53 protein-coding genes (1 of these 53 running past the window's edge) are annotated in these 57,671 nt (G+C 57.8%); 23 read left to right on the top strand and 30 right to left on the bottom strand.

Annotated elements, in window-relative coordinates; all coding sequences use genetic code 11:
• The 5 genes from IM271_RS20210 to pgaD all read left to right on the top strand — a co-directional run.
• Positions 1–188, top strand: a 188-nt coding sequence (locus tag IM271_RS20210; protein ID WP_226858969.1) for a hypothetical protein, incomplete at its 5' end; no start/stop codon positions are given.
• A 130-nt stretch (positions 189–318) separates the two neighbouring features.
• Complete coding sequence (gene pgaA, locus IM271_RS10065; protein ID WP_193052533.1) at positions 319–2,757, top strand: poly-beta-1,6 N-acetyl-D-glucosamine export porin PgaA; 2,439 nt, start codon at positions 319–321, stop codon at positions 2,755–2,757.
• An 8-nt stretch (positions 2,758–2,765) separates the two neighbouring features.
• On the top strand, positions 2,766–4,703 hold the full coding sequence (gene pgaB, locus IM271_RS10070) for a poly-beta-1,6-N-acetyl-D-glucosamine N-deacetylase PgaB (protein WP_193052534.1): 1,938 nt from the start codon (positions 2,766–2,768) through the stop codon (positions 4,701–4,703).
• Entirely contained in the window at positions 4,696–6,027 is a 1,332-nt protein-coding gene (gene pgaC / locus IM271_RS10075; RefSeq protein ID WP_193052535.1) for a poly-beta-1,6-N-acetyl-D-glucosamine synthase, read from the top strand. The genes pgaB and pgaC overlap by 8 nt, the downstream gene beginning before the upstream one ends.
• On the top strand, positions 6,024–6,458 hold the full coding sequence (gene pgaD / locus IM271_RS10080) for a poly-beta-1,6-N-acetyl-D-glucosamine biosynthesis protein PgaD (RefSeq protein WP_045260787.1): 435 nt from the start codon (positions 6,024–6,026) through the stop codon (positions 6,456–6,458). The genes pgaC and pgaD overlap by 4 nt, the downstream gene beginning before the upstream one ends.
• A 54-nt stretch (positions 6,459–6,512) precedes the next feature.
• Here the strand turns inward: pgaD and gss are convergent, their stop codons facing one another.
• The 6 genes from gss to IM271_RS10110 form a co-directional block, all read right to left on the bottom strand.
• Complete coding sequence (gene gss, locus IM271_RS10085) at positions 6,513–8,375, bottom strand: bifunctional glutathionylspermidine amidase/synthase (RefSeq protein ID WP_193052536.1); 1,863 nt, start codon at positions 8,373–8,375, stop codon at positions 6,513–6,515.
• A gap of 116 nt (positions 8,376–8,491) precedes the next feature.
• Positions 8,492–9,463, bottom strand: coding sequence for an ABC transporter ATP-binding protein (locus tag IM271_RS10090; protein WP_193052537.1), 972 nt, complete (start codon positions 9,461–9,463; stop codon positions 8,492–8,494).
• Positions 9,460–10,434 carry an ABC transporter ATP-binding protein gene (locus tag IM271_RS10095; RefSeq protein ID WP_047367402.1) on the bottom strand — a complete coding sequence of 325 codons (975 nt, stop codon included), beginning with the start codon at positions 10,432–10,434 and terminating at the stop codon, positions 9,460–9,462. Before IM271_RS10095 ends, IM271_RS10090 begins: the two co-directional genes overlap by 4 nt.
• Positions 10,427–11,272: an ABC transporter permease gene (locus IM271_RS10100; RefSeq protein ID WP_188245708.1), complete on the bottom strand. Its 846-nt coding sequence runs from the start codon at positions 11,270–11,272 to the stop codon at positions 10,427–10,429. The genes IM271_RS10095 and IM271_RS10100 overlap by 8 nt, the downstream gene beginning before the upstream one ends.
• 4 nt (positions 11,273–11,276) lie before the next feature.
• Positions 11,277–12,230, bottom strand: coding sequence for an ABC transporter permease (locus IM271_RS10105; protein ID WP_028014405.1), 954 nt, complete (start codon positions 12,228–12,230; stop codon positions 11,277–11,279).
• Positions 12,231–12,274: 44 nt separating this feature from the next.
• Entirely contained in the window at positions 12,275–13,864 is a 1,590-nt protein-coding gene (locus tag IM271_RS10110; protein WP_193052538.1) for an ABC transporter substrate-binding protein, read from the bottom strand.
• Positions 13,865–14,109: 245 nt separating this feature from the next.
• Here IM271_RS10110 and yghU point away from each other — a divergent pair, with 245 nt between their 5' ends.
• Positions 14,110–14,976, top strand: a complete 867-nt coding sequence (gene yghU, locus IM271_RS10115) for a glutathione-dependent disulfide-bond oxidoreductase (RefSeq protein WP_193052539.1) — start codon at positions 14,110–14,112, stop codon at positions 14,974–14,976.
• A 152-nt stretch (positions 14,977–15,128) separates the two neighbouring features.
• Positions 15,129–15,461 (top strand): glycine zipper domain-containing protein, encoded by a 333-nt coding sequence (locus IM271_RS10120; protein ID WP_041908148.1) that lies wholly within the window; start codon positions 15,129–15,131, stop codon positions 15,459–15,461.
• A gap of 49 nt (positions 15,462–15,510) precedes the next feature.
• Here the strand turns inward: IM271_RS10120 and IM271_RS10125 are convergent, their stop codons facing one another.
• On the bottom strand, positions 15,511–17,058 hold the full coding sequence (locus IM271_RS10125) for a methyl-accepting chemotaxis protein (RefSeq protein ID WP_045260793.1): 1,548 nt from the start codon (positions 17,056–17,058) through the stop codon (positions 15,511–15,513).
• A gap of 219 nt (positions 17,059–17,277) precedes the next feature.
• On the opposite strand from IM271_RS10125, the gene IM271_RS10130 reads away from it, so the two are divergent.
• A complete protein-coding gene (locus IM271_RS10130) occupies positions 17,278–18,318 on the top strand; it encodes an aldo/keto reductase (protein WP_028014410.1) in 1,041 nt (346 codons plus the stop codon).
• A gap of 76 nt (positions 18,319–18,394) precedes the next feature.
• Here the strand turns inward: IM271_RS10130 and IM271_RS10135 are convergent, their stop codons facing one another.
• Positions 18,395–18,883, bottom strand: a complete 489-nt coding sequence (locus IM271_RS10135) for a TIGR00645 family protein (protein WP_003862473.1) — start codon at positions 18,881–18,883, stop codon at positions 18,395–18,397.
• 81 nt (positions 18,884–18,964) lie between these two features.
• Positions 18,965–19,468 carry an ESA_00282 family adhesion-associated protein gene (locus tag IM271_RS10140; protein ID WP_193052540.1) on the bottom strand — a complete coding sequence of 168 codons (504 nt, stop codon included), beginning with the start codon at positions 19,466–19,468 and terminating at the stop codon, positions 18,965–18,967.
• A 103-nt stretch (positions 19,469–19,571) separates the two neighbouring features.
• Between IM271_RS10140 and IM271_RS10145 the strand changes: the two genes are divergently transcribed.
• Both IM271_RS10145 and IM271_RS10150 read left to right on the top strand, forming a co-directional pair.
• The gene (locus IM271_RS10145; protein ID WP_100170865.1) at positions 19,572–19,976 is read left to right on the top strand and encodes a hypothetical protein; all 405 of its coding nucleotides are present in this window, start codon (positions 19,572–19,574) and stop codon (positions 19,974–19,976) included.
• A 1-nt stretch (position 19,977) separates the two neighbouring features.
• Positions 19,978–20,445: a cytoplasmic protein gene (locus IM271_RS10150; protein ID WP_193052541.1), complete on the top strand. Its 468-nt coding sequence runs from the start codon at positions 19,978–19,980 to the stop codon at positions 20,443–20,445.
• 28 nt (positions 20,446–20,473) lie between these two features.
• Here IM271_RS10150 and exbD read toward each other — a convergent pair whose 3' ends face one another.
• Both exbD and exbB read right to left on the bottom strand, forming a co-directional pair.
• Positions 20,474–20,899, bottom strand: coding sequence for a TonB system transport protein ExbD (gene exbD / locus IM271_RS10155; protein ID WP_032643392.1), 426 nt, complete (start codon positions 20,897–20,899; stop codon positions 20,474–20,476).
• A gap of 4 nt (positions 20,900–20,903) precedes the next feature.
• Positions 20,904–21,635, bottom strand: a complete 732-nt coding sequence (exbB, locus tag IM271_RS10160) for a tol-pal system-associated acyl-CoA thioesterase (RefSeq protein ID WP_193052542.1) — start codon at positions 21,633–21,635, stop codon at positions 20,904–20,906.
• A gap of 251 nt (positions 21,636–21,886) precedes the next feature.
• Between exbB and metC the strand changes: the two genes are divergently transcribed.
• Entirely contained in the window at positions 21,887–23,074 is a 1,188-nt protein-coding gene (gene metC / locus IM271_RS10165) for a cystathionine beta-lyase (protein ID WP_193052543.1), read from the top strand.
• A 143-nt stretch (positions 23,075–23,217) separates the two neighbouring features.
• Positions 23,218–23,877: a DedA family general envelope maintenance protein YghB gene (gene yghB / locus IM271_RS10170; RefSeq protein ID WP_028014419.1), complete on the top strand. Its 660-nt coding sequence runs from the start codon at positions 23,218–23,220 to the stop codon at positions 23,875–23,877.
• A gap of 45 nt (positions 23,878–23,922) precedes the next feature.
• Here yghB and IM271_RS10175 read toward each other — a convergent pair whose 3' ends face one another.
• Positions 23,923–24,822, bottom strand: a complete 900-nt coding sequence (locus IM271_RS10175; protein WP_193052544.1) for an AraC family transcriptional regulator — start codon at positions 24,820–24,822, stop codon at positions 23,923–23,925.
• Positions 24,823–25,017: 195 nt separating this feature from the next.
• On the opposite strand from IM271_RS10175, the gene yqhD reads away from it, so the two are divergent.
• Together yqhD and dkgA are read left to right on the top strand one after the other, a co-directional pair.
• On the top strand, positions 25,018–26,181 hold the full coding sequence (gene yqhD / locus IM271_RS10180) for an alcohol dehydrogenase (protein ID WP_193052545.1): 1,164 nt from the start codon (positions 25,018–25,020) through the stop codon (positions 26,179–26,181).
• A gap of 105 nt (positions 26,182–26,286) precedes the next feature.
• The gene (dkgA, locus tag IM271_RS10185) at positions 26,287–27,114 is read left to right on the top strand and encodes a 2,5-didehydrogluconate reductase DkgA (RefSeq protein ID WP_021242117.1); all 828 of its coding nucleotides are present in this window, start codon (positions 26,287–26,289) and stop codon (positions 27,112–27,114) included.
• An 80-nt stretch (positions 27,115–27,194) separates the two neighbouring features.
• Here the strand turns inward: dkgA and IM271_RS10190 are convergent, their stop codons facing one another.
• The 5 genes from IM271_RS10190 to IM271_RS10210 form a co-directional block, all read right to left on the bottom strand.
• Complete coding sequence (locus tag IM271_RS10190) at positions 27,195–29,366, bottom strand: YgiQ family radical SAM protein (protein WP_048959528.1); 2,172 nt, start codon at positions 29,364–29,366, stop codon at positions 27,195–27,197.
• 131 nt (positions 29,367–29,497) lie between these two features.
• Positions 29,498–30,910, bottom strand: a complete 1,413-nt coding sequence (ftsP, locus tag IM271_RS10195; RefSeq protein WP_193052546.1) for a cell division protein FtsP — start codon at positions 30,908–30,910, stop codon at positions 29,498–29,500.
• 58 nt (positions 30,911–30,968) lie between these two features.
• Positions 30,969–31,706 carry a 1-acylglycerol-3-phosphate O-acyltransferase gene (plsC, locus tag IM271_RS10200; protein ID WP_028014424.1) on the bottom strand — a complete coding sequence of 246 codons (738 nt, stop codon included), beginning with the start codon at positions 31,704–31,706 and terminating at the stop codon, positions 30,969–30,971.
• Positions 31,707–31,868: 162 nt separating this feature from the next.
• Entirely contained in the window at positions 31,869–34,127 is a 2,259-nt protein-coding gene (gene parC, locus IM271_RS10205) for a DNA topoisomerase IV subunit A (protein ID WP_041908127.1), read from the bottom strand.
• 118 nt (positions 34,128–34,245) lie between these two features.
• Complete coding sequence (locus IM271_RS10210) at positions 34,246–34,647, bottom strand: YgiW/YdeI family stress tolerance OB fold protein (protein WP_023309189.1); 402 nt, start codon at positions 34,645–34,647, stop codon at positions 34,246–34,248.
• A 139-nt stretch (positions 34,648–34,786) separates the two neighbouring features.
• On the opposite strand from IM271_RS10210, the gene qseB reads away from it, so the two are divergent.
• The 5 genes from qseB (at position 34,787) to lysM (ending at position 38,339) form a co-directional block, all read left to right on the top strand.
• Positions 34,787–35,446 carry a quorum sensing response regulator transcription factor QseB gene (gene qseB / locus IM271_RS10215; RefSeq protein WP_047364588.1) on the top strand — a complete coding sequence of 220 codons (660 nt, stop codon included), beginning with the start codon at positions 34,787–34,789 and terminating at the stop codon, positions 35,444–35,446.
• The gene (gene qseC / locus IM271_RS10220) at positions 35,443–36,780 is read left to right on the top strand and encodes a quorum sensing histidine kinase QseC (protein WP_193052547.1); all 1,338 of its coding nucleotides are present in this window, start codon (positions 35,443–35,445) and stop codon (positions 36,778–36,780) included. The genes qseB and qseC overlap by 4 nt, the downstream gene beginning before the upstream one ends.
• 105 nt (positions 36,781–36,885) lie before the next feature.
• Positions 36,886–37,467, top strand: a complete 582-nt coding sequence (locus tag IM271_RS10225) for an NAD(P)H-dependent oxidoreductase (protein WP_024906501.1) — start codon at positions 36,886–36,888, stop codon at positions 37,465–37,467.
• Between the two features lie 31 nt (positions 37,468–37,498).
• Positions 37,499–37,813 (top strand): putative quinol monooxygenase, encoded by a 315-nt coding sequence (locus IM271_RS10230; RefSeq protein ID WP_008502984.1) that lies wholly within the window; start codon positions 37,499–37,501, stop codon positions 37,811–37,813.
• A gap of 85 nt (positions 37,814–37,898) precedes the next feature.
• Complete coding sequence (gene lysM, locus IM271_RS10235) at positions 37,899–38,339, top strand: peptidoglycan-binding protein LysM (protein WP_028014428.1); 441 nt, start codon at positions 37,899–37,901, stop codon at positions 38,337–38,339.
• A 32-nt stretch (positions 38,340–38,371) separates the two neighbouring features.
• On the opposite strand, the gene IM271_RS10240 is transcribed toward lysM, so the two are convergent.
• The 3 genes from IM271_RS10240 to IM271_RS10250 are packed head-to-tail and all read right to left on the bottom strand — an operon-like array spanning position 38,372 to position 42,689.
• Positions 38,372–39,559 (bottom strand): glycoside hydrolase family 88 protein, encoded by a 1,188-nt coding sequence (locus IM271_RS10240; RefSeq protein ID WP_193052548.1) that lies wholly within the window; start codon positions 39,557–39,559, stop codon positions 38,372–38,374.
• 17 nt (positions 39,560–39,576) lie between these two features.
• Positions 39,577–40,842 carry an oligosaccharide MFS transporter gene (locus IM271_RS10245; RefSeq protein WP_193052549.1) on the bottom strand — a complete coding sequence of 422 codons (1,266 nt, stop codon included), beginning with the start codon at positions 40,840–40,842 and terminating at the stop codon, positions 39,577–39,579.
• 32 nt (positions 40,843–40,874) lie between these two features.
• A complete protein-coding gene (locus IM271_RS10250) occupies positions 40,875–42,689 on the bottom strand; it encodes a DUF2264 domain-containing protein (protein ID WP_193052550.1) in 1,815 nt (604 codons plus the stop codon).
• A 166-nt stretch (positions 42,690–42,855) separates the two neighbouring features.
• On the opposite strand from IM271_RS10250, the gene IM271_RS10255 reads away from it, so the two are divergent.
• Positions 42,856–43,695 (top strand): AraC family transcriptional regulator, encoded by an 840-nt coding sequence (locus IM271_RS10255; RefSeq protein ID WP_193052551.1) that lies wholly within the window; start codon positions 42,856–42,858, stop codon positions 43,693–43,695.
• 40 nt (positions 43,696–43,735) lie between these two features.
• Here IM271_RS10255 and IM271_RS10260 read toward each other — a convergent pair whose 3' ends face one another.
• Genes IM271_RS10260 through IM271_RS10280 form a run of 5 tightly spaced genes read right to left on the bottom strand, consistent with a single transcriptional unit; the run spans position 43,736 to position 48,397 of the window.
• Positions 43,736–44,611, bottom strand: coding sequence for a MurR/RpiR family transcriptional regulator (locus tag IM271_RS10260; RefSeq protein WP_028014433.1), 876 nt, complete (start codon positions 44,609–44,611; stop codon positions 43,736–43,738).
• A complete protein-coding gene (locus IM271_RS10265; RefSeq protein ID WP_193052552.1) occupies positions 44,608–45,558 on the bottom strand; it encodes an iron-siderophore ABC transporter substrate-binding protein in 951 nt (316 codons plus the stop codon). Before IM271_RS10265 ends, IM271_RS10260 begins: the two co-directional genes overlap by 4 nt.
• A gap of 9 nt (positions 45,559–45,567) precedes the next feature.
• Entirely contained in the window at positions 45,568–46,608 is a 1,041-nt protein-coding gene (locus IM271_RS10270) for an iron ABC transporter permease (RefSeq protein WP_193052553.1), read from the bottom strand.
• The gene (locus IM271_RS10275) at positions 46,605–47,588 is read right to left on the bottom strand and encodes an iron ABC transporter permease (protein ID WP_193052554.1); all 984 of its coding nucleotides are present in this window, start codon (positions 47,586–47,588) and stop codon (positions 46,605–46,607) included. The genes IM271_RS10270 and IM271_RS10275 overlap by 4 nt, the downstream gene beginning before the upstream one ends.
• Positions 47,585–48,397, bottom strand: coding sequence for an ABC transporter ATP-binding protein (locus IM271_RS10280; RefSeq protein WP_028014437.1), 813 nt, complete (start codon positions 48,395–48,397; stop codon positions 47,585–47,587). The genes IM271_RS10275 and IM271_RS10280 overlap by 4 nt, the downstream gene beginning before the upstream one ends.
• A gap of 385 nt (positions 48,398–48,782) precedes the next feature.
• Between IM271_RS10280 and IM271_RS10285 the strand changes: the two genes are divergently transcribed.
• A complete protein-coding gene (locus tag IM271_RS10285) occupies positions 48,783–50,921 on the top strand; it encodes a TonB-dependent siderophore receptor (RefSeq protein ID WP_193052555.1) in 2,139 nt (712 codons plus the stop codon).
• An 83-nt stretch (positions 50,922–51,004) separates the two neighbouring features.
• Here IM271_RS10285 and parE read toward each other — a convergent pair whose 3' ends face one another.
• Genes parE through nudF form a run of 5 tightly spaced genes read right to left on the bottom strand, consistent with a single transcriptional unit; the run spans position 51,005 to position 55,413 of the window.
• Entirely contained in the window at positions 51,005–52,897 is a 1,893-nt protein-coding gene (gene parE / locus IM271_RS10290) for a DNA topoisomerase IV subunit B (protein ID WP_028014439.1), read from the bottom strand.
• A 28-nt stretch (positions 52,898–52,925) separates the two neighbouring features.
• Positions 52,926–53,507, bottom strand: coding sequence for an esterase YqiA (gene yqiA, locus IM271_RS10295; RefSeq protein WP_041908103.1), 582 nt, complete (start codon positions 53,505–53,507; stop codon positions 52,926–52,928).
• Positions 53,507–54,334, bottom strand: a complete 828-nt coding sequence (gene cpdA, locus IM271_RS10300) for a 3',5'-cyclic-AMP phosphodiesterase (protein ID WP_028014441.1) — start codon at positions 54,332–54,334, stop codon at positions 53,507–53,509. The genes yqiA and cpdA overlap by 1 nt, the downstream gene beginning before the upstream one ends.
• A 27-nt stretch (positions 54,335–54,361) precedes the next feature.
• Positions 54,362–54,784, bottom strand: a complete 423-nt coding sequence (locus tag IM271_RS10305; RefSeq protein ID WP_193052556.1) for a DUF1249 family protein — start codon at positions 54,782–54,784, stop codon at positions 54,362–54,364.
• Positions 54,781–55,413 carry an ADP-ribose diphosphatase gene (nudF, locus tag IM271_RS10310; RefSeq protein WP_193052557.1) on the bottom strand — a complete coding sequence of 211 codons (633 nt, stop codon included), beginning with the start codon at positions 55,411–55,413 and terminating at the stop codon, positions 54,781–54,783. Before nudF ends, IM271_RS10305 begins: the two co-directional genes overlap by 4 nt.
• A 204-nt stretch (positions 55,414–55,617) precedes the next feature.
• Between nudF and tolC the strand changes: the two genes are divergently transcribed.
• Positions 55,618–57,096, top strand: coding sequence for an outer membrane channel protein TolC (gene tolC / locus IM271_RS10315; protein WP_028014444.1), 1,479 nt, complete (start codon positions 55,618–55,620; stop codon positions 57,094–57,096).
• Between the two features lie 161 nt (positions 57,097–57,257).
• Positions 57,258–57,671, top strand: the 5' portion of a protein-coding gene (locus IM271_RS10320) for a DUF1190 family protein (protein ID WP_028014445.1). It continues 252 nt past the right edge of the window; only the first 414 of its 666 coding nucleotides appear in the window; it begins with the start codon at positions 57,258–57,260; its stop codon lies beyond the right edge, outside the window.

Genomic DNA, 57,671 nt, shown 5'->3' on the forward strand with positions numbered 1-57,671 from the left:
AAAAAGACATAAATAAAACACATCAATATCAAATAGTTACAAATACAGATTCAATTCAAAATAATCACAAAAGACATCTCATTCCAGAATTATCCCAAAACTACCCCTCTGCTTTTCACCATATTTATCCGGCAACATATCAGGTGTACATTACCTTCCACCCAGTCCCCAAAGAGGAGGTTCCATAATTACCTTAAAGTAAGTACCCCATAACGTTACTGCATTCAGATTTAATGTTCTCATTAATGGCCTTTAACGCAGCGTTAAAAGGCAGCCGTGTTATGCAATGGATTCATGATAAACAAATGGCAAATAGATATGGAAAGATCGCTTCGCTTCAATACGTTATTCTTTTATCGCGCCCCAGGATTATTGTTTCTGCTATTTCTGTTTCCTGTTCTCGTTCAGGCAACGGAATCCGTTTATGAGCAACAGATTCAACAGGCACGTAACGGTAATTACACGCCGTTTCTCAATTATCTTCAGCGGTATCAGCAACAGCATGCTCTGTCGCCCGAGCAAGTGGCGGACTGGTTACAGGTGGCTGCGTGGGCAGGTCGTAATGACGAGGTGATTCAGCTCTGGCAGCGCTATGGCATTTATATGCCGCTGCCCGCTCGCGGCGTTGCGGCTGTCGCGCAGGCCAGAAGAGATCAAAAAGCGTGGCAGCCTGCCTTATCGCTGTGGAAAGAGGCGCTTAGCCTTGCGCCACATAATGACGATTATCGTATCGGCTATATCAAAACCCTGGCCGATGCCCGCATGGATACGCTCGCTCTGCAGGAAGCCCGCCAGCTGGTGACGGAGGATCCCTCTCCGGCGCATCTTCAGACGCTTTCGTACGTCTGGTTACGCCAGGGAAAAAGCTGGGATCGGCTTTTAGCGGACACGCGCGCGCTGACCCTCGCGCCGGAGAATAACGCGCTCCTTAGCGAGCTGACTGACGCGCTAACGGATAACCGGGTGAGTACTCCTGCGCTGATGCTGTCACAAAGGGTAACGCTGACCCCCGCGCAGCGCCGCCGTCTGGAGCTTAATGCCGCCGCAGAATGGGTTCGCCTTGCCGACGTGCCTGGCAGAACGGAAAAGGAGCGCCTGCAGCTGGCGCAAACGGCACTGAATCGTTACGACGCCCTGCTCTCACGCTGGCAACACGAACCGCAGGCAGCGGAAGACATCATCCTCGCCCGTATCGACAGGCTGGGTGCGCTGTACGCGCATGGCGATTACCCGCAGGTCATCCGTGAATATCAGGCGCTGACGGAGGCGCAGCATCCGGTGCCGGGCTGGGCCATCGGCTGGGCGATCTCCGCGTATCTGCAGGAGAAAAACGCCACTGCCGCCTTCTCGCTGCTGCAACGCTATCCGCAATACGCCGCCGATCCGCAGGACGAGGAGCATGCGCTTTTCTACGCCTGGCTGGACACGGGGCAGTATGAGGCCGCTCGACAGTACGTAGAGCGCCAGACCCACAGCGTTCCGTGGATCCGCTACGATTTTGGCTCGCCCACTCCGCAGCCCAACGATCGGTGGCTTACCGGGCAGTCGCTCAAATTTAACTATTTGCTCTCAACCAACGCCCTGCCGGATGCGGAGAAGCTGGCGCACCGTCTGGCAACAACGGCGCCGGGCAATCAGGGGCTGCAGATTGACTATGCCACCCTGCTTCAGGCGCGGGGCCAGCCGCGCGCGGCCGAGCAAGCGTTGAAAAGGGCGGAGGCGCTGGAGCCATCTAATCTGGAGCTGGAACAGCAGCAGGCTTACGTCGCCATGGATCTGCAGGAGTGGCGCCAGATGGATTTACTGGCCGACGACGTGCTTGCCCGCGCGCCCGTTGCTCGCAGCGCCAGGCGTCTGGACAGGCTCAGAACGGTGCATCACATGTCCGAGCTGCGCCTTAACGCAAGCAAGGGCTTGCACTCCGATAACCCCATCAGCGGGACGCACGACCTGAACGGGGATGCCACGCTCTATGGTCCACCGGTAGCGGATAGCTGGCGGCTGTTTGCGGGTACCCGCTATGCGCAGGGTAATTTCGATGAAGGCAAAGGCACCAGCCGTCACATCCTGGGCGGCATCGAGTGGCGTCCTCGCGACCTTCAGCTCGAAGCCGAGGTATCCAGCAACCGCTATCACGGTGAAAACAAGCCGGGTGCTCGCCTCTCAACCACGTACTTTCTCAATGATAACTGGCAGTTCAGCGGCAGCCTTGAACGCTTATCCCGCACCGCGCCGCTACGGGCATTACGCAACGGGATTAGCGCCAACCGGGGTGAAGGCGGGATCCGCTGGTATCAAAACGAGCGCCGTGAGTACCAGTTCAGCGCCGCCGTCAGCCGCTTCTCAGACCATAATCGCCGACAGGAATACACCCTTACCGGTAAGGAGCGTCTCTGGCAGACCCCGACCCTGACGCTGGATCTTGAACCGGGGATCGCCGCCAGTAAAAACAGCCTGCGGGACACGCTCTATTACAACCCGGCGCGGGATCTGTCCGTGACGGCCGCCCTGTCCGTGGACCATGAGATGTACCGCCATTACGACACCCTCTGGAGCCAGCAGTTGGTGGCGGGAGGCGGCAGCTACTGGCAGAAAAACCAGTCCGTTGGCGCCATCGCCCTGCTGGGCTACGGGCAACGCGTCCAGTGGAATAACGTCATTGATGCCGGCGTGATGCTGAACTGGGATAAACGCCCTTACGACGGCAAACGCGAGAGCAACCTCTCCCTCACGCTTGACGCGACTTTACGCTTTTAAGGATGAATATGCTGAACACACGTTTTTCCGTGAGCCTGATCCTCATCGGCTGGCTCTGCCTCAGCGCGAGCGTCTGGGCGCAGGCAATCTCGTTCATTGCGCCCAGCGAGCGGCCGCAGCCGGAGGCGAGCAAACCCTGGCCGCAGAACCAGTTTCTGGTGCTGGCCTACCACGACGTCGAAGACGATGCCGCCGATCAGCGCTACCTCTCCGTGCGCACCAGCGCGCTAAACGAGCAGATTAGCTGGCTTCTGCACAACGGCTATCACGCCATCAGCGTGCAGGACATTCTGGACGCGCATGACGGCAAAAAATCGCTGCCGCCGAAAGCCGTTCTGCTCAGCTTTGACGACGGCTACAGCAGCTTCTACACCCGCGTCTGGCCGCTGCTTAAGGCCTGGAACGTGCCTGCGCTCTGGGCACCGGTGGGCAGCTGGGTGGATACGCCAGCAAACCAGAAGGTGAACTTTGGCGGCCTGATGACGCCCCGGGATCGCTTCGCGACCTGGAACATGGTGCGCGAGCTCAGCCAGTCTCCGCTGGTTGAGATCGGATCGCATACCTGGGCCTCGCATTACGGCATCGTCGCCAACCCGCAGGGAAGCCGCGAACCGGCCATCGCCAACCGCTTTTATGATAAAGCGACGGGGCGCTATGAAACTGACCAGCAGTTCAGCCAGCGGATCGGCGATGACGTCCGCAAGGTGACGGAGAAAATCGCGCAGGTGACGGGCAAAGCGCCGCGCGCCTGGGTCTGGCCTTACGGTGCCGCCAGCGGTACGTCGCTCGCCATCGCCAGGCAGCAGGGTTATCAGCTGGCCTTTACCCTTGAGGACGGGCTGGGGAACGTGCAGGAGCTGGGCAACATCCCCCGTTTGCTGATCGCCGGCAACCCCTCGCTCAAAGCGTTTGCCAGTTCGGTCAGCCGGGTTCAGGAGCTCGATCCCGTGCGCGTGATGCACGTCGATCTCGACTACGTTTACGATCCCGATCCGGCTCAGCAGACCCAAAACATCAACAGGCTGATCCAGCGGGTCTACGACATGAAAATCAGCCACGTCTTCCTGCAGGCGTTTGCCGACCCGCAGGGCGACGGCAGGATCAGGGCGCTCTATTTCCCCAACCGCCGGCTTCCGGTCCGGGCCGATCTCTTTAACTTCGTATCCTGGCAGCTGCAAACCCGCGCGGGGGTGAAGGTCTACGCGTGGATGCCGGTGCTCTCGTTCGATCTCGATCCTGCCCTGCCGCGCGTGCAGCGCCGGGATGATCGAACCGGCCAGCTGCGCGAGGCCAATGAGCCCTACATGAGGCTTTCACCGTGGGACCCGCAGGTTCGCCTGCAGGTGACGGAAATCTATGAAGATCTGGCCCGCCATGCCAGCTTCAACGGGATCCTGTTCCATGACGATGCGGTACTGACGGACGTTGACGCTGCCGGGCAGGACACGACGCGCCAGAAAAGCCGGAGGCTTATCGGTTTTACCCGCGCTCTGAGCCAGGCGGTGAAGCACATCCGCGGCCCGCAGATAAAAACCGCGCGCAATATGTTCGTCCTTCCCATTCTGCAGCCCGAAAGCGAAGCGTGGTTTGCGCAGAATCTCGATGATTTTCTGGCGGCCTATGACTGGACGGTGCCCATGGCAATGCCGCTGATGGAGTCCGTTCCGGCGAACGAGAGCAATGCCTGGCTGACGCGTTTGATCAAGGCCGTCGCCGCGCGGCCCGGCGCGCTGGATAAAACCATTTTCGAGCTGCAGGCCAGAGACTGGGAGCAGAAGCCGCAGCGCGCCGTCTCCGACAGTCAGCTTGCGGCGTGGATGCGCGTCCTCCAGCTGAACGGCATCAAAAACTACGGCTACTACCCTGACGATTTCATCAATAACCAGCCTGATATCTCGCGCATCAGGCCCGTCTTTTCTTCCTACTGGTACCCTGACAATGACTGATCGCATAATCGCCTTTTCAATTTTGTGTCTGGTATTCGGGCTGCCGTTAGGGATGGCCGCCCTCTTTACCGGCGAGCTGATTCTGGATTTTGTCTTCTTCTGGCCGCTGTTTATGTCCGTGCTCTGGGTCACCGGTGGCCTCTATTTCTGGTTTCAGCTTGAACGCCGCTGGTCGTGGGATAAAGACACGCCCGCCCCGACGCTCGCCGGCGAGCCGCTCATCTCAATTCTGATCCCCTGCTTCAATGAGGAAAGAAACGCCAGAGAGACCATCAGCGCCGCGCTGGCTCAGCGGTACGAGAATATTGAAGTGATCGCCATCAATGACGGCTCGTCTGATAACACCGCGCAGGTGCTGCAGCAGCTGGCGCTGGAGCAGCCGCGCCTGCGGGTGATTAACCTCGCGGAGAACCAGGGAAAAGCCGTGGCGCTCAAAGCCGGGGCGGCGGCGGCCCGTGGCGATCTGCTGGTCTGCATTGACGGCGACGCCCTGCTCGACCGCGACACCGCGGCCTATCTGGTCGCGCCGCTGATTCAGTATCCCCACGTCGGGGCGGTTACCGGGAACCCGCGCATTCGCACGCGCTCCACGCTGATTGGCCGCATTCAGGTTGGCGAGTTTTCGTCCATCATTGGGCTCATCAAGCGGACGCAGCGGATCTATGGCCGGGTCTTTACCGTCTCCGGCGTCATCGCCGCCTTTCGTCGGCAGGCGCTGGCGGACGTCGGGTACTGGAGCCCGGACATGATCACCGAAGACATCGACATCAGCTGGAAGCTCCAGCTGCGCCACTGGGATATCTTTTTCGAGCCGCGGGCGCTGTGCTGGATCCTGATGCCGGAGACGCTGAAGGGCCTGTGGAAGCAGCGTCTGCGCTGGGCACAGGGCGGCGCGGAGGTATTTCTGGTCAACCTGCGCAAGATGGTGCGCTGGGAGCATCACCGCATGTGGCCCCTGTTTCTGGAGTACGCGCTGTCAACGCTGTGGGCCTTCGCGTATGCGATAACGGTGCTGCTGTACATCATCAGCCACGTCGCGCCCATTCCCGCCAGGCTGACCGTTGAAACCCTGTTTCCCCCGGCGTTTACCGGGCTGCTGCTGGGCGTGATGTGCCTGCTGCAGTTCCTGGTCAGCTTGTACATCGAGCGGCGCTATGAGCGCAAGGTGGCCAGCTCGCTTTTCTGGGTGATTTGGTTCCCGATGGTCTACTGGATGATTGGTCTGTTCACCACCCTCGTCGCATTTCCAAAAGTCATGCTTAAACGTCAGCGCGCCCGCGCGCGCTGGATCAGTCCGGACCGGGGAAAAGGAAGCCTTCAATGAACGAAAATACCTTAATTTTGACTGAACATCGGTTGCTGCCACGACTTTTTGATGCCGCGTTAACCGTGGTGGCGTGGGGCGGGTTTCTGTTCTTCCTGTATGCCAGGCTGTGGATGCAGTTAACCGAGGAGAGCGACCACCGGTGGAGCGTGATTATTGCCTCCTTTAATACGGTGTTGATCTATTTGCTGTTCGCCGCGCTCAACGGCTGGCTGCTGATTTTGTGGTATCAGTACAACCGCCGCCGCGCGAACGTAAGACGACGTCAGCCGGGCTTGTTGCATCATGACGAACTTGCCCGCAGCTTTAACGTCTCACCGCAGCTCATCTCGGAGATGAGCCAGCACAACCTGCTGACGGTTTATCATGACCAGATTGGACGCATCATCGAATTGAAAACCAGCGCGCAGCAGGACGAGGAAGCGCAGTAACAAAAAGCCCCCACAGAGACTACCCTGCGGGGGCTTTTTTAGCGCAGATGCACGTTACTTATCCTTCAGTACAATCAGCGGCTCGATATCGCTCTCTTTTTTCACCACCAGCGAGTCATCGCCGCGCAGGCAGGTCCCACCGTAGTTCCCGCCCACGGTAAAGGTACAGACCTGAATGTACTTACCGTCGACGTTTGGCAGGCACCAGAGCTGCTGGTAGATGTTTTTACGGTCGACAAACTTGCCGCTGGATTTATCCAGCAGTTCGTCCTGGGCGCTGATCAGGTCGATATTGCTGCCGCAGCGTCCGGCAATCGGCTTGACGGCGTATCCGGTCTGCTTCAGCAGATCGTTGACCTCAAAATCGGTGTCGAGCAGGTAACGGTGATTCGGGAACAGTTGCCACAGCACCGGAAGAATCGCCTTGTTGCCGGGAATGACGGTCCACAGCGGTTCAAAGACCAGCACCTCCGGACGCAGCAGGACGTCAATCAGGCGCACTTCGCCTTCAGGATGCCCGGTGCGGATCGGCACGGCGGCGTATTCGGTTTCGCTGACCTCGCGGATCTGCTCTATCGCCGTCTCCCACGCCCAGGTTTTCCACACGCAGTTGACGTGACGACCTTCGTCGTCAATCAGCTGCCCGGCGGCATCCCAGCTCAGGGCGCCAAGCCCGTGCAGAATTTTGGTTTCAAACCCGGCCTGCAGCAGAGAACGCTGGATAAAGAGCGCGTGATAGTCCTCTTCGACATCGTTGTCCTGCATGATGTGGACGAACGGCCGGGCGTGGCTGTGCTTCCATGCGCCGGTCAGCTCTTCCAGCAGGCCTTCTGCCGGATTATGCCCGTTGCCGCGATAGCCGTTTTTCACCCACTCCTCAAGGATAAGCCCGCCCTCGGTATGGCAGGAGGCGGAGTCGGCGTTGTACTCGTAGACCTTGATGCCGCGCTCATCCATGCAGAAATCCATACGACCGGTGATCATATGATGACGACGCCACTGCCAGGAGAGGCGCAGGCGCGGCCAGAGGATTTTCGGGATATCGAAAAGCGCCAGCAGGCTGTCGTCTTTCAGCACCTTATCCGTCGCGTGCAGGTACATCAGGTGCAGTTCGTTGGTGGCCTTGATCAGCTCCTGCTCGGCGCTTTCGGTAATGGTGAAGTACTGGCATGGATCTTTGTTGATCACATGGCCGTTGGCGCGGATATATGCCTGCTGCAGCGCGTCATTTTCGTTCAGCCATTTTCCGTCGAACTGACGTTTGTTTTTCAGCCGCGCACCGCGGATTTTCAGCAGTTCACCGTCCGGTTCAGGCTGGGGAATGCTGTGCTCCGTGTCGTCCGTCTGGATCATCCAGCCGAGAATTTCGGTATCGCTGAAGGTGTCATGAAGGGTATAGCAGCCATTCTCCACGGTCATGCGCAGCTCGCGCGTCCACTGCTGCCCGAGCGGCAGCGGGGAGTGAATCACGTTCTGCTCCGCAATACGCACCTTATCGTCGAGAAGCTGGGTGATCACCGCCACGTGGCCGGTCTCGTGAAACTCGCCGCCTTTTTGCCAGATCAGCAGCGCCCCGACGCGCGGTGCGCGCTTCGAGCCGTTGGCAAAAGCCTGAAGGGGCAGAATGTTATCGTTCACCACCTGGCGCAAAAAGCGCAGGGAGAAGATTTCCCACGCCATGCCGACGTCGGTAAACACGAAGCCATAGTTGAGGAACAGGAAACGGCGGGCAAACTCAACGCACTGCCACTTGTGGCCCATGTATTCGTTGCCGATATAGCTGCGAAAGTCCGCGTCTTCCGGGTAGTTACGCGGGTCCAGACTGCCGTAATTTGATGAGTAAATCGCCACGCCACCGGGCGCATAGCCTAACAACGTCCCGAATGGCGCATCACTGCTTAACTTTCCTTTACGCATGTATCCAACCTAAAACAGGCAGGCGGCAATTTTTTATGGGTTGTCGTCGTCTGCACGTTGTAATTAACCTGACAGAGGAGCGTTTATCATACACCTGCGCGACCCGTGAATAACATTTAAAACAGCCAGCATGCCGCGAAATGCCCTGGCGCAATCTCCTGCATCGCAGGCTCCTGCGTCTGACAAACCGGCATGGCGTGCGGGCAGCGGCTGCAGAACTTACAGCCCGGCAGCGCGGACGTGGGGCCTGGAATGTCGCCGCGCAGGGTGGCGTCGTCGAGGTTGCGAATACGCGGATCGGGCTGGGGAACCGCCGCCAGCAGCGCGCGGGTGTAAGGGTGTGCCGGGCGCTGATACAGTTCATTCGCCGGGGCCACCTCTACCAGTTTGCCGAGATACATCACCCCAATGCGGCTGGAGATATGGCGCACCATGGAGAGATCGTGGGCGATAAACAGATAGGTTAGCCCCAACTCCTGCTGCAGGTCCTGCAAAATATTCACCACCTGCGCCTGCACCGATACGTCCAGCGCCGAGAGCGGCTCATCGCACAGCACAAATTCAGGATGCACGGACAACGCGCGGGCAATACTGATGCGCTGACGCTGCCCGCCGCTGAACTCATGCGGGAACCGTTCAAGGTGTTCGTGCTTCAGCCCCACTTTGTAGAGCAGCGTTTCCGTACGTTCTCGCTGTTCTTCGCGGCTGTAGCCGTGGATCTGCATCGGTTCGGCCACCAGCTGTCGCACCGTCATACCGGGGTTGAGCGAGGAGTAAGGATCCTGAAAAATTGCCTGCATCCGCTTACGCAGCGGCTTGAGTTCTCTTTCGCGGGCGTGGGCGATTGCCTGTCCGGCAAAGTGGATCTCGCCAGAGGTAATATCGAAAAGGCGCAGTATGGCGCGCCCAAGGGTGGATTTTCCGCAGCCGGACTCCCCCACCAGGCCAAACGTCTCGCCGGGCTGGATATCAAAGCTCACGCCATCAACCGCCTTCACGGCCACGCCTTTACGCAGCAAACCGCCGTTGAGCGGATAGTGCTTGCGCAGATCGCGCACGCTCACTAATGGCGCCTGTTGTTCACTCATGCCTGAATCTCCTCGGCCCATAGCCAGCAGGCGGCGCGATGGCCCTCTCCGGCGGTGTAAAATGCGGGTTGCCGTTCACACTGGGGCATGCGCTTCGGGCAGCGTTCCGCAAATGGACAGCCCGGCGGCGGGTTAAGCAGGCCAGGCGGCGAACCTTCAATGGGCGATAAACGTTGGTTGACCTCATCCGGGCGCGGCAGCGAGGCCAGCAGCCCCTGGGTGTAAGGATGCGCAGGGCGATAAAAAATGTCTTCCACGCTCCCCTCCTCCATCACCAGCCCGCCGTACATCACCACCACGCGGCTACAGACCTGCGCCACCACGCCGAGATCGTGGGTGATCAGCAGAATCGCGGTTCGGGTCTGCTGTTGCAGGCTTTTCAGCAGGCGCAGGATCTGCGCCTGAATGGTCACGTCCAGCGCGGTGGTCGGCTCATCGGCAATAAGAAGCTTCGGGTTGCAGGAGAGCGCAATGGCGATCATCACCCGCTGGCGCATCCCGCCGCTGAACTCGTGGGGATACTGGTCGTATCGGCGTTCCGCTTCAGCAATGCCTACCTGATCCAGCATGGCTATTGCTGCCGCTTTGGCCGCTTTTTTCGACAGTTTTTTATTTCGCACCAGGATCTCAGACATCTGCTTGCCGATAGTGAGCACCGGGTTCAGGGCGGTCATCGGATCCTGAAAAATCATCGCGATCTCGTTGCCGCGAATGGCACGCATCTGCGCGGGCGTTTTCTGCGCCAGGTCCTCATTCTGGAAGCGAATGCTGCCGCCGGTTATCCGTCCGTTGCTCCCCAGAAGCTGGATAATCGACTTACAGGTGACGCTTTTCCCGCAGCCCGACTCGCCGACGATACCGACGAGTTCCCCCGGCTGAACCTGAAAGCTCACGCCGCGCACCGCGTGAACCTCGCCCTCGCGGGTGCGGAACGTGGTTTGCAGGTTCTCAAGCGCTAATAAGTTACTCATCGCGATTTGCTCCCGGCTCAAAGGCGGTACGGAACACATCGCCCAGCACGTTAAAGCTGAACACCGTCAGCAGGATCAGAATGCCGGGGAACATCGCCAGCCACGACGCTTCGCCAATATAAGACTGGGCGTTGTTAAGCATGCTTCCCCATGATGCCGCCGGTGCCTGCACGCCCAGCCCTAAGAAGCTGAGCGTAGACTCCATCAGAATGGCCGAGGCGATATTCAGCGTGGCCGCCACGATAATGGTCGGCAGCACGCCGGGAATGATGTGGCGCACGATAATACGCAGCGGATGCGCTCCCGACGCGCGGGCATAAAGCACGTACTCGCGCTCTTTCACCGATAGGGTTTCAGCACGCACCAGACGCGACATGTTCATCCACGTCAGCAGGCTGATAATCAGAATGATGTTATCCACGCCCGGCTTGAGGTAAGCATTCACCACCAGCAGCAGGAAGAAGGCCGGAATGGCCATCAGGATATCCACGGCGCGCATCATCAGGTTATCCAGCCAGCCGCCAAAATAGCCGCTCACCGTTCCTACCACCGTGCCGATAAGCGTGGAAAAGAGCATGGCAAGAAAACCGACCATCAGGGAGATCTGGCCGCCGTACAGCGCGCGGGTAAAGTAGTCGCGCCCATATTCGTCGGTGCCGAACCAGTGCGCGGCATCCGGCGGCAACGTGCGCGCGCCGAGCGCCATCCGATCTGGATCGTACGGACTTAACCCCGCACAGAACGCGGCGACAACGAAAATAAAAAGCACAAACAGGGAGAACTGCGCCGGACGGTTGCGGCGCAGCTGGTGACGAACCTGCTGCCAGCGTCTGCTCATCCGGTTACCTCAGAGTACGAATGCGGGGATCGGCGAAGCGATAAAGCACGTCGGCGATCAGGTTACCGACGATTAGCATTATCGACGAGAGCATGATGATCGCCATAATCAGCGGGTAGTCCAGCGAGGCGATCGACTGGATCCCGAGCAGCCCCATCCCCGGCCAGGAGAAGACGCTTTCCGTCACATAGGCCCCCACAATCAGCTCACCGAACGACAATCCGAACAGGGTGATCACCGGCAGCAGCACGTTTTTCAGCACGTGGCGGAACAGAATGCTGGAACGCGTGGCGCCGTAGGCCAGCTGGGTCTGCACGTAGTCGGCCGAGAGCTGCGAGATGGTGTTGGAGCGGATGTAGCGTACGTAGCTGGAAAGATTATAAAACGTGAGAGCAATACACGGCAGCACGCCGTGGCGCAGCAGATCCAGCGCATTATCTTCCATGCCGATGGTGCGCATCCCCATGCTGGGGAACCAGTTAAGCTGCACGGCAAAAACGGTGATGAGCAAAATGCCGAACCAGAAAATCGGTACCGAGATGCCGATATAGGCAAACAGGTTCAACAGGTGATCCAGCCAGCGGTGCTTAAATGCCCCCGCCAGCAGCCCCAGCGGGATCGCCAGCACGATAGCCATCAGCAGCGACGCCCCCATCAGCCCCAGCGTGGCCGGAATGCGTTCGCCGATCATCTCCAGCACCGGGCGGTGGTAAATCAACGAATAGCCGAGATCGCCCTGCAGGACGCTTTTCAGCCACAGGACGTACTGCGTGACCAGCGGCTTATCCAGCCCCAGGCTCTGGCGAATTCGCTCAATATCTTCCGGCGCCATACGCGGCGTGATGTACGCGGCCACGGGGTCGCCGGGCGCGAGCTTGACCAGCAAAAACGCCACCAGCGAAATAAAGAAAAGCATCGGCAGCAGCTGCAGCAGCCGACGCGTGAGGAGTGTGTTCACGACGTGCCCTTAAAAGGCCCCGATCTTACGACCGGGGCAACAGCCTATTTTTGATAAATTTTTGACAGATCCTGGAACAGATAAACCGGCTTCGGCTCCGCTTCCTTCGTGCCGCCGAAGCGTTTATCCACGGCGACGGTCGCATTGGTGTAGGCGATCGGGTAGTAGGTCATCTCGTTCGCCACGGTCTGCTGAATTTGCTTGTAGATATCGGCACGTTTCGTGGCGTCGGTTTCCACGGCACCTTTATCCCACAGGGCATCAAACTGCGGATTTTTGTAGTGCGCGTAGTTATAGGCTTCGTTGCTCATGAACAGCGATTTGTAACCGTCCGGCTCTGCTCCCATAATGTAGCCGCCCAGGTTCAGTTCCCACGCGGTGTTGTTCATATCAAGACTGCGCTGAGACATGGCGTTGGAGTCCAGCGGCATCAGCTCCACGTTCACCCCAATGCCCTTCAGCGCCTGCTGAATGTAGAGCGCCATGCTCTCCTGGGTTTTGTTGGTGTTCACATACGCCAGGCGTAGCTTGAGATTATCCGGCGCGCCGGACGTCTTCAGCAGGTCTTTGGCTTTTTGCAGATCGAATTTGTACTGTTCAACGTCATCCGTCTTGTAAAGCGTATCTGGCGTCAGGAACGAGGTTGCCGGTTTAGCGTAGTCCAGCGAGGTAAACGCGGTCTGGGTTAGCTCGTCTTTGTTGATGGCGTACGCGATGGCCTGACGCAGCGCTTTGCTCTTCATCACCGCCACGTTCTGGTTGAACGTCATATAGGCCAGACGGCCTTCCGGATAGACCACGAAGTCAAATTTCCCGGTATTTTTCAGGCGGTTCACATCCTGCGGGTCAACCATCTTGAGGTTGATTTCACCGTTTTGCAGCGCCAGGTTGGCGGCGTTGCTGTCTTTGGCGAAACGGTAGGTGACGGAATCGAGCTTCGGTTTGCCGTTCCAGTAATCGTCGAAGCGCGTAAGGGCGTAATACTGACCGGCGCGATACTCTTTAAATTTGAACGGCCCGGAACCGACCGGCGCATCGTTTTTGGTGCTCTTTTCCAGGTCGCCTTCACCGGCGAACACGTGCTGCGGGATCGGGTAGATCTGCACCAGGGTGCCGGTAAAGGCCGCGCTGACCTGCGGTAAGGTGAACTTAACGGTGCGCTCATCAACCTTGCTCACTTCAACAGGCTTGCCGCCGTAGGTAAACATGCTGCGGAAGAAGCTGTGCTGTTTGGCATCCAGCAGCTTATTGAAGGTGAAGACCACGTCGTCCGCCGTCAGCGGCTGTCCGTCCTGCCATTTCAGGTTCGGTTTTAACGTCAGCGTGTAGCTCAGGTTGTCGGCAGAGGGCGTCAAGCTTTCCGCCAGGCCCCACTCAATGTTGCCGTTATTAAAGCTGTACAGCGGGGCATAAAGCGCCTGCATGATGGTTAACGTTGTGCGGTCGCTGGCGTAGAGCGGATTAACGGCTAACGGGTCGCCGGAGGTAATCCCGATAATGAGCGAACCGCCCTCTTTTGGCGCGTCGCTTTTTGCCGCCGCGGCCGAATTTGTCTCTTTATTTTTCGCATCATCACAGCCCGCCAGGCCTAACGCGAGCGAAACGACCACTGCCGATAACAGAAGCTTGCGCATCTCACTAACTCCTTGCCTTATAAAGTGTTTATTACTGCATCTTTTATTTATGTTGAAGCATCATATTCAGCTTTAGCGGTTTACGCATTAATTATGAAAATGCGATTTTCGATTAAGCTTATGCCGGATTTGATATATATAAGCAGCAGAAGGAATAGCGGTTAATTGCTTGCGCTCACAACGTTAAACGCTTCACAAATCTCCTGCTACACTGCCTCAACACATCACTAAAAAGGCAGGCCAACATGTCAGACAACACGTATCAGCCACCAAAAGTATGGGAATGGAAAAAGAACGGCGGCGGCGCGTTCGCCAACATCAACCGTCCAATTTCCGGCGCAACGCATGAGAAAGATCTTCCTGTCGGCTCTCACCCGCTGCAGCTCTACTCGCTGGGCACACCGAACGGCCAGAAGGTGACCATCATGCTCGAAGAGCTGCTGGCGCTGGGCGTGACGGGCGCGGAATACGATGCGTGGTTGATCCGCATCGGCGAGGGCGACCAGTTCTCCAGCGGGTTTGTAGACGTGAACCCGAACTCGAAAATACCGGCGCTGCGTGACCACTCCACGAACCCGCCAACGCGCGTCTTTGAATCCGGCAATATCCTGCTCTATCTGGCGGAGAAATTCGGCCACTTCCTGCCGAAAGATCCGGCGGGACGCACCGAGACGCTGAACTGGCTGTTCTGGCTGCAGGGTGCGGCACCGTTCCTCGGCGGCGGCTTTGGCCACTTCTACAACTATGCGCCGGTAAAAATCGAGTACGCGATTGACCGCTTCACCATGGAAGCTAAGCGCCTGTTCGACGTGCTGGATAAACAGCTGGCGCGCGGGCGCTACGTGGCGGGCGAGGAGTACACCATCGCGGATATGGCGATCTGGCCATGGTTCGGCTGCGTGGCGCTGGGCAGCGTGTACAACGCCGCCGAGTTCCTGGATGCAGAGAAGTACACCAACGTGCAGCGCTGGGCGAAAGACGTAGCGAATCGCCATGCCGTTAAGCGCGGACGCATCGTTAACCGCACCAGCGGCGAGCTGAACGAGCAGCTTCACGAACGCCACGCGGCGAGCGACTTCGAGACCAATACGGAAGACAAACGTCAGGCGTGACGACTGGCCGGGCGGTCCGCCGCCCGGCAGAACAGATCCTTGCTCAGGGCATGATTAGCCTAAAGGTTGAGCCGGTATTGCTGGCACTATCTGGCCGTTTCTCTCCGGTGAGAAATGACGTATCAATCGACAGCAGTCACAAAGGATCTGTTATGAAACTGATTAAAACAACGCTGGTTATCAGCGCCCTCATTTTTTCCACCTCGGGAATGGCTATCGACAAAACCGCCGCCGGCGCGGTAGCAGGTGCTGCTATTGGCGCAGCCACGGGCAAAGATCTGAAATCAACCGTGGGCGGTGCCGTGGTTGGCGCAGGCACGGGGGCAATGTTCAAAAACGGCGAAAAAGGCAAAGACGCACGTAAGGGCGGTGCCGTGGGTGCCGTCGTTGGCGCGGGCGCGGCTGCGGTGACGGGCAATAGCGTGCTGAAAGGCGCGGCCGTGGGTGCCGGCACGGGCGCGCTGATTGGTGAAGCGACGCACTAACAGCATCGGGAAAAGAAAGAAGTAAGGCCGCATCAGGCGGCCTGTTGTGTTATGCCGTCAGGCGGAACTTTTGCACCGAGCGTTGAAGCTCTTCGGTCTGGCGTTCCAGCGCCGCGGCTGCCGCGGAAACTTCTTCGACCAGCGAGGCGTTCTGCTGGGTGACGCCGTCCATCTGCGTAATGGCAATCCCGACCTGCGAAATGCCCTTACTTTGCTCCTCAGAAGCCGACGCGATTTGCTTCATAATGGTCGTCACCTCCGTCACGTCGCGCAAAATCGCATCCATGGTGGTGCCCGTGTCGCTCACCAGCTGCGCACCCTGCTCGACGCGGGTCACGGAATCGGTAATCAGACCCTCAATTTCTTTTGCCGCATTGGCGCTTCGGCTTGCCAGGTTGCGGACTTCACCCGCCACCACGGCGAACCCACGCCCCTGCTCGCCCGCGCGCGCCGCTTCTACGGCCGCATTGAGCGCCAGAATATTGGTCTGGAAGGCAATGCTGTTGATGACGTTGGTGATTTCAGCAATTTTCTTCGAGCTTTCCGAAATACCGCTCATGGTGGTGACCACCTCTTCCACCAGCGAGCCGCCGCGGCTGGCGGTGGTTGAGGCCACATCGGCAAGCTGGCTGGCCTGACGCGCGCTTTCGGCGTTCAGCTTCACGGTAGCGGTCAGCTGTTCCATGCTGGCCGCCGTCTCTTCCAGCGCGGCAGCCTGCTCTTCGGTACGGGAAGAGAGATCGTTGTTGCCGCTGGAGATCTCCGTCGCGCCGCGCCAGATATTCTCACTGCCGGAGCGAATGGTGCTGACCGCTTCACGCAGGCTGTCCTGCATGGCGCTCAGCAGCGGCACCAGCTGTCCCACGCAGTTGCGGCCGAAAGGCGCAATGGGCTGGCTGAGATCGCCCTGGGCAATCTGGCGGAACTGCTGGCGAATGCGCTCCAGCGGTTTGACCAGCATCGCCACCAGGTAGCGGTCGGTAAAGAGCAGGATCAGCAGGCCGATAATGGTGGCGACGATAATAACCGTGCGGGTCATGCTGGTCAGGCCGTCGACCACCATGCGGGTGCTGTCGAGCGTCTTCGCGGCGGCATTATTGAACTTCTCGGCGGCGGCACCGAACGCACGACTCAGCGGCGGCGTAACGTTGTTGGCCTGCTGGCGGTAGCCGTCCAGGGTCGCCTGCTTCGCCTGCTCCATTTGCGGCGTCACGCCCTGTTCAAGCAGCGCCTGCCAGGCACCGATCACCTGTGCAGAGACCTGCTCATCCATTGGGCCAGGCGAGATCGCCTTCATTTCGGCCAGTTTCTTACCCATGTTGTCCAGCGCCTGTTGGGCAGAGGACAAATCCGGCGTGCCGCCAGCGGCTTTGACCTCCATGGCGCGGCTCAGACGGGTCACAAAGCGGAAATACTGATCGTTGCCCTGGCTGAGCACCATCATCTGTTTGACCAGCTGGCGATCGACTTCATTGCCGTCTGATACCCGTGACAGGGACCAGGTGCTGTACAGCCCGACGCCCGCCCACATTAAACAAAAAATCCCGAGGATCGTCAGCATGACGAAACGGATCGTGAAATTACGGAGCATATTCATAAGTCTTCCTTGCCGTGAGGGTGAATTCGCCCAGAGGCGAGTGCTACTCTCGTTATCGGCAGGGTGCAGGGAAATTATAACCTTTTGTGATTATTTTTAGTTAGCGTGGCTTCACAGGTCGCACAGCCACCGTTAACCCTTATCTTCGCACGACATGATGTGATAAGTTCAGAATGAAAACGACGTTTCAAAAAATCATCTATAAGAAAAGGAGACATCATGTCCTGGTACCCTGACGCTACCCGCTACGAGAATATGCAGTACCGCTACTGTGGCAAGAGCGGCCTGCGCCTGCCCGCGCTGTCGCTGGGCCTGTGGCATAGCTTCGGCCACGTTCAGCCCCTTGACTCCCAGCGCGCGCTGCTGCGTAAAGCCTTCGATCTCGGTATTACCCATTTCGATCTTGCCAACAACTACGGCCCGCCTGCGGGAAGCGCGGAAGAGAACTTTGGCCGCCTGCTGCGTGAGGACTTTGCCCGGTATCGCGACGAGCTGATTATCTCCACTAAAGCCGGTTACGACATGTGGCCAGGCCCGTACGGTTCAGGCGGCTCACGCAAGTATCTGCTCGCCAGTCTCGACCAGAGCCTGAAACGTATGGGCGTCGAATACGTGGATATTTTCTATTCCCACCGCGTGGATGAAAATACGCCAATGGAAGAGACGGCCTCCGCGCTGGCTCATGCTGTTCAGAGTGGGAAAGCGCTGTACGTGGGCATTTCCTCCTACTCTACCGAGCGCACACAAAAAATGGCCGCGCTGCTGCACGAGTGGAAGATCCCGCTGCTGATCCACCAGCCGTCCTATAACCTGCTTAACCGCTGGGTCGATAAAACCGGCTTGCTGGATACGCTGGAAGCAAACGGCACGGGGTGTATTGCCTTTACCCCGCTGGCGCAGGGTCTGCTGACCGGAAAATACCTGAACGGTATTCCGGAAGGTTCTCGTATGCAGCGCGAGGGGAACAAAGTGCGCGGCCTGACGCAGAAAATGCTGACGGAAGCTAACCTGAACAGTCTTCGTCTGCTTAATGAGATGGCGCAGGCGCGCGGGCAGACAATGGCGCAGATGGCGCTGAGCTGGCTGCTGAAAGATGCTCGCGTGACGTCAGTACTGATTGGCGCGAGCCGCCCGGAACAGCTGGAGGAGAACGTTCAGGCGCTGGGTAATCTGCGCTTTACGGAAGATGAACTGACGCGGATTGACCAGCACGTGGCGGACGGGGAACTGAATTTGTGGCAGGCGTCGTCGGATAAATAGTGTGGCTCGATGCTTTCTCCCCTCACCCTAACCCTTTCCCCGGGAGAGGGTTAGGGTGAGGGGAGAAATGTGTACATTATTTCTTACTGATCTTATCCAGATACCCCATCACAAACGCCGACAGCACAAACGTCAGGTGGATAATCACATACCACATCAGCTTATTATCCGGGACGTTTTTCGCGTCCATAAACACGCGTAACAGGTGGATAGAGGAGATTGCCACTATAGATGCCGCAACTTTATTCTTCAGCGACGAGGCGTCCATTTTCCCCAGCCAGCTGAGCTTTTCTTTATGCTCGGCGATATCAAGCTGAGAGACGAAGTTCTCATAACCGGAGAACATCACCATCACCAGTAAGCCGCCCACCAGCGTCATATCCACCAGCGACAGCAGAACCAGAATTAAATCAGCTTCCGCCACGGAGAAAATGTTAGGCAATACGTGGAAAATCTCCTGGAAGAACTTGATCGTCAGGGCGACCAGCGCCAGGGAAAGACCGAAATAGACGGGTGCGAGCAGCCAGCGAGAGGCATACATTGCGTTTTCAAAGAAGCGTTCCATAAAATCCTGTCTGCAAACGAAACCAGCGCTCAGTATATCTCAACGGCGCTGACTGTTTGCAAGAACTAACCAGTACGCCACTCAGACGTCGTCCGGGTTAACCTCAGGACGCGCATACTCCGGCCAGACCAGCGCCACCAGCTCCGGGTAGGCTTCCAGGCTAAACTCGCGAAAACACTGGCGAAGGTTTAATACGTCCAGGTCGGAATACGAGACCTTCTCACCGTTAAGACAGCGCTTTTTGATGTTGTCGTAATATTTATAAACCGCTGAATTCAGATCGCTACAGCGACGCTGCGCCTCAAACAGACCGGGCGTGTCATTAATTTCCGACATTTTCATGCGCTTAATTGTCGCGTGTAAGAAGTCGATATATTCATGATTCACCCGCCAGTACCAGACAGGCGTAACGGAGTTCATCAAAACAGAGAAATGATCTTCTCCTTCCTCTTTTGTCATCAGTTCAGGTTGTGGCGGTTCACTGGTGTCTTTCGACACTTTCGTTTTATTGAACTCCTGCATCAATAAAAGCACACCAGCGGTCAGTAATAGTAATGTGATGACCGTAAAAAAGATGCTGTTCATGGGTTGGCTCCATTTTTTTTGATTTTAAAATTGCCTCATGATATTGTCAACGAATCTCACGCCTTTACCAACCCCACCCTGTTGAAATTAAAGGAAATTAAAAATGCTGCCCGACTATCTCGTCCCGGCTAAGTACCACATTACGCCTGTGGAACAGCAACCGACGGAAGAAGAAAAAAAGGCCAGTTTCACTCAGGGGAAAAGAAAGCTCTCTGATTTCGAGCCTGATATATTAATTGGCGTTTCTCACACTGGCAAATCCCGTAATATGCTGCTGGAAGAGCACGATCGCCATATAAAAGACCGCTTATTTCGCGCTATAAAAATTGAAGCCTTCGTCCACCTGCTGAATGACCTGCAGGCAGAAGGCGAAATAGATGCCCAGAAACTAAGTCAAATAATGGCTGAAAAAACGAAAGAAATAAATGAGGCCGGCAATGAAATTTGGCTTAATCTAATTACACGAGAAACAAACAACCCTATTTTTTATACCCTGGGGGAAGATTAACGTGAAAGAAGTTAAAGACAATAACGTTTATTTGACTTTAGATGATAAAAAAAGTGATGAATTTATCTTAAAGCAAAATATCGAGGCGCTAAGAAATGCAAAAAATGCCGAGATGACGCGTATTACACAAGACCTGGTATCGATCCCGGCAACGCTGGTGCGTCTGAAATGGCAGAATCGCCGCGAGATTTATCCGTTACAGGTTAAAGAAGAAATTTACGGCGCCGTGATGAACGCCATCATCGAGCAGCTTCCAGAACTGAAAGAGAAACTGCTGGGACGTCTTGAGGCCAACTATCAGTATCTGCTTGCCAGAGAAGTCGCCACCCTGCGCCTGACGCGCAAACTGTCAGCCGGTGAGTACCGTACGTCAAACGTCACCTGCGTTGCGCTCGATGAGGACGCGCTGACCACCACCCCCCTCTACCGCACCGACGGACAGCAAAAACGCATAAACCGACAGGCATAAAAAAAGCCGGCTTTCGCCAGCTTCTTTATCACTTCGAGGCCGCTTTCTCTTCCCCGACCAGCCCAATCTTCAGATAACCCGCCTGATGCAGCGTGTCCATTACCTTCATCATGGTTTCATAGTCGACGGTTTTGTCCGCCCGGAAGAAGACGGTGGTGTCCTTCTTGCCGCCGGTCAGCTGGTCCAGCGCCGGAATAACGGAGGCATCCGTCACAGGGTCGTTCCCCAGGAACATGGATTTATCCGCTTTCACCGACAAATAAATTGGCTTTTCCGGACGCGGCTGCGGCTGGCTGGAGGAGGCAGGCAGATTCACCTTCACGTCGACCGTCGCCAGGGGTGCTGCCACCATGAAGATAATCAGCAGCACCAGCATGACGTCGATAAACGGCGTCACGTTGATTTCGTGCATTTCGCCGTTATCGTCCAGATTTTCGTTTAGACGCATTGCCATACAATCAACCTACGCGCAGTTTAGACGCCGCATGCACCGGCTTCACGGCGCTGGCATTCAGGTCGAGATCGCGGCTTTGCAGCAGCAGAACCTGAGCGGCAACGTCGCCGAGCGTGGCTTTGTAGTTGCCGATCATACGCGCGAAAATGTTGTAGATAACCACCGCCGGAATTGCCGCGACCAGACCGATTGCCGTCGCTAGCAGCGCTTCCGCGATACCCGGGGCCACTACCGCCAGGTTGGTGGTTTGGGTCTGAGCAATGCCGATAAAGCTGTTCATGATGCCCCAGACCGTACCGAAAAGACCGATGAACGGTGAAATCGCGCCGATGGTCGCCAGATACCCATTGCCGCGTCCCATGTGTCGGCCAACGGCCGCAACGCGACGCTCCAGACGGAAACCGGTACGCTCTTTAATACCTTCGTTATCTTCACTGCCGGCGGAGAGTTCCAGCTCGTTCTGAGCTTCATTCACTAACAGGGTGGTCAGGCTTTTCGGGTGGAAGGATGAGGTCATCTCAGAAGCCTGATCCAGAGAGCGGGCTTCTGCCAGCTGCTGCTGTTCCCGCTTGAGGCGACGCTTCTGCGAAAGCAGCTCGGCGCTTTTGCTGAAGAAGATAGCCCAGGTGACAATGGACGCCAGAATCAGGCCGATCATCACAATCTTAACCACGATGTCAGCATGATGATACATGCCCCAAACGGAGAGATCCGTCTGCATCAAATTATTACCCACTCTGTATCTCCAGGACGCAAATCACAAAATCTGAACGTAATAATATCAAAAAGCCGTCGAATTGATAGTCGTTCTCATTAGTATTTACATGGTGCCGTAATTTTCGCTCAGTTTCCTTGCGCTTACGCAGTAAAAATTTCTTATGCGCTTTTTTGCTAATATTTTCTGCTTATTCGATAAGCATGCGGGTGCAGTTTTTTACAATCGTGGTAGTCTGGACGTCCAGACGTATAAAAACAGGGTTAGCGAACATGACGAAGAAGCATCTTGATACCACGCTGGTGCAGGCGGGACGCAGCAAGAAATACACTCAGGGATCGGTCAACAGCGTGATTCAACGCGCCTCCTCGCTGGTGTTTGATACCGTTGAGGAGAAAAAAATCGCCACGCGTAACCGCGCGAAAGGTGGGCTGTTCTACGGTCGCCGCGGAACGCTAACCCATTTTTCGCTGCAGGAAGCGATGTGCGAGCTGGAGGGGGGCGCGGGCTGCGCGTTGTTCCCGTGCGGTGCGGCGGCGGTCGCCAACACCATTCTGGCGTTTGTCGAACAGGGCGACCATATCCTGATGACCAACACCGCCTATGAACCCAGCCAGGATTTCTGCACCAAAATTCTCAGCAAGCTCGGCGTGACCACCAGCTGGTTTGACCCGCTGATTGGTGAAGGCATTGCTGAACTTATCCAGCCAAACACGCGCATTGTGTTCCTGGAATCTCCCGGCTCCATCACCATGGAAGTGCACGACGTTCCGGCTATCGTGAAGGCCGTGCGCAGCAAAGCGCCAGAGGCGATTATCATGATCGACAACACCTGGGCGGCAGGTGTGCTGTTTAAGGCGCTGGAATTCGATATTGATATCTCGATTCAGGCGGCAACGAAATACCTGATTGGGCACTCTGACGGGATGATTGGCACCGCGGTTTCCAACGCGCGCTGCTGGGACCAGCTGCGGGAAAATGCCTACCTGATGGGCCAGATGGTGGATGCAGACACGGCATACATGACCAGCCGGGGCATTCGTACGCTCGGCGTGCGTCTGCGTCAGCATCATGAAAGTAGCCTGACAATCGCTGAATGGCTGGCGCAGCATCCGCAGGTTGAGCGCGTGAACCATCCGGCGCTGCCGGGTAGTAAAGGCCATGAGTTCTGGCAACGTGACTTTACGGGCAGCAGCGGGCTGTTCTCGTTTGTGCTTAAAAAACGGCTGAGTAATGACGAGCTGGAAAGCTATCTGGATAATTTTACCCTCTTCAGCATGGCCTACTCCTGGGGCGGTTTTGAATCTCTGATCCTGCCGAATCAGCCGGAGCAGATCGCGGCTCTGCGCCCCGGCGGAGAAGTGGACTTCAGCGGCACCCTCATTAGATTGCATATCGGTTTAGAAAATGTGGACGATTTAATTGCGGATTTATCTGCAGGCTTTGAACGTATCGTGTAGAGTGCGGGCTGAAAATGTACTCCCCGGACGCTTTTGTGAACACTGCAAGCAGAAAAGTCTGCATGAGTTGCGCCTGCGATCAATCCCGACAGGTGAAATTAGGAGTACAATAGCGTTATCTCTGCTGTTCCACAGGAAAGTCCATGGCTGTTATTCAAGATATTATCGCGGCGCTCTGGCAACATGATTTTGCCGCCCTGGCGGATCCCCACGTTGTAGGCGTCGTCTATTTCGTGATGTTCGCGACGCTGTTTCTGGAAAATGGATTACTGCCAGCCTCGTTTTTACCCGGTGACAGTTTGCTTTTGCTTGCCGGGGCGCTGATCGGCAAAGGCGTCATGGACTTTACGCCAACGATGGTTATCCTTACCTCCGCCGCGAGCCTGGGCTGCTGGCTGAGCTATCTGCAGGGCCGCTGGCTGGGGAACACGCGCGTGGTGAAGGGCTGGCTGGCGCAGTTACCGCATAAATACCACCAGCGTGCGACCTGCATGTTTGACCGCCACGGCCTGCTGGCGCTGCTCGCCGGGCGTTTCCTGGCGTTTGTTCGCACCCTTCTGCCCACCATGGCGGGTATTTCCGGGCTGTCTAACCGCCGCTTCCAGTTCTTCAACTGGCTGAGCGCCCTGCTGTGGGTTGGCGTGGTAACCACCCTCGGCTACGCGCTGAACATGATCCCCTTTGTGAAGCACCATGAAGATCAGGTGATGACCTTCCTGATGATCCTGCCGATATTCCTGCTGGTTGCTGGGCTGGTGGGTACCATTGCGGTGGTGATTAAGAAAAAGTATTGCAGTGCATAAACAAAAGTCGGGTGGCGCTACCGCTTTCCCGGCCTACGTTTCCCCTCAGGCGCCCTGGATCGTTCTTATACGTGACGCATCTTCTCCCGGCGTGACGCCGAAATAGCGCTTAAACTCCCGACTGAACTGCGACGCACTTTCGTAGCCGACGCGCATGGCCGCCGCGCTGGCCTTCATGCCGTCGTGGATCATCAACATCCGTGCCTTATGCAAACGGTAGGTTTTGAGGTACTGCAGCGGCGAGGTGCTGGTCACCGACTTAAAGTTGTGGTGAAACGCCGAAACGCTCATGTTCGCTTCCGCCGCCAGCTGGTCAACGCTGAGGTTCTCCGTGTACTGGCTTTCAATACGCTTGAGCACGCGGCTGATCAGGCTGAAGTGGGTCTGTCGGCTCACCAGCGCAAGTAACGCCCCGCCGCCCGGCCCCAGCAGCACGTGATAAAGAATTTCGCGGATAATCTGCTTGCCGAGAATACGCGCGTCCAGCGGCCTTTCCATGACGTCCAGCAGGCGCTCAATGGCGCAGAGGATCTCTTCCGACAACGTCGCCGAGTTAATCCCGCTGGAGGCCATCGACGGCTGGAAAAGCTTGTCTTCGCCAATCTCCATCAGCAGCTCCTGCAGTTGAAGAATATCGACGTTGACGCGAATACCCGCCAGCGGGACCGACTCTGTCGCGAAGGTTTCACATTCGAAGGGTAAAGGTACCGTCAGGAGCAGATATTCATTGGTGTCGTAGCGGAACACCCGCTCGTTGATATAGCCAATCTTATGGCCTGAAAAGAGAAAAACGATGCCCGGCTGGTACATCACCGGCGTGCGCGTCCCGGGCTGCGTGCCGTAGAGCAGGCGAATGTCCGGCAGCAGGTCGCTAACATTATTTTCTTTATCTATCAGCCTTTTAATCTGCGAGGTAAGCTGAAGGCAGATCGCTTCACGGTTCATTTTACGTTACTCCGGGTACGGTTTCCGACCCTCACAGTCTGCGCATTCTTACGAAGTTTCTCCAGCGCTCTGTAGAAATGGGCAAGACATCGGCAGGAATGTGCATTGAGAGCCTGGCCCCGGACGGCCACAATGAGCAGCATCAGGTAGCCATCAGCGCCACCACGGTTTTTCACCCACTAAAGGGAACGAGCAATGAACAACTTTAATCTTCACACCCCAACCCGCATTCTGTTTGGTAAAGACGCTATCGCCGACCTGCGCGCGCAGATCCCTGCTGACGCCCGCGTGCTGATCACCTACGGTGGCGGCAGCGTGAAAAAAACCGGCGTGCTGGATCAAGTTTACAGCGCTCTGGACGGACTGGACGTGCGTGAGTTCGGCGGCATTGAGCCAAACCCGTCTTACGAAACGCTGATGAACGCGGTGAAAATCGCCCGCGAAGAAAACATCACCTTCCTGCTGGCGGTCGGCGGCGGCTCCGTGCTGGACGGCACTAAATTCATCGCGGCAGCAGCGCACTACGCTGATGGCATCGATCCGTGGCACATCCTGGAAACCCGCGGCAGCGACATTAAAAGCGCGATCCCGATGGGATCCGTATTGACCCTGCCAGCGACGGGTTCTGAATCCAACAAGGGCGCGGTCATCTCCCGTAAAACGACCGGTGATAAGCAGGCCTTCATGAACGAACACGTTCAGCCTGTCTTTGCCATTCTGGATCCGGTTTACACCTACACCCTGCCCGCGCGTCAGGTGGCGAACGGCGTGGTCGACGCCTTTGTACACACCGTCGAGCAGTACGTGACCTACCCTGTTAATGCCAAAATTCAGGATCGCTTCGCGGAAGGCATTCTGCTCACGCTGATTGAAGAAGGCCCGAAAGCGCTGAAAGAGCCGGAAAACTACGACGTGCGTGCCAACGTCATGTGGGCCGCGACGCAGGCGCTGAACGGCCTGATCGGCGCTGGCGTGCCGCAGGACTGGGCAACCCATATGCTGGGCCACGAGCTGACGGCGATGCACGGCCTGGACCACGCCCAGACGCTGGCCGTTGTGCTGCCTGCGCTGTGGAACGAAAAACGGGATACCAAGCGTGCCAAGCTGCTGCAGTACGCCGAGCGCGTGTGGAACATCACCGAGGGCTCTGACGATGCGCGTATTGATGCCGCCATTGCAGCGACCCGTAACTTCTTTGAAAGCCTGGGCGTGCCAACGCGTCTGTCCGGCTACGGCCTGGACGGCAGCTCCATCCCTGCCCTGCTGGCAAAACTTGAAGAGCACGGCATGACCCAGCTGGGCGAGCACGGCGACATTACGCTGGACGTCAGCCGTCGGATCTACGAAGCGGCACGCTAAGCGTTTTTGGCATCCTGACTTTCGTTTTTTGACATTTCGTCCAGACTTAATGCACACCCCATCGCCGGAGTCCCCCTCCGGCGATGCGCACCTGAAGGAGGAAAAATGGCAAACCAAACCGTAATCAAGCTGCAGGACGGCAACGTGATGCCCCAGCTGGGGCTAGGTGTATGGAAAGCCGGTAACGACGAGGTCGTCTCCGCCATTCATAAAGCACTCGAAGTCGGCTATCGGTCGATTGATACCGCCGCCGCGTACAAAAACGAGGACGGCGTGGGGACCGCGCTGGCCAGCGCCGGCGTCCCCCGCGATGAGCTGTTCATCACCACTAAACTGTGGAACGACGATCAAAAGCGCCCCCGCGAAGCATTGCAGGAGAGCCTGGAGAAACTCCAGCTTGATTTCGTCGATCTGTACCTGATGCACTGGCCGGTTCCGGCCATCGACCATTACGTTGACGCCTGGAAAGGGATGATTGAACTGCAGAAAGAGGGGCTGGTGAAAAGCATCGGCGTCTGTAATTTCCAGGTGCATCACCTGCAGCGCCTGATTGACGAAACGGGCGTCGCTCCGGTGATTAACCAGATCGAGCTGCACCCGCTGCTGCAGCAGCGCCAGCTTCACGCCTGGAACGCCACCCACAAGATCCAGACCGAGTCCTGGAGCCCGCTGGCGCAGGGCGGTGAAGGCGTGTTCGACCAGAAAATTATCCGCGACCTGGCGGATAAATACGGCAAAACCCCGGCGCAGATCGTCATTCGCTGGCATCTGGACAACGGCCTGGTGGTGATCCCGAAATCGGTCACGCCGTCGCGCATTGCCGAGAACTTCGACGTCTGGGATTTCCGACTGGACAAAGACGAGCTGGGTGAAATTGCGAAGCTGGATAAAGGTAAGCGGCTTGGGCCGGACCCGGATCAGTTTGGCGGGTAATCGCGTTAAAACGCCGGGTGGCGGCTTCGCCTTACCCGACCTACAAAAAACCCCGGCAAGCCGGGGTTTTCTTTTACGCTTTACGCTTTACGCTTCACAGGTTTCTTCACACTGGAATTACCGTTCGAACGCTGATGCACAATCGGCGTATGTTTGGTCAGCGCCGGGCGCGTATTGCGGTTCTGGCGACGCGCTTCGCGCATCTCATCCAGCGTAGGAGCCGGAACCAGGCAGTCGCGGCGCGAGCCAATAAGGTGTTTTTTACCCATCTCTTCCAGCGCCTGGCGGATCAGCGGCCAGTTTTTCGGGTCGTGGTAACGCAGCAGCGCCTTATGCAGACGACGCTGTTTATCCCCTTTCGGCACCACCACCTCTTCACTCTTGTAGCCAATCTTACTCAACGGGTTTTTGCCGGTGTAATACATGGTCGTCGAGTTGGCGAGCGGTGAAGGATAGAAGTTCTGCACCTGATCCAGACGGAAGCGACGCTGCTTCAGCCACAGCGCCAGGTTCACCATGTCTTCATCGCGCGTGCCAGGATGCGCGGAGATGAAGTACGGGATCAAATACTGCTCTTTGCCCGCCTGCTTCGAGTAGGTGTCGAACAGCTGCTTAAAGCGATCGTAGCTGCCCATGCCCGGCTTCATCATCTTCGACAGCGGGCCTTCTTCGGTGTGCTCCGGCGCAATCTTCAGATAACCGCCGACGTGGTGCGTCGCCAGCTCTTTGATATAGCGAGGATCTTCCACGGCGATGTCGTAACGCACCCCGGAGGCGATGAGGATCTTTTTGATGCCCTTCAGGTCGCGCGCGCGGCGGTAGAGGTTGATCGTCGGCTCGTGGTTAGTATCCATGTGCTCGCAAATGCTCGGGTAGACACAGGAGAGACGACGGCAGGTCTGCTCCGCGCGCGGCGACTTGCAGCGCAGCATATACATGTTCGCGGTTGGGCCGCCGAGATCGGAGATCACGCCGGTAAAGCCCGGCACCGTGTCGCGAATGGCTTCGATCTCATTGATGATCGAATCCTCAGAGCGGCTCTGGATAATACGGCCTTCGTGTTCGGTAATGGAGCAGAAGGAGCAGCCGCCGAAGCAGCCGCGCATGATGTTGATCGAGAAGCGGATCATCTCATACGCCGGGATACGGGCGTTGCCGTACGCCGGGTGTGGCACGCGCTTGTACGGCAGCGCAAAGACGCTGTCCATCTCTTCAGTGGAGAGCGGGATCGCCGGTGGGTTGATCCAGATGAAGCGCTCGCCGTGCTTCTGCATTAGCGCGCGGGCGCAGCCCGGGTTGGTTTCATGGTGCAGAATACGGGACGCGTGCGCGTAGAGCACCTTGTCGGCTTTCACCTTCTCGTAGGACGGCAGCAGCACGTATGTCTTTTCCCACGGCTTCGGGCGCGGCGGCTGCACAACGATAGCCTTCGCTTCCGCTTTCTTCGGCTCAACCGGCTTGTTATCGGCACACGGCAGATCTTCACCGTACGGGTGCGGGATCGGGTCGATTTTGCCCGGCATATCAATAATGCGGGAATCCACCCCGCTCCAGCCCGGCAGCGCTTCTTTCACCATGATCGCAGTATTGCGCACGTCGCGGATGCTGCTCACCGGCTCGCCCTGCGACAGACGGTGCGCCACTTCCACCAGCGGACGCTCGCCGTTACCGTAAATCAGCATGTCGGCCTTGGAGTCCACCAGCACCGAGCGGCGCACGGTATCTGACCAGTAGTCGTAGTGCGCGGTGCGGCGCAGGCTCGCCTCGATGCCGCCGAGGATCACCGGCACGTCTTTCCAGGCTTCTTTGCAGCGCTGGGTATAAACCAGGGTCGCGCGGTCCGGACGTTTGCCCGCCACGTTATCCGGCGTGTAGGCGTCGTCATGACGCAGCTTGCGGTCGGCAGTATAGCGGTTGATCATCGAGTCCATGTTGCCAGCGGTCACGCCGAAGAACAGGTTTGGTTTTCCCAGACGCATGAAGTCGTCTTTGCTGTTCCAGTCGGGCTGGGAGATGATCCCCACGCGGAAGCCCTGCGCTTCGAGCATACGGCCACAGATGGCCATGCCGAAGCTCGGGTGGTCAACGTAGGCATCGCCCGTGACCAGAATGATATCGCAGCTGTCCCAGCCCAGTTGGTCCATCTCTTCCCGGGACATCGGCAGGAACGGCGCCGGTCCAAAGCAGGCCGCCCAGTACTGGGGCCAGGAGAAGAGGTCACGATCCGGCTGGATCAGGGAAATTGCGCTCATAGTGCTTCCGAAGAAAAAATAGACAAAAGGGCGGGGATTATACGCTGGAACATTGTGGGAAATGAAGGGGTATTATGCGGGCTGTTGCCCTCACCCCAACCCTCTCCCACAGGGAGAGGGAGAAAAGCACGTTACGGCGCCGGATTCACCAGCATCTGCCCCACGGAACCCCTGTCCATCATCTCCAGCGTCTGGCTGTGGAACAGGAACGGGAAGTGCGGCCACGAAGGCTGACCGTAGTAGACGAGCAGTTCAACCTGGCCGTCCACCCACACGGTATCTTTCCAGCCGCGATCTTCCGGGAACGGCATCGCGCCATTAACGTTGCGGATCAGATATGACACACCTTCAATATGGAACGACTGCGGCATGTCTGACCGGACCGTCCAGCGCTCCCAGGTACCCTGCTGAGCGGTGATATCAATGCGATTTACATCCCACAGCGCGCCGTTGATGCCCGGATCGTCGCCCAGGCTGATATCACGGCTGCGCACCGGCGAGCCGCTCATGATCTCCTGCGGCAGCAGGCGCATCGGCAGGCTATCGGTGACCAGCGGCAGCAGGCCGGTTGGACGCAGAGTAAGCACCAGCGTGGAGACCAGAATGCTCGACGGCTCAAAGAACCCACGAATACGGTCAACGATGCTCGCGGCTTCACCACAGGTGACGGAGACTTCGTCCCCGTTGGTCATATCCACCAGAATTTCACGACGTTCACCCGGCGCCAGCGCAAGCTGTTTAACGGAGACCGGCGCGGGTAAAAAGCCCTGGTCGCCGGAGATCACGTGCAGTGGACGGCCATCGCTCATCTGCAGCTGATAGCGACGCGAGTTAGAGGCGTTGAGCAGGCGCAGGCGCACCCAGCCGCGGGACACTTCCACGTACGGGCTCTGCGCGCCGTTAACCAGCAAGGTATCGCCGACAAAGCCACCGCTGCCCGGCTCGCTGTACTCCGGCGTGCCGAAGTTATCCAGACGTTTGTCCTGAATAATGACCGGGAAATCGTCCACGCCGTAGTGGTTCGGGATCGGCAGAGATTTACTGACCTCATCTTCCACCAGCCACATGCCGGCCAGACCGTTATAGACCTGCTGCGCCGTACGGTTAGGGGTATTGGCGTGATACCACAGGGTTGCCGCACTCTGGCGAATCGGCAGGACGGGCGCCCAGTCGGCGTTGGGGGACATCATTCGCGCCGCGCCGCCAATCAAAGGGCCAGGAACCTGTAAGCCGCTGATGGTCATGGCGACATTTTCAGCCGTACGGTTGCTGTAAATGAGCTTAACGTCATCGCCGTTCCACACGCGGATGGTCGGCCCGAGGTAGCGCCCGTTAATGCCCCACACCGGCGCGCGCGTGCCCTGGGTAAAGGACCAGTGGCTGCGCTGAAGCGTGAGGAAAAGCGGCTGCCCGCGACGGGATTCAATCAACGGCGGAATGGGCAGCGGCTGCTGCTGCCCGGCGGCGCTGGCTGTCAGCGGCATCGCACCCGCACAAAGGGCAATCCCCGAAGCCTGAATAAACTGACGCCGACTGAGTGACATATAAGCTCCATCTGAAACGACTAACAACGCGGGAATTCTTTTTCCCTTTAACGCCGAATTAAACCTTACCGGCGGCTTCTCTTTCTGCGACTTCTTTATCCAGCAGCGCAATATGCTGAGCCATGAGCTCGCGGCAGTGTGCTGCCAGTTCGCGCACCTGGTCTTTACCGTATTTGCTGGTATCGACGGGTGGCAGCATTTCGACAATCACCAGACCATTATTCAGGCGGTTAAGATTAATCTTATTAGAAGTATTGGAAACGCACACGGGAATAATTGGAACACCTGCCGCAATTGCGGCATGAAACGCGCCGGTTTTAAACGGCAGCAGGCCGCGCCCGCGGCTACGCGTCCCTTCCGGGAACATCCAGATTGAGATCCGGCGCTTTTTAAAATGATTCACCACTTCTGCAATGGTGCCGTGCGCTTTTGCACGGTTGTTACGGTCGATCAGCAGGTTACCGGTCAGCCAGTACAGCTGGCCAAAAAACGGGATCCACAGCAGGCTTTTTTTCCCCACCGTCACGGTCGGAGGCAGAACAATATTGGAGGCCGTCACCATATCGTAGTTGTTCTGATGGTTGGCGATATAGATGGCGTTACCGAAGTTTTCCGCTCCTTCAGGCAGGCGTTTTTCAACCTTCAGACCAAACAGCGGCGCAAGGCGACCGAACATATGGCCAAAGGTGGCAACATGCTTCGGATTACGCGGGCTGAACAGGCAGTAAATAGAGCCGAAAATACAGACCAGAATGCAGTAAATAACGGTAAGAATGAGACGAACAATGTATAGCATAGCGACCTCTGAAGCCCTGACAGCTGACAATTATACTTCACCTGTGGCCAGGTAAGGACTTTATTACGAGCGCGTATTGTTAATCGCAACGCACGAATTAACAACGATTTTACGGGAAATTTTATTGAAATACCCCCTCCGGACAGAGGGGGTGTCATGACATTACTCTTCGCTGTCGCCCGCGCTGCTGCGCGCAGGCGAATCAATCTCCACGCGGTCGATACGCTGCAGGCCGCGCATCAGCGAACCGCGGCGACCGCGCTCGCCCACCACTTTCTGCAGCTCTTCCGGGCGAAGCTTGATTTTACGCTTGCCGACGTGGATGGTCAGCGTGCTCTGCGGCGGCAGCAGGAAGAGGTGCGCCAGGCCATCTTCACCTTTCGCGGCTTCCGCCGACGGGATGTTGATGATCTTGTTGCCCTTACCTTTAGACAGCTCCGGCAGATCGCTGACCGGGAACATCAGCATGCGTCCGGCAGAGGTGATCGCCAGCAGCATGTCGCTCTCGTTCTCAATCACCAGCGGCGTCATCACGCGGGCATTGTCCGGCAGGCTGATCAGCGCTTTACCGGCACGGTTACGCGACACGAGGTCGTTAAAGGTACAGATAAAGCCGTAGCCCGCATCGGACGCCATCAGCAGCTTCTGGTCGTCGGCCTCCATCAGCATGTGGTCAACCGTTGCGCCCGGCGGCAGCGTCAGCTTACCGGTGAGCGGTTCGCCCTGGCCGCGCGCGGAAGGCAGCGTGATCGGGTCGATAGCGTAGCTGCGGCCCGTGGAGTCGATAAACGCCACCGGCTGGTTGCTCTTGCCTTTCACCGCCGCCTTAAAGCTGTCGCCCGCTTTGTAGCTCAGACCCGGCGCGTCGATATCGTGGCCTTTGGCGCTGCGCACCCAGCCGCTCTGCGACAGGACAATGGTCACCGGCTCGGACGGCTGCATGTCGTGCTCGTTCATCGCCTTCGCTTCTTCGCGCTCGTGCAGCGGAGAACGACGGTCGTCGCCGAAGGCATCGGCATCCGCCTGCAGCTCTTTCTTCAGCAGGGTGTTCATCTTGCGTTCGGACGCGAGGATCGCCTGCAGCTGATCGCGCTCTTTTTCCAGCTCGCTTTGCTCGCCGCGGATCTTCATCTCTTCCAGCTTAGCGAGATGGCGCAGCTTCAGTTCGAGGATCGCTTCGGCCTGGGTTTCGCTGATGCCGAAGCGCGACATCAGCGCAGGCTTCGGCTCGTCCTCGGTACGGATGATCTCAATCACTTCATCGATATTGAGGAACGCCACCAGCAAACCTTCGAGGATATGCAGGCGCTTAAGCACTTTCTCCAGACGATGGTTCAGACGACGGCGCACCGTATCGCGGCGGAACGTCAGCCACTCGCTGAGGATCTCCAGCAGGTTTTTCACCGCCGGACGACCGTCGAGGCCAATCATATTCAGGTTGATGCGGTAGCTTTTTTCCAGATCGGTAGTGGCGAACAGGTGGTTCATCACCTGCTCCATGTCCACGCGGTTAGAGCGCGGCACGATCACCAGACGAGTCGGGTTCTCGTGGTCGGATTCGTCGCGCAGATCGTCCACCATCGGCAGCTTTTTATTGCGCATCTGGGCGGCGATCTGCTCCAGCACCTTCGCACCGGACACCTGGTGCGGCAGCGCGGTGATCACCACGGCGCCGTCCTCTTTATTCCACACCGCGCGCATGCGCACGGAACCGCGACCGTTCTGGTAGATTTTGCGGATTTCTGCACGCGAGGTGATGATCTCGGCTTCGGTCGGGTAATCCGGCCCCTGCACGATATCCAGCAGCTCGTCCAGCGAGGTTTTTGGCTGCTCGATCAGGGTGATGGCGGCTTTCGCCACTTCACGCAGGTTGTGCGGCGGAATGTCCGTCGCCATGCCCACGGCGATACCGGTGGTGCCGTTCAGCAGGATGTTCGGCAGACGCGCAGGCAGCATCTTCGGCTCCTGCAGCGTACCGTCGAAGTTTGGCACCCAGTCAACGGTTCCCTGACCCAGCTCGCCCAGCAGCACTTCGGCGTATTTGGACAGGCGGGATTCGGTATAACGCATCGCTGCGAAGGATTTCGGATCGTCCGGCGCACCCCAGTTCCCCTGCCCGTCCACCAGCGGGTAGCGGTAAGAGAACGGCTGGGCCATCAGCACCATCGCTTCATAGCAGGCACTGTCGCCGTGCGGATGGTATTTACCCAGTACGTCACCAACGGTACGGGCGGATTTCTTGAACTTGGCGGTGGCGTTCAGCCCCAGTTCGGACATCGCATAGACGATGCGGCGCTGAACGGGCTTCAGGCCATCCCCGATAAACGGCAACGCCCTGTCCATGATGACGTACATGGAGTAGTTCAGGTAGGCGTTTTCCGTGAATTCATGTAGCGCGAGGCGCTCTGCCATATCGCTCATTACGTGTGATTCCTCAACTCAGAAACCGAAGGGTTTCAGGCAATATTGCCGCAGATACTACCTCATCTGACGAATTGAGTCACAAAGAAAAAGGGCCGCATAAGCGGCCCTTTTCGGGTTATTTGTTCAGCTTGATAACCTGCTTCACGTCGATTTCAAACTCGTTCCAGTCTTTGTCGACTTTACCCTGCAGCTCTACTTTATCCTGCGGGGTGACGGTCACGCCGTTCCAGCGCTTGTGGTCAATCTCAACCACCACCGTGCCGGACTCGTCGCGGAAGGTGTAGCGGTCATCGGACAGGCGCTCGGTAATGTTCCCGCGCAGCTTCACCCAGGCATCGTCCTTCAGGTCTTTCACTTTAGCCGCGGTGGTGAGGTTGGCGTTGTTATCGACAAAACCGCCTTGCTGGGTTTGCGTCTGGGTCTGTGTCGCTGATGGGCCAGTAAAACCGCCCTGTGCAGCAAAGACCGGCGCGGTGGTCATCATCATGATGGCAGCAATTGCAGCGAATTTTTTCATCTTCATCTCTCCCTTTAATGTCGTTTCGCAGTCCATTAAACAGGGTAAACCTTAACAACTTCTTAAGGGGAAAATTTATTTATTTTTACTGTACAGCAGGCGCTTGCAGAGGGTTTACTGACGGCATCAAGGAGGGAACATGCGCATTTTACTGGTAGAAGACGACAGGTTAATCGGCGATGGCATCAAAGCAGGCTTAAGCAAACTGGGCTTTAGCGTGGACTGGTTTACCGACGGGAAAACCGGGCAGGCCGCGCTCGCCTCAGCGCCCTATGATGCCGTGGTGCTTGACCTGACCCTACCGGGAATTGACGGTCTGGAGATCCTGCGCGCCTGGCGCGAAAGCGGCCGCAGCGAGCCGGTACTGATCCTGACCGCGCGGGATGCGCTGAACCAGCGCGTTGAAGGGCTGCGCCTCGGTGCGGACGATTATCTCTGTAAGCCGTTCGCGCTGATAGAAGTGGCCGCCCGCCTGGAAGCGCTGGTGCGCCGCAGCCACGGTCAGACCCGCAGCGAGCTGCGCCACGGCAAGGTGACGCTCGATCCGGCAAGCCTCGTCGCCACGCTGGAGGGCGAAACGCTGACGCTTAAACCCAAAGAGTTCGCCCTGCTGGAGCTGCTGATGCGCAACGCGGGCCGGGTGCTGCCGCGCAAGCTGATCGAGGAAAAGCTTTATACCTGGGACGATGACGTCTCCAGCAACGCCGTCGAAGTCCATGTCCATCATTTACGCCGCAAGCTCGGGAGCGAGTTTATCCGCACCGTGCACGGCATCGGCTACACCCTGGGTGACGCATGAAGCTGAGCCTGAAGCTGCGCCTGACGCTCCTCTTTTTAGCGCTGTCTCTGACGGCCTGGTTTGCCGCCAGCCTGGTGGCGTGGCAGCAGACCACCCACAAGCTCGATAAGCTGTTCGACACCCAGCAGATGCTGTTTGCCAAACGGCTGCTGACGATGGATCTGGACGAGATCCGCGCGCCGGAGCGCATGCGCGAGGTGCCGAAAAAGGCGAAACACGGGCATCTGGACGATGACGCGCTGGCCTTCGCTATTTACGCTTCAGACGGCACGATGATCCTTAACGACGGCGAAAACGGGCGCGATATCCCGTATCACTATCGTCGTGACGGCTTTGATGACGGACGGCTTCAGGATGACAACGATGAATGGCGCTTTTTATGGCTGACGTCGCCAGACGGAAAATACCGCGTGGTGGTCGGCCAGGAGTGGGAGTACCGACAGGATATGGCGCTGGACGTGGTCAGCTCGCAGCTGACGCCGTGGCTGGTGGCGCTGCCGGTGATGCTGCTGTTGCTGATCGTCCTGCTGAGCCGGGAGCTGAAGCCCCTTAAAAAGCTGGCCCAGACCCTGCGCTCCCGCTCGCCGGACGCCACCGACGCCCTGCCCACTCAGGGCGTGCCGGCGGAAGTGCGCCCCCTGCTCGACTCGCTGAACCATCTCTTTACCCGTACCCAGGAGATGATGACCCGCGAGCGCCGCTTTACCTCCGACGCCGCCCACGAGCTGCGCAGCCCGCTGGCGGCGCTGAAGGTGCAAACCGACGTGGCGCAGCTTTCTCAGGACGATCCGCAGGCGCAGGAAAAAGCGCTGGCGCAGCTGCACGCGGGTATCGACCGCGCCTCCCGGCTGGTGGATCAGCTCCTCACCCTGTCGCGCCTGGACTCGCTGGACAGCCTGGACGGCGTAGAACAGATAGCGATGGCCGACCTGCTGCAGTCTGCGGTAATGGATATTTATCCTTCGGCACAGCAGGCGGGTATTGATATTCGCCTGCACATCAACGCGCCGGAGGTGACCCGAACGGGTCAGCAGCTGCTTCTGAGCCTGCTGGCGCGCAACCTGCTGGATAACGCCACCCGCTACAGCCCGCGCGGCAGCGTGGTAGACGTGACGCTGAACACCCGTAGCGTTACCGTGCGCGACAATGGCCCGGGCATTTCGCCCGATGCGCTGGCGCGTCTCGGCGAGCGCTTTTATCGTCCAGCGGGTCAGGACGCCACGGGCAGCGGGCTGGGGCTATCCATTGTGAAACGCATTGCCGCGCTGCACGGCATGCGCGTCTCGCTGGGCAATGCGCCAGAAGGCGGCTTTGAAGTGAAGGTTAACTGGTAAGGGATTATTGCATTTAGCGCAAAAGACTTTGCACATTTTGCTTATTTTTCCGCTCCGTCCTCGCGCGTAGAATACCCGGCATACTCTCATCACCGAGGACAAATAATGAGCAATATTCTGATTATCAACGGCGCGAAAGAGTTCGCGCACTCTAAAGGCCAGTTGAATGACACCCTGACCGAGGTCGCGGACGGTTTCCTGCGCGACGCCGGGCATGATGTTAAGGTCGTGCGCGCGGACAGCAACTATGACGTGAAGGCCGAAGTGCAGAACTTCCTGTGGGCCGATGTGGTTATCTGGCAGATGCCGGGCTGGTGGATGGGCGCGCCGTGGACCGTGAAAAAATACATGGACGACGTCTTCACCGAAGGTCACGGTTCGCTGTATGCCAGCGACGGACGCACCCGCTCAGACGCCTCTAAAAAATACGGCTCCGGCGGTCTGATTCAGGGCAAAAAATATATGCTCTCCCTGACCTGGAACGCCCCTCTGGAGGCCTTCACCGAAAAAGATCAGTTCTTCGAAGGCGTGGGCGTAGACGGCGCGTATCTGCCGTTCCACAAGGCGAACCAGTTCCTGGGGATGGATCCGCTGCCGACCTTTATCGTCAACGACGTGATTAAAATGCCTGACGTCCCGAGCTATATCGCAGAATATCGCAAGCATCTCGCGAAAATTTTTGCTTAACTGGTAGCCTGGAATTAAAGGAGTAGTAACCATGCTTACAGTAATCGCAGAAATCCGTACTCGTCCAGGTCAACATCACCGCCAGGCGGTGCTGGATCAGTTCGCGAAAATCATCCCAACCGTACTGAAAGAAGAAGGCTGCCACGGCTACGCGCCGATGGTGGACGCCGCTACCGACGCAAGCTTCCAGGCCACTGCGCCAGACTCCATTATCATGGTTGAGCAGTGGGAAACCGTCGCGCACCTCGAAGCACACCTGCAGACCGCGCACATGAAAGCGTGGAGCGATGCGGTGAAGGGTGACGTGCTGGAGACCCACATCCGTATTCTGGAGCAAGGGGTTTAAAACCTGCCTTCCCTCTCCTTCCGGGGAGGGAATTCTCTCTGACCTGCTATGCTTATTCTGACTTCATGATTAACAGGAGGATGGAATGGGTCTTTTTAACTTCGTGAAAGAAGCAGGCGAAAAGCTATGGGATAACCTGACCGACCACAAAGGTCAGAGCGACAAAATCACCGAGCACCTCAAGAAACTCAACATTCCCGGTTCAGACAAAGTTCAGGTTAACGTTACCGACGGCAAGGCCAGCGTGACGGGTGACGGGCTGACCCAGGAGCAGAAAGAAAAAATCCAGGTCGCCGTCGGCAACATCGCCGGCGTCAGCGAGGTGGAGAACAACATCACCACGACCGATGCCAAAGATGAAGCCACCTACTACACGGTAAAATCCGGCGACACCCTGAGCGCTATCTCCAAAACCGTGTACGGCGATGCCAACCAGTACAATAAGATTTTTGAGGCTAACCGCCCGATGCTCTCCAGCCCGGATAAAATCTACCCCGGCCAGACGCTACGTATTCCTAAAGCGTGATCCGCGAGTCGGGGGTCGCCCCCCGACCGTTTTTACCAGTACAGTTTCCAGCTCTGCGTAAAGCGCACCAGCGCCTCCACGTAGAAGTAATCTCCCCAGCTCGCACACTCGTCCACCCCTTTGTTGTTCGCCAGGTGATAGACCGAGTGCTTCAGCAGCCCGGTGCCCTTCTCCTCTTTGCCCATCAGGTAGTGCTTCGTCAGTGACGACATAATGCCTTTGGCCCATTCCAGATAACGCTCCCGGTCCGGATCCGTCACGGGCAGTTGCTTCACCAGCTCCAGCAGCCCGCACACCGCAATCGCCGCCGAGGACGAATCGCGCAGCGCGTCGGTCCCCACCAGCGCCAGATCCCAGTGGCAGACGTAGTCTTCCGGGAGGCGGTTGAGGAAGTAGTTCGCCAGCCGCTTCGACAGGGCGACCATCGTCTCGTCGCCGGTATAGATATAGCTCAGCAGGAAGCCGTAAATCCCCCACGCCTGCCCGCGCGACCAGCAGGAGTCATCGGCATAGCCCTGCTGGGTATTGCCGTAGCGCGGCGCGCCGGTTTGTACGTCCATATAATAGGTGTGGAACGTGGAGGCATCGTCGCGGATGAGATAGTTTGCCGCCTGCATGACGTGCGCTTTTGCGGCGTCAGCAAAGCGCGGATCCCCCGTCTGCTCCGTCGCCCAGTAGAGCAGCGGCAGGTTCATGTTGCAGTCGATGATCATCCGTCCGGCCTGCTCCGGGTCTGAAAGATCGCCCCACGCCTGAATGATTTTCGCCTTCTCATGAAAGCGCTCCAGCAGGGCTTCAGCCGCCAGCAGGGAGAAACCGCGCGCCTCGCGGCTGCCGGTAAGTCTCCAGGCCGCCACACAGGAGAGCGTGTACAGGAAGCCCAGATCGTGAGTGTTGGTGTCGCTGCGCCCGGCGATGCGCAGGCCGAAGGAGCGCACGTGTTTTTCCGCCATCGAGCGGAATTTCTCCTCGCCGCTCATCTCCCACGCCAGCCACAGCTGGCCGGTCCAGAAGCTGGTTGTCCACTCTACGTTGTCGGTCAGCGGGTAATAACCGTTCCGGCAGGTTTCCGCCGGGAACTGCTCTCCGAATGCCGTTAAATGACGGCTAATCAACTCGAGGACGTGGCTACGCGCAGAGATCAGTTCATCGCTAAACAGGCGCGAGTCTACGGGAGCAGGAATGGCAGACAGGCGTTCCTCTCTGATACGACTTAACATATTTCGGTTCCTTGTGGTCAGCGTGATGAAGGTTCTGCTACGTTCAGCGGGCGGGGGCCGCGCCATTTGCTCTGGCAGGCGGATAACGTAAAGGCAGAAATAAAGGTAAAGATCAGCGCCGTCGCCCCCATGATGATATAGGTCTGTTCAAAGCCGATGCGGTCATACATATATCCGGCAGGCGAGGAAACCACCACGTTCCCCACGTACAGCATCGCCTGATAGCCCAGTAAATACATGGTGGCGTTCACGCGCTTGTCGAAATGCTCCGCAATATATTTAAAGACCGACACCAGCAGCAGGCAAATTTCTATACCGTATAGCGGCTTGAGCACGGAAATTAACAGATGCGAGTCGCACATCCCGGAAATAATCAAACGCGCCCCGACGATCAGCCCGACAATTAATAGCCCGCGCCTGGCGCCAATAAAGTTAACGAATAGCGGGACAACCATATACATGACGAATTCTATGCCCGACTGCACGGTGCCGAGATAGCCAAACACCGCGTTGCCCTCATGAATATCGTCAAAGAAGGTAACGAAATAGCGCGAGAACTGCTGCTCGGCGATAAACATCATCCACGCCACGCCCGCCACGTACAGGCAAAAAGCCCAGAATTTACGGTTACGCAGCAGGGCGTACACATCTGCCGGGGCGATTTTCTCTTTGGTCAGTACCGCATCGGCATGAACGGAGTTAGTGTTCACTTTCAGGCTGAGCAGGACAACCAGCATCACGATCGACGTCACGCTGCCCATAATGAAGTTATAGGTCGGTGAGAGGTTGAACAGCAGGCCGGAGAAGGACGATGCCACCGCCCAGCCGAGCGAGCCCCACATACGAATTTGCCCGAACTCCATGCCGTTTAAGCGGCTGAAGCGGTCGGAATAGGATTCACACGCCGACACGCCCGCATACCAGGCAAAGCTTAAATAGAGCGCGCCGATAATAATCCCCAGCAAGGTGCTGGACATTAACAGCGGCTGATAGACGTAAATAAAAAACGGCGCCATCAGGGCCGACATGGCGACCACAAAATAGAGCAGGTATTTGCTCATGCCGATTTTATCGAGAATATAGCCGTAGATGGGTTTGAGGATAACGGAAAATATTCCGTTCACCGCGAACACGGTTCCAATTACCGTCCCGCTGAGATTCGCTTTTTGACCCAGCCAGATCGCCAGCAGGCCAATACTCGCGGACCAGGTAAAGAAATAGAGAAAAATAAAGCTGCTGATTTTGTAATATTCGGTTCTGTTGGTTGTCGATGTATTTTTCATACCATCCTCGCCGAGGTGTAGGGTCAGAATTTTTATAACGTGAACGACAGCAGACGTTCGCCTCCAGGATCGCGGATTACGACCCGGTTATGGTTCATATCCAGCTGCGGCGCGGCCGCAACGTTCTGTTTTTCACTGGCAATGACGGCGCAGCAGAGCCAGCGCTCTCCCGGTTGGAGATCGGTTTTTAACAGCGGAATGGAGGCGCACTCCGGGAACATGATGCTGCTGTTCGGCGGCGTGACGATGCTGTCCGGGGTGCGTTCAATGAAAGGCGACAGATCGACAATCGCACTGCTGCCGTTCTCTGCCGCCAGATAGCTGCCGCGCGCGCGGATTTGGTGCTCCGTTTTCATCACGGCGAAACCGCCCTCCGCCGTTTGCAGCGTGCGCGCGCTGTTGATGCGGTGCAGGCGCAAATGCCACTCGCCGAAGGGGATTTGCCAGGTCTCGATGTGCACGTCGTGCCACGGCGACCAGCGTGAATAGATAAAGTTTTCATCCACCCGCACCGCGTCGCACTCGCGACGTCCGCGGAAATAGTTATCCCCGTCCGCCAGCAGCAGCATGGAATCACAGGCCGCATGCTTCAGGCCAAAGCGCCCGCGCTCAATGGTGAAGCCAAAGCGGCTGGAGTAGGCAAATTTGGTGTATTTCGCTTCGGTGTTGACGTAGTTGTTCAGCTCCAGCTGACCGGCGGTGAGCATGGTGACGTGCTGAGAGTTCGTCGAATGCATCAGGATCTGCTGCGCGTGCGGGATGACGTGCTTCTCCGCCAGCGTGGGCAGCGGCAGTTCTTCTGCCTGCCAGAACGGATGCGTCTCCGGCAGCGCCAGAATCAGGTAGCTTTTTAGCGCCCAGTAGGGCGAGCCGGGAGAGTTATAGTCCTCACACATGGCGAGGTTCGGACAGGCAAAACCGAGGGTCAGAATGCCGTCCCGGTCGGTAATTGTCCGCTGCTGCCACCAGCGGAGATGGCGCAGGATAATGCCCTTCACAATACCAGGCGTGAACACGTCAAGTTCAGAGAAGGCAACCGCGCTCCAGAAGGCGACCATCGCAAAGCGGTAGGTCAGGCTGCGGCCAAACGGTACCGACGCGCCGTCCGCGGCGGACCAGTAGATAAAGTCCTCCGCAAACAGACACGAGCGCTCGCGCAGCACCTCCGCCCTCGCCTCGTCGCCGCTTAAAGTGGCGTAAATCAGGCCGTAGAAGTGGAACGCCATGGAGATGTAATAATCTTTCGGGCGACCCGCGCCGTCGGAATACCAGCCGTCACCCAGGTAATAGGCCTCCATCAGCGCAAACCGATGGTCGATGGCGGCCTGGTCGTACGGCAGCCCGGCGCGTTTGAAGCCCAGCTGGACCATAATGGCAAAGTAGTTCCAGTTGCTGTCGGGCATCTGCGCGTCGGCAATCTGATTCAGCCACGCGTGCAGGTTCATCACCTCGCGCTCGCTGAAGCAATCGGTGAGTTTATTCCCCAGCAGGGAAAGCCCCAGACCGTAGGATGCCATCTCAACCAGACGCTGATCGTACGGACCGGTTTCGCCCCAGTAGCCCGGACTTTGCGGATCGGTGCCGATCCTGATGGCCTGCATGTACTTCTCGCTAAACGGCGAAGCATCGCCCGAAGCCAACAGCGGAAACAGCCCCCATAGCGCGCGGGAGAGCCCCTCCATCTGCGCGATATCCGTCGCGTAGTGCGCGCAGGTATCACCCAGCGAGAACCGCGAATGATTTACCGGAAACTGCTTATCCAGCGAGCCAAGTAAGGTATTCAGAGACGCCACGACGTCCTGGCGTGAAGACAACAGATTTGATTTTTCTTCGCTTTCCGCCCGCATAGTTCCACCCTCGTCATCAACTGCGGCCAAGCATAGTGAATGCGTCAGGTGGAGAAATGTTAGCCACGTCACAGGTGAGAACGTTCGATAAACCTGCGGTTGATTAAATTTAAAAAGGTGGTTTATAAACCTCTTCTGACGGGGAAAAGTTGAGTTTTATTGCACTATGCATGACGCGCCCATAACCGATCGTCTTGAGCTCATTACCTTAAACGACACCGTAGCGTCGTTCAGCCGCCTGTTTGCTAACACGGTGCGTTACCACCACTGGCATCAGTGTCTTGAAATTCTCTATGTGGAAGAAGGGTTTGGCGTCGCGATTGTCGATAACCGTCACTACACCATGCGCCCCGGACGCCTGTTTTTCTTTCCGCCGTTTACCCTGCATAAAGTCAGGGTAGACGAACAGGCGGAAGCAATTCACCGGCGCACGATTATTCACCTCGACCACCATGCGGTGCTGAAGTGCCTGCGTGATTTTCCGCACACGCAGCAGCGGCTGGAGAAACTCTCGCGTCGCGGCTCAGAGGCGTGGGTGGTTGACCTGGCACACTGCCACAGCCATGTCGATCATCTGTTCAGCTGTTATCCGCCGCCGATGAGCAGCGAAAGCATCGCCGGGCTGCTGATTAGCCTGTTTGCTATGTTGCCTGACGATCGTACCGGCGCACCGGGCAGCAGCACGGGGATCGCCAGCCAGGTGATGTTCTGGCTGGACGAGCATTATCAGGAGAAATTCCGCCTCGACGCGCTGGCAGCGGAACTGGGCAGATCGCGCAGCTACGTGTCGCGAAAATTTCATGCGGAGACGGGGGAGAAAATCCACCATTACCTGAACACGCTCCGCCTGCGTAAGGCGTGCGAATGCCTGCTGCACAGTGACGCGAGCGTGCGGGAGATTGCCGTGCGGGTGGGATTTTCCGACGTGACCTGGTTTATCAGCGCATTTAAGAAGGGGATTGGCGAGACGCCGCTGCAGTACCGGAAGAATCATCGTGCGGTATGACACCCTCACCCGCCCCTCTCCCGCGGGAAGAGGGAGACAATCAACTGCTTTTCTTGCCCGGCTTTAGCCCACGGTGAAGCTCGTTGATGCGCTTCATCGACTTGATGGTGCGCTGCGGCTCGGTGGAGGCGACGGATAAAACAATCATCTCCAGGCACAGCAGCACCGTGCCGTGGAGCGGGATTTTGCCCTTCTCGCCGCCGCGCGGAACGTGGATCACCACGCTGGCCTCTTTGCTGAATCGGGAGTCGGTGGCATTGGTGAGCAAAATGGTGGGGATCCCCAGCCGTTTCGCTTCGCGCAGCGTGGTTTGCCCTTCCCGATGCGCGGATTTTTGCGCCATCATGATCAGCACATCCCCGCGCTGGAGACCTATCAGCTGCTCGGCCAGCCCTATTCCGGTGCGGTTAAGCGGCGTGGCGGGTAGCCCCATCCGGCTGAACAGCCTGGCGGTGTAGTCGGCCAAAATCCCGGACGCGCCAATCCCAAATATGGCAACCTGCCTCGCCTGCGCCAGCAGCGAGACCGCCTGCGCCATCGCGAAGCGGTTGTGGGGTTCAGACAACACCTCACAGGTGTGCTGATGCCCTTCCAGCACGAAATCAATGCTCGCATTGACGTCGCTGGTCAGCGTATTCACCGTGGTGGAGATCTTTTCGCTGGAGGTCACAACCGGGCCAAACCACTGCTCCAGCGTCTGCTTGAGATCGCGCAGCCCGGCGAAACCCAGCGCCTGGATGGCGCGAACGACGGTAGCGTCCGACGTTTTCAGCAGCGTCGCGATCTCCATTGCCGTCTGCTCCATCACCGCTTCACGATTTTCATTGATATAGCGCGCCACCTGCAGCAGGCGCGGCGTGAGCTGGTGCGACCGGGAGCGGAGGCGGTCGCCGAAGAGATCAACTTTACGGCTCATCGTGATGCCTCCGGCAGCGGACGTCCGGCAATCTGCGACTGGACCTGCGCGGCCATCAGCCCTAACGAGGCGAACGAGTTCGAGATGGCCTCTTCACGCGAGATCAGCACGTAATGTCCGGTGCGACAGGCATTCAGGAACTGACACCAGCCCGGCATCACCGCATCCATCGCCTCCAGCTCATCCTGCGGTTTGCCGCCCGTATCCCCGCGCCAGGTAGCGAAAACGAAATCCGCATCCAGCTCCGGCAGCCGCTCGGCGCTGACGTCAATGCGTCCACCTTCCGGGATGGACTCAATCAGCGGCGGGAAGGTGAACCCGGCATCACGCAGCACGCGGCCCAGCGAGTGATAGCTGTGCATGGCGTTGATTTTCCCCTGATTGGCCTGAATCACCGACACGCTCACTTTGCGGGTATCAATAGTCGCTTTCAGCGCCTGAATTTGCTCCTGATAGCGCCGCTCCAGAACCTTGAGCCGCGCCTGCGTGCCCGTCAGCTGCGCCAGCTTGCGGTAGATCTCCGGTGCGCCGCCGTCGAGATGATCGATACTCACCGTCGGGGCAATTTTCTCCAGCTGTTCCACCGGGGTATTTCGCGTCGGCTCGGTAATGATCAGGTCAGGCTTTGCGGCGGCGATGGCTTCAATGTCGATATCCGCAGTGCCGATAAACTTGATGTCGGAATTATCGAAGTCGACGCCGGTCAACATGCCGCTGGAGCGCAGAAAATGGCTGCCGTCCGGCCGGGTGCGGCCATGGCTCGCCACCGGCGGCACGCCAAGCTCAATCAGCGGAATAGTGATGTCCAGGTCGTGTAGCGAGACGATCCGTTTCGGATGCACCGGCACCACCACCTTACGGTTCAGATCGTCAGTAAACGTCTGCGTCGGCTCGGTCGCGCTCGCCGCAAACCCCACCAGCAACAGCAATGAAAACAGTATGCGCATGTTAATCCCCTAAAATCTGTCCCGACGCTGCCAGAGCAGCAGCAGTAAAAACGGTCCGCCAATCAGTGAAATCACAATTCCCGCCGGCAGCTGCAGCGGGAGGAATGCCAGCCGCCCGACGTTATCCGCCAGTAGCACCAGCAGCGCCCCCAGCACGGCGCTACCCGTCAGGAGCGCCGTTTGCCCGCCGCGGAGCAGCAGGCGCGCCATGTGCGGCGCAATCAGCCCGACAAAACCAATGCTGCCCACGCAGGAGACGCAGGCCGCCGTCAGCACTACCGGGGCGAGAACCCTGAGAAGCGCCAGCCGGTTTGTGCGCACGCCAAGGCCCGCTGCGGTGTGGTTACCAAGCAGCGCCACGTCCGCAGCGCGGGCGGTAAACAGCAGCAGCGCAAACGCCGGAAACGCCCAGGCAGCGGCAATGCAGACCAGCATCCAGTTTGCCGCGTGGAGGCTGCCCGCCAGCCATAGCATCGCCGTCTGCACGTCGCGCACGTCCGCCGTGGTCATAAAGACGCCCATTGCGGCGGCAAAGACCCACGACACGCCGATGCCGATCAGGATGAATCGCGGACGTGAGATATCGCGCGCCAGGGCCACCACCAGCAGCGCGGTGAGCAGCCCCCCGGCCATGCCAACCAGCGGCCGCCAGGCCAGGCCCAGCGCCGGGAACTGAAATATCAGCAGCAGTACCGCCGCGCTACAGCCCTCTTTCACCCCGATAAGCCCCGGATCGGCCAGGCCATTGCGGGTAATGGACTGCATTGCCGCCCCCGCCATGCCGAGCATCCCACCGCACAGCGCCGCCATCAGCAGGCGCGGCAGGCGGATATCCATCACGATGTAGCGCGTCTCTGACGTCAGGGTTTCTGGATAAAACAGCGCGCGCCCGATGGCGGAAGTGGGGATGGGCAGAGAGCCGTGCGTCAGGCCAAACCCCGTCAGCAGGCAGGCGGCCAGCGTCAGGATGACCAGACATACCAGCGCCTTTGGGCGGACCAGCGCCGAGAAGGCGCCAACGCGTAGCGCACGCAGTCCGGCGCGGTTCATTTGAACATCCTCGAGGCCATGAAGATAAAGACCGGGGCGCCAACCAGCGCGGTCATGATGCCGGTTGCCAGCTCCCAGGGCGAAAACAGCGTGCGGGCAGCGATATCCGCCAGCAGCAGAACCAGCGCCCCGCACAGGGCGGACATCGGCACCATCACGCGCAGATCGACCGACACCAGACGGCGAACGAGCTGAGGCACCACGAGGCCGATAAAGCCGATCGGCCCGGCGAGGGAGACCGCCGCACCGCAGAGTAGCGCGATGGCCATCAGGGCAAGCAGCCGCGTTTTCAGCAGCGATACGCCAAGCCCCTGCGCCATTCTGTCGCCCAGCGCCAGCATGTTGAGCGAGGGCGACAGCCAGAGCGCCAGCGCAAAGCCCACGCCAGCCACCCACAGGGCAGCGGCAATCGTTTCACCGCTGACCCCCGCTAAATCCCCCGCCAGCCAGGTGCGCATGGCGAGCAACGTCTGTTCATCGAGGATGAGCACCGTGGCGGTAATCGACGAGGCAAACGCCGACATCGCCACGCCGCACAGCGTGACCTTCATCGGCGTAAGCCCGGTGCGTCCGGACGAGGAGAACGTGAGCACCAGCAGAAACAGCGCCGCGGCTCCGGCGGCGGCAATCAGCGGGCGCCCAAACGGCAGCGTCATCCCCAGCGCGCTCGTCAGCACCACCGCCAGCGCCGCCCCGGCGTTGAGCCCCAGAATATGCGGTTCGCCGAGCGGGTTGCGGATCGTGGATTGCAGCAGCACGCCCGCCACGCCGAGCGCGGCGCCCGTCACCATCGCGGCGCAGAGGCGCAGCAGTCTGAGCTTGATGATGATGTTATGGTCGAAATTGCGCGGATCGAAGTGAAGGATGGCCTCCACCACCGTATGCGGGGCGATAAAGCGGGCGCCGATCCCCAGATGGGCAATCGCACCCGTTGCCAGCAGCACGGCGAACATCAGGAAAGCCAGAGAGGTGCGCATCATGGCTGTTTTGCGACCTGGCGAAACGGCATAAAGAACGGTTTACCGGTCAGCGGATTGATGGACATATGCACGTCGACATCAAACACCGCTTTAATCAGCTCCGGCGTGCAGGCGTCCCCTTCATGCAGTACGCCCTCGACTTTTCCCTGGCGTAAAAAGACCAGCGAATCGCCGTAGCTCACGGCGAAGTTGAGATCGTGCAGCACCACCACCACGGTACGTCCGTGCTCGCGCGTCAGCGTATGCAGCAGTTCGAGGATCTCCACCTGGTAGCGGAGATCGAGGAACGTGGTGGGTTCATCCAGCAGGATATAGGGCGTTTGCTGCGCCAGCGCCATGGCGATCCAGCAGCGCTGACGCTGGCCGCCGGACAGGCTTTCGACGGGCATGTGGGCAAACTCGGCCGTGCCGGTCAGGCGCAGGGCCTCCTCCACCGCCTGCTCGTCCTCGTCGCTCCACTGGCGCATAACGTTCTGCCAGGGAAAACGCCCGCGCGAGACCAGCTCAAAGACGGTTAACCCTTCCGGCAGCAGCGGAGACTGCGGCAGGATGCCAAGCTGGCGGGCGACGGCTTTCGTCGGCTGCGCGTGGATCGCCTTGCCGTCGAGAACCGCCGCGCCACCAAGCGGCTGAAGCAAACGCGCGATGGTACTCAGCAGCGTGGATTTTCCGCAGCCGTTCGCCCCCACCAGAACGGTGATTTTCTGCTGGGGGATCGCAAGGGAAATATCATCAACGATGATTTTTTTCTGATAACCGGCAGAAAGATTCTCCAGAACCAGACCCGGTTTTGTCGTGTTGTGAGCCACGTGCATGCCAACGTAATAAAAAAAGGGAAACAAATATAAATAAAAATCATTCTCTTTTGAGAGTTTGAGGCCGCGCCGTGTAGTAGTCAAGGGAAGAAACACCCTGAAAAAACCAGGGGTAACGGTGTGCTACTACACTGGCCGGTAAAACAATAAAGACTTATTTTTCAATTAATTAACCTGCTACCACTGCGCTTTTCCGTTACGTTTCAGAGATGTAGCCGATTTTTAGCTTTTTTCATTTACTACTACATTTCCGCATGATTGAATGATTCTCAATTACATGTTCGATGCCAGTTCTGGCTAACGGGCAGACCATAAAGGGCAATGACTCACAGGTTCTTCCGTGAAGGTGCTTCACGGATATTTTGGGATAACAGTTGTAATGGCTACGTTCACACCTTCACTCTCTGGGATAAAAGGGCGCGCGCTCTTTTCACTGCTGTTTATGGCGCCGCTGTCGCAGGCAGCAGACACCACGGCTAAAGACGGCGAAACGCTTACCGTCACCGCCGATCCAAATGCTACGGCGGAGGCCACCAACGGCTACCAGCCGCTGAATACCTCCACCGCCACGCTGACCAACATGCCGATGCTGGATATCCCGCAGGTGGTGAATACCGTCAGCGATAAGGTGCTGGCGGATCAGCACGCCACCACGCTCGATGAAGCGCTCTATAACGTCAGCAACGTGGTGCAGACCAACACCCTGGGCGGTACGCAGGATGCCTTTGTGCGCCGCGGGTTTGGCGCAAACCGCGACGGCTCGATCATGACCAACGGCCTGCGCACCGTGCTGCCGCGCAGCTTTAACGCCGCAACAGAACGCGTGGAGGTGCTGAAAGGCCCGGCCTCAACGCTGTACGGCATTCTCGATCCGGGCGGCCTGATTAACGTCGTCACGAAGCGCCCGGAGAAAATCTTCGGTGGCTCGATTTCTGCCACCTCTTCCAGCTTTGGCGGCGGCACCGGACAGATCGATGTCACCGGTCCGATTGAGGGCACGCGCCTGGCGTATCGCCTCACGGGCGAGTATCAGGACGAGGATTACTGGCGCAACTTCGGCAACGAACGCAGCACGTTTATCGCCCCGTCGCTGACCTGGTTCGGCGACGATGCCACCGTGACCGTGCTCTATTCGCATCGCGACTATAAGACGCCGTTCGATCGCGGAACGATCTTCGATCTCAACACTAAAAAGGCCGTCGACGTCGATCGCAAAACCCGCTTTGACGAGCCGTTTAACGTGACCGACGGGCAGTCCGATCTCGCTCAGCTTAACGCGGAATACCGCCTCAACAGCCAGTGGACCGCGAAGTTCGACTACAGCTACAGCCAGGATAAATACAGCGACAACCAGGCCCGCGTCATGGCCTACGATTCAAAAACCGGCACCCTGACCCGCCGGGTGGATGCAACCCAGGGCTCGACCCAGCGCATGCACAGCACCCGTGCGGATCTGCAGGGCAACGTGGATATCGCGGGCTTTTATAATGAGATCCTCACCGGCGTGTCGTATGAAAATTACGATCTGCTGCGCAAGGACATGATGCGCTGTAAGAACGTTAAAGGTTTCAATATCTATAATCCGGTTTACGGCAAACTCGACGAGTGTACAACCGTCTCCGCCGCTGACAGCGACCAGACGCTCAAGCAGGAGAGCTACTCGGCCTACGCCCAGGATGCCCTGTACCTGACGGATAAATGGATCGCCGTCGCCGGGCTGCGCTACCAGTATTACACCCAGTACGCGGGCAAAGGTCGTCCGTTTAACGTCAATACCGACAGCCGCGACGAGCAGTGGACGCCGAAGCTGGGGCTGGTTTACAAACTGACGCCAGCAGTCTCGCTGTTTGCCAACTATTCGCAGACGTTTATGCCGCAGTCGTCCATTGCGAGCTACATTGGCGACCTGCCGCCGGAAACCTCAAACGCGTACGAAGTAGGGGCAAAGTTCGATCTGTTCGACGGCATTACCGCCAATATCGCGCTGTTTGATATTCACAAGCGCAACGTGCTGTATACCGAAAGCATTGGGGGCGAAACCATCGCCAAAACCGCGGGCCGCGTGCGATCTCAGGGCGTGGAGGTGGATCTTGCCGGGTCACTGACCGAGAACACCAATATTATCGCCAGCTACGGCTATACCGACGCGAAGGTGCTGGAGGACCCGGATTACGCGGGTAAACCGCTGCCGAACGTGCCGCGCCACACCGGCTCACTCTTCCTCACCTACGATATTCACAATGCGTTTGCCAGAAATACCCTGACGCTCGGCGGTGGCGGGCACGGCGTTAGCCGCCGCTCGGCGACCAACGGTGCGGATTATTATCTGCCGGGCTATTTCGTGGCGGATGCGTTTGCGGCGTATAAGATGAAGCTGCAGTATCCGGTGACGCTGCAGGTGAACGTGAAGAACCTGTTTGATAAGACCTACTACACGTCGTCGATTGCGACCAACAACCTGGGCAACCAGATTGGCGACCCGCGCGAAGTGCAGTTTACGGTGAAGATGGAGTTTTGATGTAAAAAAGCCCGGTGGCGCTAATGCTTACCGGGCCTACGATCCATTCCCTCTCCCTGTGGGAGAGGGTTAGGGTGAGGGTATCAGGCCTCAATATCCGCCATATCCCCTTTCTCCTGCAGCCAGTTACGTCGGTCTTCCGAACGTTTCTTGGCGAGGAGCATATCCATCACGGCGTTGGTTTGCTGTTCGTCTTCGTCGCTGATCGTCAGCTGCACCAGGCGGCGCGTGTTCGGATCCAGCGTCGTTTCGCGCAGTTGCATCGGGTTCATTTCGCCCAGCCCTTTAAAGCGCTGCACATTTGGTTTGCCCTTCTTACGCTTAAGCTGCTCCAGCACGCCCGCCTTCTCTTCTTCCGTCAGCGCGTAGTACACCTCTTTGCCGAGGTCGATACGGTAGAGCGGCGGCAGCGCCACGTGGACGTGACCGTTTTTCACCAGCGTGCGGAAGTGCTTCACAAACAGCGCGCACAGCAGCGTGGCGATGTGCAGACCATCGGAGTCCGCATCCGCGAGAATGCAGATCTTGCCGTAGCGCAGCTGGCTCAGATCCTCGCTGTCCGGATCGATGCCGATCGCAACGGAGATGTCGTGCACTTCCTGCGAGGCCAGCACTTCGTCTGAAGAGACTTCCCAGGTGTTCAGGATCTTACCCTTGAGTGGCATGATCGCCTGATATTCACGATCGCGCGCCTGTTTGGCCGACCCACCCGCCGAATCCCCTTCCACGAGGAACAGCTCGGTGCGGTTGAGATCCTGCGCGGTGCAGTCCGCCAGCTTGCCCGGCAGCGCAGGGCCGCTGGTCAGCTTTTTACGCACCACTTTCTTCGCGGCACGCAGACGACGCTGGGCGCTGGAGATGGCCATTTCAGCCAGCATCTCAGCCGCCTGAACGTTCTGGTTCAGCCACAGGGTAAACGCATCTTTCACCACGCCGGAGACGAACGCCGCGCACTGGCGCGATGACAGACGTTCTTTGGTCTGACCGGCAAACTGCGGATCCTGCATCTTCACGGAGAGCACGTAGGCGCAGCGGTCCCAGATATCTTCCGCCGAGAGCTTCACGCCGCGCGGCAGAATGTTGCGGTATTCGCAGAACTCACGCATCGCGTCCAGCAGTCCCTGACGCAGGCCGTTGACGTGGGTACCGCCGAGCATGGTTGGGATCAGGTTGACGTAGCTTTCGGTCAGCAGCTCGCCGCCTTCCGGCAGCCACAGCAACGCCCAGTCCACCGCTTCGGTATCACCGCTAAAGTTACCGACAAACGGTTTTTCCGGCAGCGTCGGCAGGCCGTTTACCGCTTCGCACAGGTAGTCGTTCAGGCCATCGGCATAGCACCAGGTCTGCTCGGTGTTGTTGACGTGATCTTTAAAGGTAATTTCCACGCCCGGGCACAGTACCGCTTTGGCTTTCAGCAGATGCGTCAGGCGAGAAACGGAAAAACGCGGGCTGTCGAAGAAGCTTTCGTCAGGCCAGAAGTGGACGCTCGTGCCGGTGTTGCGTTTAGCGCACGTGCCGACAACCTGCAGATCCTGCACCTTCTCGCCGTTTTCAAACGCGATGTTGTAGACCTGGCCGTCGCGACGGACGTTCACTTCCACGCGTTTGGACAGGGCGTTCACCACGGAAATCCCCACGCCGTGCAGACCACCGGAGAACTGATAGTTCTTGTTGGAGAACTTACCGCCCGCGTGCAGTCGGCAGAGAATCAGCTCAACGGCAGGCACGCCCTCTTCCGGGTGGATGTCCACCGGCATGCCGCGACCGTCGTCGATGACCTCCAGCGACTGATCGGCGTGCAGGATGACGTCAACGCGTTTGGCATGGCCCGCCAGCGCTTCGTCCACACTGTTATCAATAACTTCCTGGCCCAGATGGTTCGGGCGCGTCGTATCGGTATACATCCCCGGGCGGCGGCGAACCGGCTCAAGCCCGGTGAGTACCTCAATGGCATCAGCGTTATAGGTTTGCGTCATGATTTAAACTAGCAATTCGCATTGATTGTCAGTGGCTGTGCAGTCCAAGAAAATCGACAATCTGGGTGAAATGATCCTCAAAGCCCGTGAAAGCATGGTTTCCGCCCTCTTCTATAGTCTGGCGGCAGGAGGCGTAATACGCCACTGCCTGGCGGTAATCCAGCACTTCATCACCCGTCTGCTGCAGCAGCCAGATGAGATCCGGCGCTTCAAGCGGGTCGACCTGCATAACTTTGAGATCGTAAATATGGCGTGACTCTAGCACATATTGCTGCCCGGTGTAGGGGTTCTCGTTTTCGCCAAGAAAGTCCCTCAGCAGCTCAAATGGCCGTACCGCCGGATTAACCACAACGGCGGGCAGCATAAAGCATTGTGAGAGCCAGGTGGCATAGTACCCGCCCAGCGATGAGCCGACTACGCCAAAGGATTCACCGCCGTGTTCAAGCACGATCGATTCGAGCATTTCCGCCGCCTCCGCCGGGTACGGCGGCAGCTGCGGGATAATCATCTCAACGTGGGGGTGATGCTCGCTCAGCCACTGGCGAAACTGCGTCGCTTTTGCGGAGCGCGGCGAGCTGTTGAATCCGTGCAGATAAAGGAGCGTAGACATCAGTAGCCTTCTGAAGCGGTATCCGGGCGGAACTCTGCGCCTGCCAGACGGCAGACTTCCGTGGTCAGCGTGCCGTCGGCATGCAGTTCCAGCCAGCGCCAGCCTGGCGCGATGGTATCCAGCGTAAAGTTGGCGCAGTGCGGCTTAAACTGCACACAGGTTGACGGCGTCGCCAGCATGCGGCGTCCGTTCCAGTCGAGATCCTGTTCCTGATGGATGTGTCCGCACAGCAGGTGTTTCACGCGCGGGTATTTCGCCAGCACGCTATCCAGCGCCGCGGAGTTACGCAGGCTGTGCTGATCCAGCCAGCTGCAGCCCGCCGGCAGCGGATGATGATGGAGCAACAGCAGCGTATGACGTTCAGGTTCGGCAGCCAGTTTGGTCTCCAGCCAGTCGAGTTGAAACTCGCTTAATTCACCGTGCGGGACGCCAAATACCTGGCTGTCCAGCAGCAGGATCTGCCACTGTTCACCCGCAAATACGCACTTCGCCGGAGAAATCCCCGCATCCTGAAGGGAGCTGTACATTGCGGGCTGGAAATCGTGGTTTCCGGGCAGCCAGACGCAAGGCACGCTAAAGCTCGCGATGCCTTCAGCAAAATGCTGGTAGGCCGCGGAGGACTGGTCCTGCGCCAGATCGCCCGTTGCGACAATCAGGTCGCAGTCGCGATGTTCAGCGTGAATGGCGCTCAGTACCGCCTGATAACTCTCCCAGGTATTAACCCCCAGCAAAGTTTCATGCTTTTCGGCAAAAAGGTGGGTATCGGTGATTTGTAATATCCTGACTGGCGCCCCACCAGCAACAGTCAGGTTCAACAGGCTTTCCAAATGGTGTCCTTAGGTAGGTTTATGACGCTAACAAACCGGAATCGCCATTGCTCCATGTGCTAAACAATATCTTAGCCAGTCGGCTAAAAACTGGTTAATTTGATGCTTTTCGTCGCGTTGATGCAACTTTTTATTCGGATAATCATACCGCGCCTTGAAGCGAAAGATCTGCTGACTTGAACACACTTCAGCGACCATCGCGTCATGATAGAGACGCACCGTCATTGACGGCATGCTCCAGTAGCTGATGCTGGGCGCTGTTTGTTCTATTTCCACCAGCGTAGTGTAGCGCGTTGATTCTGTTATCGTTAACCGATACTGCGCGTTGCTTACCTGATAGCTTACCGTTTCGCCGGGTGCGTCGTTTCTCGGCAGCAGGCGGCGCAGCTGTGCGAAATTGGTTTCGCACAGGCGCATCATTTCTGGGAAGTCAGGCGTATAGCGCTTCATTTTTTCCACTCGTTTCGTAATGTCTGATAATGCAGCTGCAGCCATTGCAGGGCGATGACAGACGCTGCGTTGTCGATTTTCCCCTCTTCTACCCACTGATAAGCCTGTTCCCGGCTCACCACATGAACCCGAATATCTTCGTTTTCATCAGCCAGACCGTGAATACCTTCTGCGGTCGTGGCGTCCACTTCGCCCACCATAATGGATAAGCGTTCGCTGGTGCCACCCGGACTCGCCAGATAGCTCAACACTGGTTTTGTGCGGCCTACCACCAGCCCGGCCTCTTCCAGCGCCTCGCGACGGGCGACGTCTTCAACCGACTCGCCCTCTTCGATCATCCCTGCCACCATCTCCAGCAGCCACGGGCTTTCACTGGTGTCATACGCGGCAATGCGGATCTGCTCCACCAGCACGACTTCGTCACGCACTGAGTCAAAGGGTAGCAAGACAGCCGCATGCCCGCGCTCAAAAATTTCACGTCTGATTTCGCCGCTCATTTCACCGTTGAACAGGCGATGCCTGAAACGGTAAAGATCCATCGAAAAAAAACCGCTATAAAGCGTTTCTCGTGCAATAATTTCTACATCGTTTTTGGCGAATGTCACGGGCAACTTTTCTGGTTTTTGCATGAGTCGAGTCCTGGTAGCAATGGTGATGAAATTATGAATTTCAAGGCTGTTTGGCTGCCGTTTGTAAGGCTATATGGTAGATTGGTGCAAATTACCGCCAGATGGCACGTAACGCCAACCTTTTGGTGTGGATGATTCTGTTAGAATCGGCAATTATTTTTTAATTAGATCAGCGCTAATACTGCTTCACAACAAGGAATGCAAATGAAGAAATTGCTCCCCATCCTTATCGGCCTGAGCCTGACGGGCTTCAGTGCAATGAGCCAGGCGGAAAACCTGTTACAGGTCTACCAGCAGGCACGTCTGGGCAACCCTGATTTACGTAAATCAGCGGCCGATCGTGATGCTGCGTTTGAAAAGATTAACGAAGCGCGTAGCCCACTGCTGCCGCAGTTAGGTTTAGGTGCAGATTATACCTACAGCAACGGTTTCCGCGACGCTAACGGCGTTAACTCCAATGCTACCAGCGCCTCACTGCAATTAACACAGACGCTGTTTGATATGTCCAAATGGCGCGCCCTGACCCTGCAGGAAAAGAGCGCGGGCATCCAGGATGTGACCTATCAGACCGACCAGCAAACGCTGATCCTGAATACTGCCACCGCGTACTTCAACGTGCTGAGCGCCATTGACGCGCTCTCCTACACCGAAGCGCAGAAACAGGCGATCTACCGCCAGTTGGATCAAACCACCCAGCGCTTCAACGTGGGTCTGGTGGCGATCACCGACGTGCAGAACGCCCGTTCACAGTACGACACCGTGCTGGCCAACGAAGTGACCGCGCGTAACAACCTCGACAACGCGCTGGAATCCCTGCGCCAGGTCACCGGGAATTACTATCCTGAGCTGGCTTCCCTGAACGTCGACAGCTTCAAAACGGATAAGCCGCAGGCCGTTAACGCCCTGCTGAAAGAGGCGGAAAACCGCAACCTGACGTTGCTGCAGGCGCGTCTGAGCCAGGACCTGGCCCGCGAGCAAATTCGTCAGGCGCAGGACGGCCATCTGCCAACCCTGAGCCTGAGCGCGTCCACCGGCGTTTCTGACACGACCTACAGCGGCTCTAAAACCAATTCTGCCCAGTATGACGACAGCAATATGGGTCAGAACAAAGTGGGCCTGAGCTTCTCTCTGCCACTGTACCAGGGCGGTCAGGTCAACTCTCAGGTGAAACAGGCGCAGTACAACTTTGTTGGCGCGAGCGAGCAGCTGGAAAGCGCGCACCGCAACGTGGTGCAGACCGTGCGTTCGTCCTTCAACAACGTGAACGCGTCTATCAGCAGCATCAACGCCTATAAACAGGCCGTTGTGTCTGCACAGAGCTCCCTGGACGCGATGGAAGCGGGTTACTCGGTCGGTACACGTACTATCGTTGACGTGCTCGACGCGACCACCACGCTGTACAACGCGAAACAGCAGCTCTCCAGCGCGCGTTATCAGTACCTGATTAACCAGCTGAACATTAAGCAGGCTCTGGGTACGCTGAACGAGCAAGACCTGCAGATGCTGAACAGCGCGCTGGGCAAACCGGTCTCTACCTCGCCGGACAGCGTTGCGCCGGAGAACCCGGAGCAGGTTGCCGCCGTTGATAACTTCAACGCTAACGGCAGCGCCCCTGCCGCACAGCCAGCGGCCGCGCGTAGCACGGCACCTGCAAGCAGCGGTTCTAACCCGTTCCGTAACTAAGAGTGTTATCACGCCCTCTCTCACCGGGAGAGGGCGCTGCTGAATCACACCCGAACGTAAGCCAACGTAAAGATCCCCCTGATTCCGACCCTCTTCGCTTCATTTTCAACCACTCATCCACTATCCTGAGCGTTATTACCACTGGGTCCTGGAAGACAAACATGAAACGGACAAAAACGATCAATCACGCGTCGTTCCGCAAAAGCTGGAACGCACGTCATCTCACCCCTGTTGCGCTGGCAGTAACTGCGGTCTTTATGCTGGCAGGCTGTGAGAAAAACGACGAAACGGTTTCGCTGTATCAAAACGCGGACGACTGCTCCGCCGCAACCGGCCAGGCAGCAGAATGTAAAACCGCCTACACCAACGCCCTGAAAGAAGCGGAACGCACCGCGCCGAAATACGCCTCACGCGAAGACTGCGTGGCGGAATTTGGTGAAGGACAGTGTCAGCAGACGCCAGCTCAGGCAGGTACTGCGCCGGAGAATCAGGCGCAGGCGCAGTCCAGCGGCAGCTTCTGGATGCCATTAATGGCAGGCTACATGATGGGCCGCCTGATGGGCGGCGGTGCGGGC

This window comes from Enterobacter cloacae complex sp. I3 (genome assembly GCF_014896175.1).
In the GTDB taxonomy this organism is placed as follows: domain Bacteria; phylum Pseudomonadota; class Gammaproteobacteria; order Enterobacterales; family Enterobacteriaceae; genus Enterobacter; species Enterobacter bugandensis.

Coding starts and splice junctions, on each gene's coding strand:
- exbD (WP_032643392.1), bottom strand. CDS start 20,899: ATGGCAATGCGTCTAAACGAAAATCTGGACGATAACGGCGAAATGCAC.
- qseB (WP_047364588.1), top strand. CDS start 34,787: ATGCGCATTTTACTGGTAGAAGACGACAGGTTAATCGGCGATGGCATC.
- qseC (WP_193052547.1), top strand. CDS start 35,443: ATGAAGCTGAGCCTGAAGCTGCGCCTGACGCTCCTCTTTTTAGCGCTG.
- IM271_RS10110 (WP_193052538.1), bottom strand. CDS start 13,864: ATGCGCAAGCTTCTGTTATCGGCAGTGGTCGTTTCGCTCGCGTTAGGC.
- ftsP (WP_193052546.1), bottom strand. CDS start 30,910: ATGTCACTCAGTCGGCGTCAGTTTATTCAGGCTTCGGGGATTGCCCTT.
- gss (WP_193052536.1), bottom strand. CDS start 8,375: ATGCGTAAAGGAAAGTTAAGCAGTGATGCGCCATTCGGGACGTTGTTA.
- plsC (WP_028014424.1), bottom strand. CDS start 31,706: ATGCTATACATTGTTCGTCTCATTCTTACCGTTATTTACTGCATTCTG.
- yghB (WP_028014419.1), top strand. CDS start 23,218: ATGGCTGTTATTCAAGATATTATCGCGGCGCTCTGGCAACATGATTTT.
- parC (WP_041908127.1), bottom strand. CDS start 34,127: ATGAGCGATATGGCAGAGCGCCTCGCGCTACATGAATTCACGGAAAAC.
- IM271_RS10095 (WP_047367402.1), bottom strand. CDS start 10,434: ATGAGTAACTTATTAGCGCTTGAGAACCTGCAAACCACGTTCCGCACC.
- IM271_RS10255 (WP_193052551.1), top strand. CDS start 42,856: ATGCATGACGCGCCCATAACCGATCGTCTTGAGCTCATTACCTTAAAC.
- IM271_RS10285 (WP_193052555.1), top strand. CDS start 48,783: ATGGCTACGTTCACACCTTCACTCTCTGGGATAAAAGGGCGCGCGCTC.
- pgaB (WP_193052534.1), top strand. CDS start 2,766: ATGCTGAACACACGTTTTTCCGTGAGCCTGATCCTCATCGGCTGGCTC.
- IM271_RS10250 (WP_193052550.1), bottom strand. CDS start 42,689: ATGCGGGCGGAAAGCGAAGAAAAATCAAATCTGTTGTCTTCACGCCAG.
- IM271_RS10120 (WP_041908148.1), top strand. CDS start 15,129: ATGAAACTGATTAAAACAACGCTGGTTATCAGCGCCCTCATTTTTTCC.
- IM271_RS10240 (WP_193052548.1), bottom strand. CDS start 39,559: ATGTTAAGTCGTATCAGAGAGGAACGCCTGTCTGCCATTCCTGCTCCC.
- yqhD (WP_193052545.1), top strand. CDS start 25,018: ATGAACAACTTTAATCTTCACACCCCAACCCGCATTCTGTTTGGTAAA.
- IM271_RS10230 (WP_008502984.1), top strand. CDS start 37,499: ATGCTTACAGTAATCGCAGAAATCCGTACTCGTCCAGGTCAACATCAC.
- IM271_RS10225 (WP_024906501.1), top strand. CDS start 36,886: ATGAGCAATATTCTGATTATCAACGGCGCGAAAGAGTTCGCGCACTCT.
- pgaD (WP_045260787.1), top strand. CDS start 6,024: ATGAACGAAAATACCTTAATTTTGACTGAACATCGGTTGCTGCCACGA.
- dkgA (WP_021242117.1), top strand. CDS start 26,287: ATGGCAAACCAAACCGTAATCAAGCTGCAGGACGGCAACGTGATGCCC.
- IM271_RS10135 (WP_003862473.1), bottom strand. CDS start 18,883: ATGGAACGCTTCTTTGAAAACGCAATGTATGCCTCTCGCTGGCTGCTC.
- IM271_RS10305 (WP_193052556.1), bottom strand. CDS start 54,784: ATGAAGCGCTATACGCCTGACTTCCCAGAAATGATGCGCCTGTGCGAA.
- IM271_RS10245 (WP_193052549.1), bottom strand. CDS start 40,842: ATGAAAAATACATCGACAACCAACAGAACCGAATATTACAAAATCAGC.
- IM271_RS10125 (WP_045260793.1), bottom strand. CDS start 17,058: ATGAATATGCTCCGTAATTTCACGATCCGTTTCGTCATGCTGACGATC.
- IM271_RS10145 (WP_100170865.1), top strand. CDS start 19,572: ATGCTGCCCGACTATCTCGTCCCGGCTAAGTACCACATTACGCCTGTG.
- IM271_RS10130 (WP_028014410.1), top strand. CDS start 17,278: ATGTCCTGGTACCCTGACGCTACCCGCTACGAGAATATGCAGTACCGC.
- IM271_RS10190 (WP_048959528.1), bottom strand. CDS start 29,366: ATGAGCGCAATTTCCCTGATCCAGCCGGATCGTGACCTCTTCTCCTGG.
- nudF (WP_193052557.1), bottom strand. CDS start 55,413: ATGCAAAAACCAGAAAAGTTGCCCGTGACATTCGCCAAAAACGATGTA.
- yghU (WP_193052539.1), top strand. CDS start 14,110: ATGTCAGACAACACGTATCAGCCACCAAAAGTATGGGAATGGAAAAAG.
- IM271_RS10260 (WP_028014433.1), bottom strand. CDS start 44,611: ATGAGCCGTAAAGTTGATCTCTTCGGCGACCGCCTCCGCTCCCGGTCG.
- IM271_RS10270 (WP_193052553.1), bottom strand. CDS start 46,608: ATGAACCGCGCCGGACTGCGTGCGCTACGCGTTGGCGCCTTCTCGGCG.
- lysM (WP_028014428.1), top strand. CDS start 37,899: ATGGGTCTTTTTAACTTCGTGAAAGAAGCAGGCGAAAAGCTATGGGAT.
- IM271_RS10275 (WP_193052554.1), bottom strand. CDS start 47,588: ATGATGCGCACCTCTCTGGCTTTCCTGATGTTCGCCGTGCTGCTGGCA.
- pgaA (WP_193052533.1), top strand. CDS start 319: ATGGAAAGATCGCTTCGCTTCAATACGTTATTCTTTTATCGCGCCCCA.
- IM271_RS10090 (WP_193052537.1), bottom strand. CDS start 9,463: ATGAGTGAACAACAGGCGCCATTAGTGAGCGTGCGCGATCTGCGCAAG.
- IM271_RS10140 (WP_193052540.1), bottom strand. CDS start 19,468: ATGAACAGCATCTTTTTTACGGTCATCACATTACTATTACTGACCGCT.
- tolC (WP_028014444.1), top strand. CDS start 55,618: ATGAAGAAATTGCTCCCCATCCTTATCGGCCTGAGCCTGACGGGCTTC.
- IM271_RS10210 (WP_023309189.1), bottom strand. CDS start 34,647: ATGAAAAAATTCGCTGCAATTGCTGCCATCATGATGATGACCACCGCG.
- metC (WP_193052543.1), top strand. CDS start 21,887: ATGACGAAGAAGCATCTTGATACCACGCTGGTGCAGGCGGGACGCAGC.
- IM271_RS10100 (WP_188245708.1), bottom strand. CDS start 11,272: ATGAGCAGACGCTGGCAGCAGGTTCGTCACCAGCTGCGCCGCAACCGT.
- yqiA (WP_041908103.1), bottom strand. CDS start 53,507: ATGTCTACGCTCCTTTATCTGCACGGATTCAACAGCTCGCCGCGCTCC.
- IM271_RS10265 (WP_193052552.1), bottom strand. CDS start 45,558: ATGCGCATACTGTTTTCATTGCTGTTGCTGGTGGGGTTTGCGGCGAGC.
- parE (WP_028014439.1), bottom strand. CDS start 52,897: ATGACGCAAACCTATAACGCTGATGCCATTGAGGTACTCACCGGGCTT.
- pgaC (WP_193052535.1), top strand. CDS start 4,696: ATGACTGATCGCATAATCGCCTTTTCAATTTTGTGTCTGGTATTCGGG.
- IM271_RS10175 (WP_193052544.1), bottom strand. CDS start 24,822: ATGAACCGTGAAGCGATCTGCCTTCAGCTTACCTCGCAGATTAAAAGG.